Origin of the sequence: Acinetobacter lwoffii (assembly GCF_024129735.1) — a bacterium.
Classification (GTDB): Bacteria; Pseudomonadota; Gammaproteobacteria; order Pseudomonadales; family Moraxellaceae; genus Acinetobacter; species Acinetobacter lwoffii_H.
This window is the reverse complement of record NZ_JAMXXK010000032.1, coordinates 1-42048: the sequence shown is the minus strand read 5'-3', so window position 1 is coordinate 42048 and position 42048 is coordinate 1. Positions and strand designations below refer to the sequence as shown.

40 protein-coding genes, 1 pseudogene and 1 riboswitch are annotated in these 42048 nt (G+C 42.7%); of the genes and pseudogenes, 17 read left to right on the top strand and 24 right to left on the bottom strand.

Annotated features, from left to right (window positions below; genetic code table 11):
• Nucleotides 1–106 precede the first annotated feature (106 nt).
• The 4 genes from NI469_RS10295 to NI469_RS10280 all read right to left on the bottom strand — a co-directional run bounded on the left by NI469_RS10295 (nucleotide 107) and on the right by NI469_RS10280 (nucleotide 4971).
• Nucleotides 107–1303, bottom strand: a complete 1197-nt coding sequence (locus NI469_RS10295) for a PilT/PilU family type 4a pilus ATPase (protein ID WP_044108350.1) — start codon at nucleotides 1301–1303, stop codon at nucleotides 107–109.
• Between the two features lie 245 nt (nucleotides 1304–1548).
• On the bottom strand, nucleotides 1549–2598 hold the full coding sequence (locus NI469_RS10290) for a 3-deoxy-7-phosphoheptulonate synthase (protein ID WP_253114517.1): 1050 nt from the start codon (nucleotides 2596–2598) through the stop codon (nucleotides 1549–1551).
• 521 nt (nucleotides 2599–3119) lie between these two features.
• The gene (locus tag NI469_RS10285) at nucleotides 3120–3650 is read right to left on the bottom strand and encodes a hypothetical protein (protein WP_004280428.1); all 531 of its coding nucleotides are present in this window, start codon (nucleotides 3648–3650) and stop codon (nucleotides 3120–3122) included.
• A 208-nt stretch (nucleotides 3651–3858) separates the two neighbouring features.
• Complete coding sequence (locus NI469_RS10280; protein WP_253175079.1) at nucleotides 3859–4971, bottom strand: S-(hydroxymethyl)glutathione dehydrogenase/class III alcohol dehydrogenase; 1113 nt, start codon at nucleotides 4969–4971, stop codon at nucleotides 3859–3861.
• A 121-nt stretch (nucleotides 4972–5092) separates the two neighbouring features.
• Between NI469_RS10280 and NI469_RS10275 the strand changes: the two genes are divergently transcribed.
• The 3 genes from NI469_RS10275 to NI469_RS10265 all read left to right on the top strand — a co-directional run bounded on the left by NI469_RS10275 (nucleotide 5093) and on the right by NI469_RS10265 (nucleotide 7892).
• Nucleotides 5093–6649, top strand: a complete 1557-nt coding sequence (locus NI469_RS10275) for a phospholipase D family protein (protein WP_253175078.1) — start codon at nucleotides 5093–5095, stop codon at nucleotides 6647–6649.
• A 168-nt stretch (nucleotides 6650–6817) separates the two neighbouring features.
• Complete coding sequence (locus NI469_RS10270) at nucleotides 6818–7255, top strand: hypothetical protein (RefSeq protein ID WP_253175077.1); 438 nt, start codon at nucleotides 6818–6820, stop codon at nucleotides 7253–7255.
• 160 nt (nucleotides 7256–7415) lie between these two features.
• Nucleotides 7416–7892: a pyridoxamine 5'-phosphate oxidase family protein gene (locus NI469_RS10265; protein ID WP_253175075.1), complete on the top strand. Its 477-nt coding sequence runs from the start codon at nucleotides 7416–7418 to the stop codon at nucleotides 7890–7892.
• A gap of 94 nt (nucleotides 7893–7986) precedes the next feature.
• Here NI469_RS10265 and NI469_RS10260 read toward each other — a convergent pair whose 3' ends face one another.
• The 7 genes from NI469_RS10260 to NI469_RS10230 all read right to left on the bottom strand — a co-directional run bounded on the left by NI469_RS10260 (nucleotide 7987) and on the right by NI469_RS10230 (nucleotide 14894).
• The gene (locus NI469_RS10260) at nucleotides 7987–8571 is read right to left on the bottom strand and encodes a uracil-DNA glycosylase family protein (protein WP_044108343.1); all 585 of its coding nucleotides are present in this window, start codon (nucleotides 8569–8571) and stop codon (nucleotides 7987–7989) included.
• A gap of 32 nt (nucleotides 8572–8603) precedes the next feature.
• On the bottom strand, nucleotides 8604–9314 hold the full coding sequence (locus tag NI469_RS10255; RefSeq protein WP_004280437.1) for an SGNH/GDSL hydrolase family protein: 711 nt from the start codon (nucleotides 9312–9314) through the stop codon (nucleotides 8604–8606).
• Nucleotides 9315–9531: 217 nt separating this feature from the next.
• Nucleotides 9532–10590, bottom strand: a complete 1059-nt coding sequence (locus NI469_RS10250; RefSeq protein WP_253175074.1) for a fatty acid desaturase — start codon at nucleotides 10588–10590, stop codon at nucleotides 9532–9534.
• A 409-nt stretch (nucleotides 10591–10999) separates the two neighbouring features.
• Entirely contained in the window at nucleotides 11000–11743 is a 744-nt protein-coding gene (locus NI469_RS10245) for an SDR family oxidoreductase (protein ID WP_071850089.1), read from the bottom strand.
• 40 nt (nucleotides 11744–11783) lie between these two features.
• On the bottom strand, nucleotides 11784–12482 hold the full coding sequence (locus tag NI469_RS10240; RefSeq protein ID WP_253175072.1) for a histidine phosphatase family protein: 699 nt from the start codon (nucleotides 12480–12482) through the stop codon (nucleotides 11784–11786).
• Nucleotides 12479–13600 (bottom strand): phosphotransferase family protein, encoded by a 1122-nt coding sequence (locus tag NI469_RS10235; protein WP_253175071.1) that lies wholly within the window; start codon nucleotides 13598–13600, stop codon nucleotides 12479–12481. Before NI469_RS10235 ends, NI469_RS10240 begins: the two co-directional genes overlap by 4 nt.
• A 52-nt stretch (nucleotides 13601–13652) precedes the next feature.
• Nucleotides 13653–14894, bottom strand: a complete 1242-nt coding sequence (locus tag NI469_RS10230; RefSeq protein ID WP_071850091.1) for an acyl-CoA dehydrogenase family protein — start codon at nucleotides 14892–14894, stop codon at nucleotides 13653–13655.
• A gap of 95 nt (nucleotides 14895–14989) precedes the next feature.
• Between NI469_RS10230 and NI469_RS10225 the strand changes: the two genes are divergently transcribed.
• Nucleotides 14990–15907 carry a LysR family transcriptional regulator gene (locus NI469_RS10225; protein ID WP_071850092.1) on the top strand — a complete coding sequence of 306 codons (918 nt, stop codon included), beginning with the start codon at nucleotides 14990–14992 and terminating at the stop codon, nucleotides 15905–15907.
• Between the two features lie 168 nt (nucleotides 15908–16075).
• Nucleotides 16076–16687 carry a thermonuclease family protein gene (locus tag NI469_RS10220; protein WP_005262794.1) on the top strand — a complete coding sequence of 204 codons (612 nt, stop codon included), beginning with the start codon at nucleotides 16076–16078 and terminating at the stop codon, nucleotides 16685–16687.
• A gap of 95 nt (nucleotides 16688–16782) precedes the next feature.
• On the opposite strand, the gene NI469_RS10215 is transcribed toward NI469_RS10220, so the two are convergent.
• From NI469_RS10215 to NI469_RS10205, 3 genes are read right to left on the bottom strand one after another with little or no spacing between them, the layout of a single operon-like run.
• Entirely contained in the window at nucleotides 16783–16890 is a 108-nt protein-coding gene (locus NI469_RS10215) for a hypothetical protein (protein WP_005246144.1), read from the bottom strand.
• A gap of 9 nt (nucleotides 16891–16899) precedes the next feature.
• Nucleotides 16900–17904, bottom strand: a complete 1005-nt coding sequence (gene cydB / locus NI469_RS10210) for a cytochrome d ubiquinol oxidase subunit II (protein WP_044108336.1) — start codon at nucleotides 17902–17904, stop codon at nucleotides 16900–16902.
• The gene (locus NI469_RS10205; protein WP_071850093.1) at nucleotides 17901–19346 is read right to left on the bottom strand and encodes a cytochrome ubiquinol oxidase subunit I; all 1446 of its coding nucleotides are present in this window, start codon (nucleotides 19344–19346) and stop codon (nucleotides 17901–17903) included. The genes cydB and NI469_RS10205 overlap by 4 nt, the downstream gene beginning before the upstream one ends.
• A 265-nt stretch (nucleotides 19347–19611) precedes the next feature.
• On the opposite strand from NI469_RS10205, the gene NI469_RS10200 reads away from it, so the two are divergent.
• Together NI469_RS10200 and NI469_RS10195 are read left to right on the top strand one after the other, a co-directional pair.
• On the top strand, nucleotides 19612–20055 hold the full coding sequence (locus tag NI469_RS10200; protein WP_004647091.1) for a MarR family winged helix-turn-helix transcriptional regulator: 444 nt from the start codon (nucleotides 19612–19614) through the stop codon (nucleotides 20053–20055).
• Nucleotides 20052–21254, top strand: coding sequence for an MFS transporter (locus tag NI469_RS10195; protein WP_071850094.1), 1203 nt, complete (start codon nucleotides 20052–20054; stop codon nucleotides 21252–21254). Before NI469_RS10200 ends, NI469_RS10195 begins: the two co-directional genes overlap by 4 nt.
• A 6-nt stretch (nucleotides 21255–21260) precedes the next feature.
• On the opposite strand, the gene NI469_RS10190 is transcribed toward NI469_RS10195, so the two are convergent.
• The gene (locus NI469_RS10190; protein ID WP_071850095.1) at nucleotides 21261–22241 is read right to left on the bottom strand and encodes a GlxA family transcriptional regulator; all 981 of its coding nucleotides are present in this window, start codon (nucleotides 22239–22241) and stop codon (nucleotides 21261–21263) included.
• 78 nt (nucleotides 22242–22319) lie between these two features.
• Here NI469_RS10190 and NI469_RS10185 point away from each other — a divergent pair, with 78 nt between their 5' ends.
• A complete protein-coding gene (locus NI469_RS10185) occupies nucleotides 22320–24143 on the top strand; it encodes an acyl-CoA dehydrogenase (RefSeq protein ID WP_253175069.1) in 1824 nt (607 codons plus the stop codon).
• Between the two features lie 54 nt (nucleotides 24144–24197).
• Here the strand turns inward: NI469_RS10185 and NI469_RS10180 are convergent, their stop codons facing one another.
• Nucleotides 24198–25412 (bottom strand): alkane 1-monooxygenase, encoded by a 1215-nt coding sequence (locus tag NI469_RS10180; protein ID WP_253175067.1) that lies wholly within the window; start codon nucleotides 25410–25412, stop codon nucleotides 24198–24200.
• Between the two features lie 188 nt (nucleotides 25413–25600).
• Here NI469_RS10180 and NI469_RS10175 point away from each other — a divergent pair, with 188 nt between their 5' ends.
• On the top strand, nucleotides 25601–26551 hold the full coding sequence (locus tag NI469_RS10175) for an AraC family transcriptional regulator (protein ID WP_253175066.1): 951 nt from the start codon (nucleotides 25601–25603) through the stop codon (nucleotides 26549–26551).
• 2 nt (nucleotides 26552–26553) lie between these two features.
• On the opposite strand, the gene lpxB is transcribed toward NI469_RS10175, so the two are convergent.
• A complete protein-coding gene (lpxB, locus tag NI469_RS10170; protein ID WP_253175061.1) occupies nucleotides 26554–27726 on the bottom strand; it encodes a lipid-A-disaccharide synthase in 1173 nt (390 codons plus the stop codon).
• 387 nt (nucleotides 27727–28113) lie between these two features.
• Between lpxB and NI469_RS10165 the strand changes: the two genes are divergently transcribed.
• The 3 genes from NI469_RS10165 (at nucleotide 28114) to NI469_RS10155 (ending at nucleotide 30812) form a co-directional block, all read left to right on the top strand.
• Nucleotides 28114–29004 (top strand): sulfite exporter TauE/SafE family protein, encoded by an 891-nt coding sequence (locus tag NI469_RS10165; protein WP_253175059.1) that lies wholly within the window; start codon nucleotides 28114–28116, stop codon nucleotides 29002–29004.
• Between the two features lie 127 nt (nucleotides 29005–29131).
• Nucleotides 29132–30223 carry a 3-deoxy-7-phosphoheptulonate synthase gene (locus NI469_RS10160; protein ID WP_253175057.1) on the top strand — a complete coding sequence of 364 codons (1092 nt, stop codon included), beginning with the start codon at nucleotides 29132–29134 and terminating at the stop codon, nucleotides 30221–30223.
• Nucleotides 30224–30287: 64 nt separating this feature from the next.
• Entirely contained in the window at nucleotides 30288–30812 is a 525-nt protein-coding gene (locus NI469_RS10155; RefSeq protein WP_224216612.1) for a protein tyrosine phosphatase family protein, read from the top strand.
• 2 nt (nucleotides 30813–30814) lie between these two features.
• On the opposite strand, the gene ispF is transcribed toward NI469_RS10155, so the two are convergent.
• Nucleotides 30815–31303: a 2-C-methyl-D-erythritol 2,4-cyclodiphosphate synthase gene (gene ispF / locus NI469_RS10150; RefSeq protein WP_253175055.1), complete on the bottom strand. Its 489-nt coding sequence runs from the start codon at nucleotides 31301–31303 to the stop codon at nucleotides 30815–30817.
• A gap of 100 nt (nucleotides 31304–31403) precedes the next feature.
• Here ispF and NI469_RS10145 point away from each other — a divergent pair, with 100 nt between their 5' ends.
• The gene (locus NI469_RS10145) at nucleotides 31404–32057 is read left to right on the top strand and encodes an A1S_1983 family putative colistin resistance protein (RefSeq protein ID WP_004731201.1); all 654 of its coding nucleotides are present in this window, start codon (nucleotides 31404–31406) and stop codon (nucleotides 32055–32057) included.
• 82 nt (nucleotides 32058–32139) lie between these two features.
• Here NI469_RS10145 and NI469_RS10140 read toward each other — a convergent pair whose 3' ends face one another.
• The 6 genes from NI469_RS10140 to NI469_RS10115 form a co-directional block, all read right to left on the bottom strand.
• Nucleotides 32140–33384 (bottom strand): D-amino acid dehydrogenase, encoded by a 1245-nt coding sequence (locus NI469_RS10140; RefSeq protein ID WP_005246134.1) that lies wholly within the window; start codon nucleotides 33382–33384, stop codon nucleotides 32140–32142.
• Nucleotides 33385–33519: 135 nt separating this feature from the next.
• Nucleotides 33520–33607: riboswitch (glycine riboswitch) on the bottom strand.
• A 300-nt stretch (nucleotides 33608–33907) separates the two neighbouring features.
• Nucleotides 33908–34816, bottom strand: coding sequence for an AEC family transporter (locus NI469_RS10135; protein ID WP_253175053.1), 909 nt, complete (start codon nucleotides 34814–34816; stop codon nucleotides 33908–33910).
• Between the two features lie 125 nt (nucleotides 34817–34941).
• Nucleotides 34942–35463 carry a GNAT family N-acetyltransferase gene (locus NI469_RS10130; protein WP_338149855.1) on the bottom strand — a complete coding sequence of 174 codons (522 nt, stop codon included), beginning with the start codon at nucleotides 35461–35463 and terminating at the stop codon, nucleotides 34942–34944.
• Nucleotides 35464–35529: 66 nt separating this feature from the next.
• Nucleotides 35530–36624, bottom strand: coding sequence for a chorismate synthase (gene aroC / locus NI469_RS10125; protein ID WP_004280471.1), 1095 nt, complete (start codon nucleotides 36622–36624; stop codon nucleotides 35530–35532).
• Nucleotides 36625–36637: 13 nt separating this feature from the next.
• Entirely contained in the window at nucleotides 36638–37648 is a 1011-nt protein-coding gene (gene prmB / locus NI469_RS10120) for a 50S ribosomal protein L3 N(5)-glutamine methyltransferase (protein WP_044108320.1), read from the bottom strand.
• Nucleotides 37649–37852: 204 nt separating this feature from the next.
• Nucleotides 37853–38239 (bottom strand): hypothetical protein, encoded by a 387-nt coding sequence (locus tag NI469_RS10115; RefSeq protein WP_039902247.1) that lies wholly within the window; start codon nucleotides 38237–38239, stop codon nucleotides 37853–37855.
• 200 nt (nucleotides 38240–38439) lie between these two features.
• Between NI469_RS10115 and NI469_RS10110 the strand changes: the two genes are divergently transcribed.
• From NI469_RS10110 to NI469_RS10095, 4 genes and pseudogenes are all read left to right on the top strand, one after another.
• Nucleotides 38440–38748 (top strand): hypothetical protein, encoded by a 309-nt coding sequence (locus NI469_RS10110; protein ID WP_004731213.1) that lies wholly within the window; start codon nucleotides 38440–38442, stop codon nucleotides 38746–38748.
• Nucleotides 38749–38908: 160 nt separating this feature from the next.
• Nucleotides 38909–40285, top strand: a complete 1377-nt coding sequence (locus NI469_RS10105) for an ABC1 kinase family protein (RefSeq protein WP_243474989.1) — start codon at nucleotides 38909–38911, stop codon at nucleotides 40283–40285.
• Between the two features lie 246 nt (nucleotides 40286–40531).
• On the top strand, nucleotides 40532–41818 hold the full coding sequence (locus tag NI469_RS10100) for an acyl-CoA dehydrogenase family protein (RefSeq protein WP_253175080.1): 1287 nt from the start codon (nucleotides 40532–40534) through the stop codon (nucleotides 41816–41818).
• Nucleotides 41819–41841: 23 nt separating this feature from the next.
• A pseudogene (locus NI469_RS10095) lies at nucleotides 41842–41958 on the top strand (acyl-CoA dehydrogenase family protein); the annotation flags it as partial.
• Between the last annotated feature and the right edge of the window lie 90 nt (nucleotides 41959–42048).

Below are 42048 nucleotides of genomic sequence, written 5' to 3'. Positions count from 1 at the left end.
ATTTGATAAGCTTGCACGAAATTACCAGTCTATGATTTACATTGCTTGCATATTTATTTGGTGTAAAGCCAAATGAGGACACGCCCTAATAGAAAATTAGAATTTTTTATTCCGTTTCCGACTGATCTTCTGCATCTTTATCAGTTGTTTTCGGTTCTGTAATCATGGAAAATTGGGTGGCTTGCCCAGCCGGAGCATTGTCTTGACGATTACTTTTTAATTTGATCTGTAAACGTAATTCATTGGTTGAATCGGCATTACGTAATGCTTCTTCATAAGAAATTTCGCCCTGGTTATAGAGTTCAAATAAAGCCTGATCAAAGGTCTGCATTCCCAATTCCCGTGATTTTGCCATAATCGCTTTCAACTCATGAAACTCTCCTTTCAAAATCAAGTCTGAAATGAGCGGTGTATTTAACATGATTTCAATGGCTGCTCGACGTCCCTTGCCATCCTGAGTCCGAACCAAACGCTGTGAAATAATAGCCTTCATATTGGAGGACAAATCCATCAACAACTGATTGCGACGTTCTTCTGGGAAGAAGTTAATAATCCGGTCTAAAGTCTGGTTGGCATTATTGGAATGCAACGTACCTAAACAAAGATGCCCAGTTTCAGCAAAAGCAATCGCATGTTCCATAGTTTCTGTATCGCGGATTTCCCCGATCAAAATCACATCGGGTGCCTGACGTAAGGTATTTTTTAAAGCATTTTGCCAAGAATGGCTATCTACCCCGACTTCACGATGGGTAATCATGGATTTTTTATGCTTGTGTACATATTCCACCGGATCTTCTACCGTGATGATATGTCCAGCCGAGTTTTCATTCCGATAGTCAATCATCGCTGCCAGTGAAGTTGATTTACCCGAACCGGTTCCACCGACCACCAAGACTAGACCACGTTTTTCCATAATCACATGTTTCAGCGATTCAGGCAGTTTTAACTTCTGGAAATTTGGGATTTCCGCAGTGATGGTACGAATCACCATACCGATATTCAACTGTTGCTGGAATACATTGACCCGGAAACGTGAAATACCCGGAACAGTAATCGCAAAATTACACTCAAGTTCGGTTTCAAATTCATTGCGCTGTTTTTCATTCATTAGGCTATAAGCAAAGAGCTTGGTTTTCTCAGCGGTCAGGGTCTGCTGTCCAAATGGTTTCATCAAACCTTGATGTTTAATACTTGGTGGAAAATCTGCAGTAATAAATAAATCTGAACCGCCATATTCAACCACTTTGGTTAGCATATGGTGCATAAATTTTCGTGCTTCTTCTAAAAGCTCTAGCGCAAACATTGAGATCCCCAAGTGAACGGATTTGATATTTAAATATTTGAAAAATTTATATATTCAGAGAGATATACTGGTTTTTATTGTGTCTAGAGTTAGACAAGGACACAAACAGATTTTAATAATTTGATGAAAATTATCGTCACAATTATGTGACCTATTACAGGTTAATTATATTTATAAATAACTGCTTCCTGATATTCAAAAAAGCACTTTCCCCGCTGCTCAAGCAGAGAAAGTGGTTTTTAAATTTAGGCACTACGTTTCAGACAACTGATCGCTAAAGTATTAGCCACCTCCAGTAACAGTTGTCGTGTTTTTGTCCAGCCCAGACATCCATCAGTAACAGATTGACCATAAGTCATTTGCTCAGAAATTTTCTGGTTGCCATCTACCAAATGACTTTCTAGCATTACGCCACGAACATTGGTCTGTAAGCGTTCTGCTACGATCTGTTCCAGTACTTTAGGCTGTAGCATCGGATTTTTTGAGCTATTGCCATGACTACAGTCAATTACCAATGCCGGTAAGTCGATCTGATGTTTGGCCCGGATTTTCTCAATTTCTGACAATTGGTAATTTGGTCCGCTATTCGAGCCACGTAAAATCAAATGTGCTTTCGGATTACCTTGCGAGTGTAAAATACATGGTAAACCAGACTGGCTCATCCCCAAGAATTGATGCGGATGAGAGGCAGAGTGGATGGCATCTAGTGCAATCTGGATCGAACCATCAGTACCATTTTTGAAACCGATGCTGTACGGCATATGGCTGGAAATTTCGCGATGAATTTGTGATTCGCTGGTACGTGCGCCAATCGCTCCCCAGGCCAATAGATCATCGAAATAAGCAGTTGCCATTGGGCTAAGAATTTCCGAAGCGATTGGCAGGCCCATTTCAATAATTTTTAGGTATAAGTCACGGGATTTTTCCAAGCCCAATTGCATATTGGATGAACCATCCAGATTTGGATCGTAAAGGAAACCTTTCCAACCCACCGTAGTCCGTGGTTTTTCAATATAAGCACGCATCACCAGGAAAATCTGATCAGATAGCTGTGACTGAAGTTGTTTTAATTTTTCTGCATAGTCTAGCGCGGAAGCTTCATCATGAATGGAACATGGGCCTGTGACCACCATTAAACGATGATCCTTGCCTTCTAATATATTTTGAATAGTTTGACGGTGTTCAGCGACTTGGCTGGCTAATTGCGAAGACAGTGGCAATTGCTGCTTAAGCTGCTGAGGTAAAATTAAAATGCTTTCAGCATGATGTTGTTGTGATGTATTTGGGGTATTCATGACTTTAATCCTGGGACTGGCAATCAATCCAAACTTTTATTTGAGCGTTATGGGTCTAATCGAAGGTGTTGTAAGTGTCATTAGCTGACTAAAATAAGACCAATAAAAGTTGTTAAAGTATGAATAGTTAAAGTTTGTCATGGCTGTCTCCAAAATATTGTAAAAGATGAAAGGCATAAAAAAACCTGATCAGGGTTGCCGATCAGGTATAAACTAGTGGGCAACCTTTTCATTGCCCAAACGCATTCAGGCAATTAGCTAAACTGCCAGAAATAAAAATATGCGTTTGAAATGATAGGTTGCTTTAACATGTTATGTCTTTCATAAAATGTGATTCTTAAATTAAAATACGCGCTCTGTGATCATTTGACAAGCATTAAATATAAAAAAATATTTATTAAATTTTCTACTTTTATTTATTAATCCATCAAACCGTGAAATGTATCACTAAAAGTGGTAAAACCCACACACCTATCGCGGGTTTTACCAATGAAACTTCAGTTTAATCCAAAGATTAAAAATTAACGTGAAACACGATTCCAGGCATCACGTACTGCAAATTTAGCCTGTTCCCAGTTTAAACGTGATTCGCCTTTCATTTGTTCCCATTTCAGTCTCAAATCAGGTTCTACATCTTCAAAACGAGTATGGGCGTCATAACTGCCACGGTTTTCATAACCGACTCGATAGGCCGTATCATAATCACGGTCATAATCCAAATCGCTATAGGTGGTACGGGCATCTGAATAGTATGGCGTATTGATCGAATTATCACGCCAGTAAGCCTGTTCTTCTGTTGGATTTATAGCTTCGCCTACACCTTTACCTGCTAGACCACCAACAACAGCACCGACAACGCCACCGACAGCGACACCCACTGGACCGCCTGCAGCCCCAATAGCTGCACCTGCTGCTGCGCCACCTGCGGCACCGACACCTGTACCCACAGGATGCGCGCCAGGTTCACCAGTAATTGGATCAGCATTTAAATCATCGCGGACATCTTTAGGCGCATTCTTAATTACATCACGATCAAAATTATCATTCGACATAGAGCTTATCCTTATTCTTTAAAATGGTTTTATCACGTATTTTTATACGTCCTATTTAATATAAGCATCTGGCATGTAATGACATTAGCAGGCGTGTGTTGTTTCAGTGACTCTCTGTGAGGCTTTCATGCACTAATGTATCCTGAATCAAGTGAAAGCCGCATAAAAAAGACCGGTTTGATACCGGTCTTTTTTAGATTAAAACAGCTTAGTCAAAATGAATAACTGTACGGATCGATTTGCCTTCATGCATCAGGTCAAAAGCTTCATTGATCTGATCCAGTGGCATGGTATGAGTCACAAAAGGTTCAAGCTGAATTTCACCTTTCATGGATTGCTCTACCATTCCCGGTAATTGTGAACGGCCTTTCACCCCACCAAACGCAGTACCCATCCATTTACGACCTGTGACTAACTGGAATGGACGAGTTGAAATTTCTTTACCTGCACCGGCTACACCAATAATCACCGACTGACCCCAGCCACGATGCGCACATTCGAGTGCTGAACGCATTACATCTACATTACCGATACATTCGAATGAATGGTCTACACCCCAACCGGTCATTTCGACGATCATTTGCTGGATCGGCTGATCATAGTCTTTTGGATTCAGGAAATCTGTCGCACCAAACTGTTTCGCCAGTTCAAATTTATCCGGATTGGTATCAATCACAATGATACGGCCGGCTTTGGCCTGACGTGCGCCTTGTACCACAGCAAGACCGATACCACCTAAACCAAATACTGCAACACTGTCACCTTCCTGAACTTTAGCGGTGTTATGTACCGCACCAATACCGGTAGTCACACCACAGCCCAGCAGGCAAACATGCTCATGGTTGGCTTCAGGATTAATTTTTGCCAGAGAAACTTCAGCAACCACGGTATATTCAGAAAAAGTTGAACAACCCATATAGTGATAGATCGGCTCGCCATTATAAGAGAAACGGGTCGTTCCATCTGGCATGACGCCTTTACCTTGGGTCGCACGCACAGCAACACACAGATTGGTCTTACCTGACTTACAGAACAAGCATTCGCCGCACTCAGCAGTATAAAGCGGAATCACATGATCGCCCGGTTTCAGGCTAGTGACGCCTTCACCGACTTCAACGACCACACCCGCACCTTCATGACCCAGGATTGCAGGAAATACACCTTCAGGATCTTCACCAGACAAGGTAAATGCATCGGTATGACACACGCCTGTATGGCTAATTTTTACCAGTACTTCACCTGCTTTTGGTGGAGCAACATCCACTTCTACAATTTCTAATGGCTGGCCTGGACCAAACGCAACTGCTGCACGTGATTTCATGTAAAACTGTCCTTTTTTTGCTGATTTACAGATGACTAACAGTAACCTCTTTCTATTCGGAGATTCAACTATTAACATCACCAGATAAGGAATAAAAGATCCTATAATTAATGGAACATCAATGACTAAACCTTCGCCCTTTGTATGTTTGAGCATTTTTACTTTTAGCATCATGCTTTCTGGCTGTGAACTGGCTCCCAACACTGCTGAAGAAGCGAAAATCACGCCGGTTCGACCTGCGCACTGGATCGACAATCAACTTTCAAAACAGCAAATCAATAGCGGTAAAACGGCTTTCTTACCGCTCTATGATGGCTTTATGAGTATGGCAGCACGCCTGCACCTGATTAACAAAGCCAAATATCATCTGGATCTGCAATATTACATTTGGAAGGATGATTATATTGGCAATATGATCTTGTCCCAATTACTCAAAGCCGCCGAACGCGGTGTCAAAGTGCGGGTTCAGATTGACGATCAAAATGGCACCCAGCTTGATGACAAGCTTCTTGCTTTAAGCCAGCATCCAAATTTTGAAGTCCGGATTTTTAATCCCTATAAATTTCGTCATTTACGTGCGCTGGATTATGGCTTCCGGATGAAAAAGGTCAACCATCGCATGCATAATAAATTGATCATTGCGGATGGCACTGCAGCCGTGACCGGCGGCCGCAATATCAGCAGTGAATATTTTGATGCCAGTGAAGATTTTCAATTCACCGATGTGGATATATTCTTCGCGGGTCAGAGCGTAACAGATGCCAATCAGACCTTTATTAACTTCTGGAATGATGATCTGAGTTATGACGTTCGACAGGTGTTGAATGATGCCGGCCATCCTGAAATGCTCAAAAGGCTCAGAACTGAATTTGAACGAGAAGATGTTGATGAAACTGAACTCAAACGCCGGGTAGGCATTGCCGAGAAACAAGTCGAACAACACTTAAAAAAACAACCTATGCACTGGGCGCCGGCTTATTTTGTTGCGGATAGTCCCGCAAAAGCACACCCTCATGCCAAAAATGGCGATTATATTTATACCCATATGCTCGAACTGATGGGTGAGCCAAAAAAACATCTGGAACTGGTGTCCTCGTATTTTATTCCCACGCAAAAAGGCGCTGACTATTTAACTCGTCGTGCGCAACAAGGTGTGAAAATCAGAATCCTGACCAACTCTTTTCAGGCCAATGATGTGGCTGCGGTGCATGCCTATTATCAGCAATATCGTCAGCAATTATTGAAAAGTGGCATCGAACTCTGGGAATTTAAACCCTACATTGTCCGTCCGGAACGGACCTGGTATGAAATTATGACTGGAGACATCATCCCGGCTAAAAACAAAAATAGCTCCAGTTTGCATGCCAAATTTTTTGATCTGGATGGCATGGTGTTTGTCGGTTCATTTAATTTTGATCCGCGTTCAGCCTATCTGAATACCGAAGTCGGTCTGGTCATTGAATCGGAAGATTTTCAGAAGGAAATCACCAGTGCGATGGATCAGTACTTACCACGCGTGGCTTATCAACTTAAACTGAACGAAAAAAATGAAATGATTTGGCTGGAACATCAAAAAGATGGCCGTAGTATTCAGCATTTACATGATCCGGAAACTACAAAATTCCAGCGTTTTATGATGAATCTGGTGACGAAATTTCCCGGTGAATGGTTAATGTAATGACATTAGAATGACCTCACAATTACGACGACATGAAAAGCCTGTATTTTGAGAATGACCGCTTAAATTAACTTAGTCCAATCATCGTTTAAAGGGTTTTACAGTCTATTGCGCTTACTTTAGAATTACATTTTTCTCGTATTTTGCGCTTGTTCGCCCTCCACTCCCATGCAATTTTTTGATCTAAGCCGTCAGTTTAAGTTCAGTGATATTCTCACGCCTGTAAAAACTCTCCATGATTTATCCCAGCAAGAATGGTATTTGGCCAAAATTCGGGTGGAACATGACTGTTTGTCCGACTCCGATACGGTCGAGGGACAGGTAGTTTTGAAATCCAGTGAAAATATTCAGCTCGAACTGGAATGGCAGATTCAGGATAGTAGTTATGAATTACAGGTTTTATTTAAAGGTGTAGAAACTGAAGCCACTGATGAGACCGGTATCATGTTGAAAGGTGCACAACTGGTCGATGAACAGCAGCAAGTACTCTCTGCCCAAGCGTTAAGCTTATGGATTGATGGTACTCTTTTGCCGATGCTGCCTGAGATTCGTCAGGAAATTAAAGCACGTTTAAATTTGTGGGATTATGTCGAATACGATGGCTAATCGCCGAATTTTGCATTTTTTAAAGAGCCCATGTGGCTCTTTTTTATAATCTGAATAACGATTTAGATTGATTAAACTGCCCTATCTTCAATTTTTTCAGGCAATGCCAAGCTAAATAAGTTGTTATAAAATTTATAAAAAATAAAAAGAGAATCAAAACATGATTTCTGATAGTGAATGGCAACAGATTCGCCAGATGGTCGCTGATGCACAACGGGCTGCCATGCATTGCTCTATTGCAACGGTCAACTCTAAAGGTTTGCCTAGCATTACTCCGATCGGAACTATATTTCTCAACAAAAAGACCAGCACGGGTTTCTTCTTTGATACTTATTCCACTACTTTTTCTGAGAATTTACAGCATCAGCCGATGGCCTGCATACAGGCTGTGAACAGTAGCAAACTGTTTTGGTTTCATTCGTTACTTAAAGGGAAATTTAAGCGTTATCCAGGAGTACGCTTATATGCAGAAATTGGGCCTTTACGTCCGGCCTCACCTGAGGAAATACAGCAGGTGGAGTCGCGTATTCGAGCTTTAAAATGGACCAAAGGTGGCCAGTTAATCTGGTCCAGCTTTCATCATGTCTGGGAGATTAAAATCAATAGCTATCGTTGGGTCGAATATCCAAATATGTGAATAAATAAGGCTTATAACTTACAAATAGTAAGTTTATGTCTTGTCTGTAGCCTAAAACCTCTTTAACCATTTTATCTGATTATTGGATTAAATATTAAACTAGACCCACATGTTCAAACATCAATCGGTAACTTTCGGCTTTTTTCTCTAGAGAAACCGGATATGCTCGAGAAGATGAAGGCATGCGATATAAATACAGATCACGTCCGACAAAATGGGCCTCGCTAGGCTGACCAATACTCGGCTTTAAAGTCCCTTCAGGCATAGACAGCATCATGGTGTCTGTGGCCTTGTCGCCTGTGGTCATAATATGATTGCACTGCGGCATTTGGCTGAGTAGTTGCTCAATATTGGTAGGTACTACAATTTCCAAAAATTTGTCTGAAGCATTGCCCTTTAAACGCCGGATCTGATAGCCACTATCAAAAATCGCAATCCCCGTTTCTGTTAAAAACTCCCGGATCAATTGTTCCTGAAATTTTTTATTGGGTAGATCTAAAAAGTAATCTTTATTTTCAAAGAAAATCAGTCCAAAAATCCGCCACATATCATTTTGATAGTTTGGGTAATAAAAGTTCATTTTCCAGCGTGTGGCAGGTGGCGGAAAACTACCCAACATCAGTAATTTGGCATTGGGCGGTAAAAATGGCGGTAGCGGATGCGTTTCAATATCAGACATAGAATTAACTAAATTGAGAGATTTCAACTATTTTAGAAGGTCTTCCGAATCTTGCCAGCTACTTCTTGTCCCCAAAGTGTATAAACTTCCTTACTCGGATGAAAACCATCTGCAGCCATTTGTAAATTCATGGCACGATACTTCTCAATATCGTATTCAATCCATTGCATATTCACTTGCTGATTCACAAAATTTTCTAGTTGCTGGTTCATCTGTTTAGCATACTGGCCAAATAGCCAGGCTAAAGGATTCGGTAGCGCCGGAAACATATTCATTGGCGGCACACCGGCAGCAATGATCAGTTTCGGACTAAATTTTTGCTGAATTTTACTATAAAGCTGTTCCTGCTTCTGAATCCAAACCTCGACAGGTATCAGTTTGGTCACATCATTGACGCCAACCGACGTGACGATTACATCATAGTGCTGGACTTCTATTTGGTCCAAAGCATGAATTACTTTTGAGCTGGTATCGCCTGTTTTGGCCTGTAATTTCCAGTCAATTTCAAAGTCATCTTTCAGTTCATGCAGAATTGCACCCAGTAATGCGTCATCCTGATGTTCTACTCCTACACCTGCTGCTGCCGAATCCCCTAAAATCAGCAGAGACAGTTTGTTGCCGGTTCCGGTTTGACCTTCACGTGCACCTTCAGGTTCCGGCAGTCTTAGGGTATTTTTCTTGACACGATTACCCTGAATGACAAGTGCAGGAATCAAGGCAATGGTGGCGGCTTTCAGCAACATAGCGGGCTAATTTATATAGGGATATACTTAATTTTACCTGAGTTTATTCTTTTGAACTATTTCCTCAACAGGCATTTTAAATGAATGTTCACCTAAATTTAACTAAGATAGGATTCTTGCAAAATACAGGCTTATACATCTTGCCATTGGGTAAAATATCAAGGATAAATATAAAAAAATCCCGCTTAAAAACGGGATTTCTTATGGAAATTAAAGCTTAGATTTTATAGTCATTCCAGCGATTCATACGCTTAAAAGTTCCCACATCATTAAAACGCACGCCCACTTCTTTCATTACTTTATGCGCCGTTTTGGACGTCAGTTGACGGATATAAAATGGCTCTTTGACCACAAAATGATGAATCGCATGGGTCGAACCAAAATTACAGCAGAATAACTGGAACGGAACCATCCACCATGGATTGAGCACTTGGGTTTGTTTGATCACATCACATGGATCAATATCGCCATAGTAATGCATATTTGAGCTGACAAACTGCAAGCTAAAAGAACGGATAAAGTTCGGAATCACCCAGATGACTGCCAGCAGATTTACAATCGGCATCGCGTCGACAATGCCTTGCGACCAGAGCATCTCATAACCGAATAGCGGTGAAACTGCATTTAAACCATGAAAGACCACAAACAGGTAGCACAATCCATAGTAAATAATGCTGAGAGGTAAAAAGCCAAATAGCTGAGAAATCATGGCAATTTTACGTTCTTTTTCAGGCTGTTTTTCCAGAAAAAGATGAATCATTTTAATCATCTGAAATGGACGCAGATACACTGACATCAACTGGTCACTAATCACCAGAATTCGGCGAATGCCCCAAGGCATACCATTACTGATGCCACGTTCTTCCAGGTCATGTTCAGTGCCTGAATATTTATGATGATGCAAATGTAAACGACGACGTGCCCACGGACTGATGGTGTTTGGACGTGCCAACCAGACCAGTGCCAGCATCAGATGATGTGCCCAAGGTGTTTTTTTGAAATACATATAATGAATCAGGTCATGTTCCAATTCATGGGTCAATGACGCAAAAATCGCAATCAAGGGAATGGTAAACCATGCTGAGAGATAACCTGTTTCATATGCTACCGCGCATGCAATCATGCCTGCCCAGGCAAAGCCTAAAATACTCGCACCTATAAAGTTCTGATGTTTGAGTATGGGATAACGAGCACGCACCTCTTCCCCAGCCTGGGTAACGATACTTCTGACCTTGGAGATTCGCTGCTGGTCAGTCATATCCGCAGATATAGACATATGGACAACCTTTAATTTCTGAACGGTTGTACATTAAAGGAAATTCTAAAAAAGAGAAGTTATCTTTCTACTTTTAGAGTGAGTATGTCTAAGTTTTGGACAGTTTAGAAAAGTTCTTAAAATTGGCGAAAATTTGGAAAAGTTAAAGAGGGTCTTTCTCATCAAATGAGAATTTAAAAGTAATTGATTTAATTGCAAATTCATCAATAAAATAAAAATATAATTTTTGATAATTTAAAACTTTATTTTAATAATCAATATATTAGGATTTATAAAATTTCGCTTTTTTGTAAATTCAAGCTATACATTTTTTAGAAAAAAATACTGATTCAGAAATTTTTCTCAGTTTGTCATAAAAAATAAAAAGAGAAGCGCTCTAGCTTCTCTTTTTATAGATCTAAGAGCGCTTTTAACCTAACTTGTTCACCAGTTTAAGTGGTAATACTTTCATGGCTAGACCGAGTGGCAACCAAGGCCATTTCGGCACATAAGCCTTAACTGGTGCTTTTTCAATTTCTGCTGCCAATAAACGCGAACCAGTTTTTTCATCGACTTCAAAAGGTAGCTTTTTTGCCCCTTCATTAATTTCAGTACGAATATATCCTGGGAAAATGGTGGTCACTTTTATTGGCGTATCGATCAATTCAGCTCGAATGCCTTCCGCTAAATGAGCCACGCCGGCCTTACTTGCACCATAAGCCGTTAAATGTTTTGGCATACCGCGCATTGCACTCATAGATGAAATCATCACCAGATGGCCAGAGTTTTGTACACGGAAGATTTCAACTGCAGCTTCACATTGTGCTAATGCCGAAATAAAGTTGGTTTCAACCGTGGCTTTATTGATAGCAAAATTACCTTTACCAATCCGGCGGCCCTCACCGACACCAGCATTCACAATAACTCGGTCAATGGTGCCAAAGTCTTCTTTAAAAGCACGAAACACTTCAAACACTTGATCGTAATCGGTGACATCTAGTGTTTTGGCAATGACTTTGATGCCATATTGGCTTTCCAGTTCCTGCTTTAAGATTTCCAGACGCTCCAAACGACGTGCACAAATCGCCAGGTTATAGCCTTTTTTCGCAAATTCACGTGTCATACCGGCGCCGATCCCTGAACTTGCACCGGTAATTAAAATTGTTTTAGCCATGTATTTACCCTATTCCTTTATTTTTCTAGCGTATTAGGTTTTAAATCCAGGTCAATAAGTCTGGACGCTGTGCTTTAATAAAATGATGTTCATTTAAACTGAGTAGTTGCGGTTCATTACCCACCAGACGTAGTGTCGTGATACTGGTATTGGTAATCGCCCAGTTCAGAGCAAAGGTTTTCTCCGGACTAAGGCCCAAAATTTTGCCTACAGCCACAGAAATCACCCCACCTGAGGTATAAACTACTGCATAGCGTGGTCGGCTTTTGGACAACTGGTCACACAGATTTTCTAAGCCGCTTTCCACGCGTGCTTTGAAACTTGGCCAAGATTCATCATATTCATGGTGATAATCATCGCCAGTCCAGCGTGCAATTGCACCGCTAAAAATCTTGCTCAGATAATCCCGTGGATTTTCATGTTCTGATACATCCTGTTTCAGCAATTCAGGCTGATTAAAGCGCGGCTCATAACGGGCGAATACCTGCTGATGATTAAATTCATTCCAGGCACTATCGGTCAGAATCTCACTTTCCGGAAAACATTTGTCCAGTGATAATTGCGCTGTCTGTTGATGGCGTTGCATGGAACCAGCCACCACATAAGGCGCTTCTTTCAGGATTTCGTCAAAATAGCAACCCAAAAGCTTTGCCTGTAACTCGCCGTTGGGCGAAAGTTGATCGTAACTTTCTGCGCCAAAAGAGGCCTGGCCATGCCGGATCAAGTAAATGGTTGTCATTTTGGCATTATCTCTTTAAATTTAAGCACATACTTTTGTGTAATCTCATTGGCTTCCAGTTTTTGCTTGCCAATCAGTTTTAAGGCACGAATATGCAAGGCATGAATCACCACCCAAAAATCCTTGAACGCTGGATTATTAGTCTGTTTATGGTAATAACGATAATAGATCTGCTGGGCAATCACCGCGAGACGGAAAATTCCGAACACCTCATAAAACGCCCAGTTTTCCGGTTGCAGGCCGGTTTTTCCCAAGTAGTAATCCACCACTTCTTTACGGGTAAACATACCTTTTAGATTGGTCGGCTGGCGGCGTGTTGCCTTAAAGATGGCATTGTCAGTATCTTCCACCCAATAGGCTAAAGCAGAACCTAGGTCCATGAGCGGATCGCCGAGTGTCGCCATTTCCCAGTCCAGTACGCCAATCACTTCAGTCGGATTTTCCGGATTTAAGATGACATTATCAAAACGCCAGTCATTATGAATCACACAGGTTTTAGAATCTGAAGGAATATTATCTTTAAGCCAGTTGCGCACATATTTAAACGATGGAACATTTAAAGTTTTAGCCTTTTCATAACGTACATCCCAGCCTTCGACCTGACGGCGACAATAGCCTTCACCCTTACCGAGATTTTCAAGTTCAGTCCCTTGATAAGGCACCTGATGCAATTCGATCAGTTTATCAATCACATTGATACATAAAGTCCGGATATCGGATTCAGTAAGCTGCAGCTCAGCTGGCATTTTGGCGCGAGGAATAATTCCTTCAAGCCGTTTCATCACATAGAAATCACAACCAATCACTGATTCATCCTGACAAAGCGCGACCATTTCAGGCACGACGGGATAATGTTCAGCCAAGGCTTTCTGCACATGATATTCACGTGCCATATCATGGGCTGATTTGGCTTTGGTACCTTGTGGCGGACGACGTAAAATTAAATCGGCATTGGCATACTGTAAACGGTAGGTCCAGTTTGAAGCTCCGCCTGAATATTGGGTCACCTGCACAGGGCCTTCAACATTCACATTTTGCTGAATTAACCAATTGGTGATGGCTTGTACATCCAGTTCTTCACCTGCACGAACTGCTCCACCTACATCAATAACCGCCATAATTTTTCCTTAAAATTTTTTAATATGTTGCAATTTTCTAGTTAAAGCCAGCTTATTTTTTGCGACGAGTACTGTAGCCACGTTTTGCCAGTTCCAGTTTGGCAATCATGCCCTTATGCACTTCGTCCGGGCCATCAGCCAAACGCAAGGCACGTGCCTGAGCAAAAAATCCGGTTAATGGTGTATCCCGAGAAACACCGGCACCGCCGTGGATCTGGATGGCCATATCAACAACTTTTTCCAGCACACTTGGCGCAACGACTTTAATTGCAGAAATTTCAGTCAGTGCTGCCATATTCCCTAAAGTATCCATTTTATAGGCGGCATACAAGGTCAAAAGACGTGCCTGATCAATCGCAACCCGTGCTTCCGCGACACGCTCCAGGTTGCCACCGAGTTTTAAAATCTCTTTGCCAAATGCGCTACGGCTCATACCACGGTCAATCATCAACTCTAAGGATTTTTCCGCAGCACCGATGCAACGCATACAATGGTGAATACGGCCTGGCCCTAAACGGCCTTGGGCAATTTCAAAGCCTTGACCTGCACCCCCAATAAAATTCGAAACTGGAACACGAACATTATCGAAGCTGACTTCGCCGTGGCCATGTGGTGCATCATAATCACCAAAGACTGGAAGCATCCGTTCAATTTTCACGCCTGCAGTATCGACTGGAACTAAAACCATGGAATGCTGATGATGACGGTCTTTGGATTCATCCGGTGTATGTGCCATAAAGATGATGATTTTGGCATTTGGATCACCCAAACCCGAAGACCACCATTTACGACCATTCAAAACAATTTCATCACCTTCAACTACCGCCGTCGCCTGCATATTGGTAGCATCACTTGAAGCCACAGCAGGTTCAGTCATACAGAACACTGAACGGATTTTCCCTTCCAGAAGTGGCATCAACCATTGCTGTTTTTGTTCTTCAGAACCATAGCGCCACAATACTTCCATATTACCGCTATCTGGCGCATTACAGTTAAAGACGGTAGGTGCAATCAGGCTTCGTCCAGAAAGTTCAGCGATATGTGCATATTCCTGAACGGATAATCCCTGACCTAATTCTGAACAAGGCAAAAACATATTCCAGAGACCTGCCGCTTTGGCTTTATCTTTCAATATTTCAAGCTCTGCCGGCCATTGCCATTTGGTCCAGTCGCCACCTTGATTCAGTTGATGCACCTGATGCCAGAAACCAGCCTCGACAGGTTCAATTTCATCAGTAATAAACTTTTTTGTTCTATTTAAATAATCCTGTGCACGTGCTGAAAGCTCAAACATCTCTTTTATCCCTCTAAATATTCTAATTCATACGCTTTACAACACCTTAACCCAAAACCTATTATGAATAAAATGATTTTAACCCATACAATATTATGCATACTATTCATTCCAAAACAGTCATGGACCTGCGAAATTTTCATCGTATCGACATTAACCTTTATCCGCTTTTTATGGCAATTTATGAGCAGAATAGTATTTCTAAAGCTGCACAGATTTTATCAGTTAGCCAGTCTGCTGCCAGTCATGCTCTGCAACGTTTAAGACAGCATTTACAGGATGATTTATTTGTACGTACTGGTAGCAAAATGCAGCCTACGCCGTTTGCGGAACAGATCTATCCTGAGCTGAAGAATGCACTTTTTGCAATTCAAAATATTTCAATACAGCATCAGCAGTTCAGACCAGAAATGATTCAGAGTTTGAAAATTGCCGTTCATGATGAAATTGAGCCAATGATCTTTCCCAGACTGGTTCAGCACTTTCAACAACTCAATCTGGAAATTCAACTTAGCAGCATGAAGCTGGACCGTAAAAATATAGCAGCAGACCTCGCCTCTCAACAGGTCGATTTTGTCATAGATCTGGAACAAAACATTGCTGAAAAAATCCAGTTTGAGCGTCTGGTTCAAGATGAATTTGTAGTGTGTACACAATTAACAGAAATGAATGAGCAGATTTATCTTGCCTCACCTCATATTGGCGTGTCATCACGCCGTACTGGCGTTTTAGTTGAGGATATTTATTTAAGCCGTAAACAATATTCACGACAGATTTTTTTACGCTGTCAGCATTACTCAACTGCTCTGCAAATTTTGGAACAACAAAAGACAGCTATGCTGACTATTCCTAAAAATGTATTGGTACATTTACAATTGGCTACCAGTCTAAATATTTTTGAAGTCCCTGTGGAACTGCCGAAAATTAATATGGGGATATATTGGCATAAGGATTTGCACGAGAATAAGAGACATCAATTTTTGAGAGCTGAAATTTATAAAATTTTTACTTAGGCTATTTATAAAGAAATTTAAATTGCTTAGGCTATTTTATATATAAGTTTAGATGGTTGCAGATTCATCTTTTCGCCAGAAAAATATACTTAGGCTATTTTAGCTGGTACAAAACTAAACACTGAGTGATTAGCTTTTAATCCGTAGATCTACTGGCTTTGCTCTAAAATGGCTCGACTTTTAGCTGTGATTTTACAGCTGGTTTTGCTGATTTGGATCTTGCCTTTGTTAAATCTCTCCATCACCTGGCAAATTGTGCTGGGCTTAGTATTGCTATGTTTTTCTTATTATCTGCTGCATAAAATTACAGTTTATTTAAAAGATGTTTTCCGCCCTTTTAAGAAAGGCAAAAAATACTGGTGCCGTGTAAAAGCCGTAAGTGATGGTGATACCCTCACCTGCTACCGTTTTAACATTCGTCGCTCTGAGACCAAATTGCGCTTTGCTTTTGTCGATGCCCCTGAATCATCACAAGCCTATGGCAAGGAATCGCAGCGTCTGGTCAAAAGCATGGTGAATAATAAAATGGTTCGGGTCAAGATTACCGACATTGACCGTTATGGCCGCTGTGTCGGTGTGGTCTACCGCTATCGCAAAAATATCAATGAAGAGATTGTCAAACGTGGTGCAGCGTGGGTCTATGAAGAATATATCAAGGATAAAAACCATTTACGCTATATGATGGAATTGCAAAATAAAGCTAAGAAACAGAAAAAAGGCCTTTGGAAACATACTCGTCCTGTACGTCCAAGTGTGTATCGTAAACAGGTAAAATCGTAAATTTGGTTTTATCAAAGATAAATGGCAAATAATAAAAAGTGATCAGGACATTCAGATCACTTTTTTCATTTTTTCATTTTTTTAGTTTTACTAATTTAATAAGCCAAATGCACCAGAAAGCGGAATGCACCAGCAATCAGGGCCAGCGTTAAAAATCCTGCCAGCCATAATCCTACAAACCATAATACCTGTTTGCCTTTCATGACTACTCCTTAATGATAGCCATCATCGCCGACCCTGACCTTATGCCGGAATACCCAATAGGACATACCGGTATAAATCACAATAATAGGAATCAGGATCAAGGCACCAATCAAGGCAAATAGCTGGCTATTTTCATGCGCTGCTGCCTGCCAGATGGTCACGCTCGGCGGAATAATATATGGCCATAGGCTGATCAAGAATCCGGTATAAGCGAGGAAAACCAGAACCAGCATATAGGTAAATGGACCTAATTCACTGCGTCTTTTACAGGCACGTAAGGCCAGCCAGGTAAACAGCAGAACCAGAATTGGAACGGGCATAAAATAGGTAAATTGTGGCTGACTAAACCAGCGTTCGGCAATCTGTGGATGGGTCAACGGCGTATAAATACTGACAGCACCCAATATGATCAACAAAGCAATAATCAGCTTAGGCATCAGTTTAAACATTCGATCCTGTAAGTCATCTCCGGTTTTATAGATCAGCCAGCCACAGCCTAATGCCGCATAGAGCACCACCACACTGATTCCGGTGAAGATGCTGAATGGAGTGAGCCAGTCCAGACCACCACCAACATAGACACCATTTCGAGTTTCAATGCCCTGAATATAAGCGCCTAAAATCATGCCTTGCAGGAAACTGGTGATCGCAGAACCACCGATAAAGGCTTTATCCCACCAATGTTTGCTGCGGTTGGCCTTGAAGCGGAACTCAAAAGCCACGCCGCGGAAAATCAAGGCAATCACCATCAGAATAATTGGCATATACAGTGCCGAGAGTACGGTCGAGTAAGCAAGTGGGAAAGCTGCAAATAACCCTGCACCACCCAGTACCATCCAGGTTTCATTGCCATCCCAGACCGGAGCCACGGTATTCATCATGACATCACGTTCATCCTGATGCGGAAAGAAAGGAAACAAGATGCCGATGCCCAGATCGAAACCATCGAGAATGGTATAAATCAATACACCCAAACCAATAATCACAATCCAGATTAATGATAAATCAATCATTTTTTGTCCTCCTGATCCGGTTGTTCAGGAACTTCTTCGATACGTTCGCGAATACTACTTAATGGTCGATGCGAGGCCTGAACCACATCGCTATCTGATTCATGATCTGGTCGGGTATGAATAAAATCCGGGCCTTTGTGCATCAGGCGCAACATGTAGTAAATTCCGATACCAAATACCACACAGTAGACAACTACAAAAATAATCAGGGTCAGCCCCACCTGTTCAGCGGAAACCGGAGACAATGCATCCTTGGTTCGCATGATGCCGTAGACTACCCAAGGCTGACGGCCGACTTCTGTGGTAAACCATCCCGCAAGCATGGCAATAAATCCGGAAGGTCCCATAATCAGGGCAAATCGGTGCAATGCACGGGACTCATAAAAGCGACCACGGGTACGTGCCCACGCTCCCCATAACGCCAGTAACAGCATCAATACGCCGAGTCCGACCATAATCCGGAAGCTCCAGAACACCACCAGCGAATTCGGCCGGTCTTCAGGCGCAAAGTCTTTAAGTCCTGTAACCTTTCCATCCATCGAGTGGGTTAGAATCAGGCTACCCAAGTTGGGAATTGCGACTGCATATTTGGTTTCTTCGGCCTCCATATCTGGAATACCAAAGAGATATAAGGGCATGCCTTCGTCATGATTGGTTTCCCAGTGCCCTTCCATGGCTGCAAGTTTGGCTGGCTGATGTTCAAGGGTATTAATACCGTGCATATCACCGACGATGACCTGTAAGGGCGCGAGTACCAGAAGCAGCCACATCGCCATGGAAAATGAAGTCTTGACCAGTGCATCACGACGGCCTTTGATTAGATGCCATGCGGCTGTAGCAGCGACCAGTAAGGCGGAAACCAGAAAGGCAGCCATGGCCATATGGGCCAGACGATAAGGGAAAGATGGGTTAAACACGATGGCAAACCAGTCTTGCGGAACAATCAGGCCATTTTCAATCGCAAAGCCTTGTGGGGTCTGCATCCAGCTATTGGACGATAGAATCCAGAACATGGAAATACAGGTTCCTATCGCAACCATCAAGGTTGAGAAAAAGTGCGCCTTTGGTCCCACTCGACCCCATCCAAAGAGCATGATGCCCAAGAATCCGGCTTCTAAAAAGAAGGCGGTTAAAACTTCATAAGCCAGCAAGGGCCCAGTCACACTTCCTGCCACCCGGGAAAATTCACTCCAGTTGGTTCCAAACTGGTAGCTCATGACCACACCAGAGACGACGCCCATCCCGAATGCCACAGCGAAAATTTTCACCCAAAATTTGAATAGATCCTGAAAAATCGGGTTTTGGGTTTTGAGCCAGCGCCATTCCAGAATGGCCAGAAAGCTGGCCAAGCCAATAGAAATTGCCGGAAAAATGATATGAAAAGATACAGTAAAGGCGAACTGTATTCGTGCTAACTCTAATGCAGTTAAACCCAGAGTCATAAGCTTCACCTATGCATTGTTATTTGGCATCTTTGCCCTTCAATTTTTAAGTCATGAATTTTTCTAGTGACATGGCTAGCTTAGGCGTGGCTGTTATAAAAAGTATGTAGTCTTTTGTTGATTATTTTTTAATCAGGTTAAACTATGTAACTTTTGCTGATAAAGAAAATATTACTCTGAATAATTTTTAAAACTCTCCTCTTGAGCTTTAGATAAAACAGGCGTAAATTAGGCCTAAATTTAGTTACCCAGGTTAACTAACCATATGTTTTCCGAATCTCCCCGACTTCGTACGCTGTTATTACGCTGCGCACGACTGATGAGCGATGAGATCAATACGATCTTGTTGTCATCTCAATTAAATTATTCCTTATGGCAGGTGTTATACGTCATCCAGTCAAAGCAACAATGCACGCTGGCAGATATTTCCAGTTATCTCAATGTATCCAAGCCCGGTATTACTAAGCGGATTCAGCAACTGGTTGAACTCGATCTGATTGCCCAACTCGAAACTGAAGATAAGCGTCAAAAGCTGTTCAAGTTGAGTGAGCAAGGAATTGAGACCTTTGCGATGTGTTCCAAACAGATCGATGCATTTGAAGATCAGTTGCTTGAGCACATTGAATCAGATGATCTTGAAGGCAGTAAAAATACCTTGATGCAACTCATTCAGCAGTTATATCCCTCATCTCAGGACAGACCTCAATGAGCCAAGAACAAGAAGCGCCTTTATGGACGCCCAATTTTATCCTGATCAGTCTGGTGAATTTCCAGCTGGTTCTGGTGTTCTACTTACTGGTGATTGTGATTGTCGGCTACTCAGTGGCTGAGCTAGGGGCTTCGACTGCACAAGCCGGTCTGGTATCAGGTCTGTTTATTGTCGGCACCCTATTCGGACGCTTATTGATCGGAAAATTACTGAATCGTCTGGGCCTAAAAAATACGCTTGTCATTGGCCTGACTGGTTTCCTACTCTTTTCCGGACTGTATATGATTCCGGCCAAGCTGGAAGTTTTACTAGGCATCCGTCTGATACATGGCTTTATGATGGGTATGGCTTCTACTGTACTGGGTACAGTGATTGCACAGACCATTCCTGCCACACGACGTGGTGAAGGAATTGGATATTTCAGCATGAGCAGCACCCTCGGCACAGCGATTGGTCCCTTTGCCGGAATCTGGCTGATGACAAATTTTAATTATCAGGTAATTTTCATCTTTACCAGTATCGTTGCGCTCAGCTGCCTGATCTGTGGACTGTTTATCCAGCCACCACGCCTTAAGGCAAGTCATTCGTCAGCAGCCTCTACTTCGCAAAGCACCAGCAAACTGGCTCAGTATATTGAACCGAATGCGCTACCGATTGCACTGATTGTACTGCTGGTGGCTACTTCTTATTCAGGCATATTGTCGTTTATTCACTTTTATGCCAAAGAAATTAATCTGGTCGAAGCAGCATCTTTTTTCTTCCTGATGTATGCTTTTGCCATTTTGCTTTCGCGTCCTTTTACCGGCCCGCTCATGGACCGTAAAGGCGAAAATATCATTATCTATCCTGCCATTGTGATTATGGCACTGGGGATATTACTCCTCAGTCAGGCGCAAAACTCTGTGATGTTACTTGCCAGTGCTGCCTTGCTTGGTTTTGGTTTTGGTAATATCCAGTCAGTGTGTCAAACCATTGCGGTGAAAAGTACGACATTGCAGCGTATGGGGCTTGCTACCTCAACCTTCTTTATTGCCCTGGATGCCGGTCTTGGTTTTGGCCCTTATTTCCTGGGTATGCTGCTGGATCAGATTGGTTATCGTCAGCTTTATCTGTTCTCGGCGCTGCTCACCCTGAGCTGCCTGGTTTGGTATTACCTTCTGCATGGCCGTAAAGTGGGAAAAGTACAGCCTTCTCATTAAGCGCTTTTAAAAGCGTCGGCTAAACCGGCGCCGGTATTCCAACGGCGTCAGACCGGTTTTTTTATGAAATAAACGGCGGAATGAACTTGGATCCTGATAGCCGACATTTTGCATGATCACATCCACAGCTTGATCGGTTTCTTCCAGTCGTTTACGGGCAGCCTCAATCCGGATCGCTTGTAGATACTGATTGGGCGGTATGTCTAAGGCTTGTTTAAAGCGTCGAATCAGGGTCCGGCCAGTCACATTAAACTGCTCTGCCAGCTGGTTCAAACTAAAATCTTCATGAAAATGCTGCTCTAGCCAGTTCTGGATTTTTTGTACCAGTTCATCATGGTGCGGCCGGCCAATATTCAGCAATGAATAAGACAACTGGCTATCACGGCGGTAATCAATTACGAAAGATTTAGCCGATTGCATGGCCACCTCAAAGCCATACAAGCGCTCAATCAGATGCAAACCCAGGTCAAACCAGGCCAGGCCTCCACCCGCACAATAGATATTCTGATCCCGGCTAATCATCAGATCGGCATTCAGTTTCACCTTAGGATAGCGTGAACGGAACATTTCCTGAAAACCCCAATGCGTTGTTGCAACTCGGTCATCTAAAATGCCTGCTTCTGCCAGAAAAAAATTTCCGGTACAGTTTCCTGCAATTAAAGTCGCATCTGCATGTGCAGATTTTAAAAAATGAATCAGTTCTGGATTTTGTTGCAATACATCCTGAATTGGTGCAGCGATGGTCGGTACCACCAGAATATCTGCAGTTTGAATCTCTTGATAAGAAACATGTGCCTGCAACTGCAGCCCATTGATACACCGAATCGGGTGTCCATCCGGACTGGCGATACTCACCTTAAACAGGCGCTGTACATCCTGCTGCTGGATCCGGTTCCAGCTTACGCCAGCCATGGCAAATAAATCGACCACGCCCGTAATGGCCGAAGCCAGTGCCCCATCAAAGCCTAAAATCACCACATCTTGCATATTTTTTTATTTGTCACTTTTCACCCGATTCATGTCATTATTGACAATCCTCCTCAATAAAAGCAACTGCTAGTCTTGATGCTATCTCAAGGATTGCACATTCAGGACAGTACCGTGACCCAACTGATTAATGATAAAGATCTTCATTTCCAACTTTATGACGTATTCAAACTTGAAGCGCTGACTAAACTGCAACGCTATCAGGATCATGACAAAAATACTTTCGACAGTATTCTAGAAACGGCAAAAGGTATCGCGACTGATTATTTTGCGCCGCATAATGCCAAAGCTGATCAACAAGAACCGAACTTTGATGGAAAACAGGTCAAAACCATTGATGAAGTGAAGACAGCCTGGCAACAGTTTGCCGATGCCGGCCTGCTTTGCGCCCAGCATGATTATGCAGATGGTGGCATGCAACTGCCTACTTTGGTGAATATGGCCTGCAATGCGTACTTCATGTCGGCCAATCCGTCCACCGTGGCTTATTCTTTTCTAACAGCCGCTGCGGCGAACCTGATCCAGGCTTTTGCCTCCCCACAACAAAAGCAGATATTCCTACCACATATGTTGAGTGGCCGCTTTGCCGGCACCATGGCCATGACCGAGCCGAATGTAGGTTCCTCTTTGGGCGATCTGACCACTAAAGCCATTCCTCAGGCAGATGGAATTTATAAAATTAAAGGCCAGAAAATGTTTATTTCGGGTGGCGATCAGGACATTAGCGAAAATATTGTGCATCTGGTCTTGGCGCGGATTCAGGATGCGCCGCAAGGCGTGAAAGGAATTTCCCTGTTTATCGTACCAAAATTCAAAACCAACGAGGATGGTTCACTCGGTGAAGCTAATGATGTACAGCTGGCTGGCTTACTGCACAAAATGGGCTATCGAGGTACTACATCTACAGTTTTAAGCTTTGGAGAAAATGATAATTGCTTAGGCTATTTAATTGGTGAACCCGGTCATGGCTTAAAATATATGTTCAAGATGATGAATGAAGCACGTGTGGGTGTCGGTCTGGGCGCAGCCATGATTGGTTATCGTGGCTATCTGGAATCTCTGGATTATGCTAAAAACCGTCCGCAAGGCCGGCCAGTTCATGAAAAAACACCTGACTCGAAACCAGTAAATATCATTGAACATACCGATGTCAAACGCATGCTACTGGCGCAAAAGTCATATGTAGAAGGTTCGCTGGCACTTTGCTTATTTGCAGCCCGATTAATTGATGAACTTCAGGCAGCTCAAGATGAAGATAGTGCAATTCTGCTTGATCTCATCACCCCGGTGGTCAAATCTTTCCCTTCTGCCTATGGTCCGAAAGCCAATGATCTGGCTATTCAGGTCCTGGGCGGCGCGGGTTATACTCGTGAATATCCGGTGGAGCAATGTTACCGTGATAACCGGCTCAATCCGATTCATGAAGGAACTTACGGCATTCAATCTCTGGATCTGCTGGGACGTAAACTCTGGCAGCATAATGGCAAAGGGCTCAATCTGCTCATGCAGCGCATCCAGAAGACCTTGTCAGAGATTCATGAACCTAAGATAGTGGAACTCGCAAAGATCTATAAACAGCATCTTGCCACTGTGCAAAAGACTACACAGATTTTAGGCCAGGCCTTGCATCAAGGCAAAGTCAGCGAAGCTTTGGCCAATTCAGGCCTGTATCTGGATATGATGGGCAAAACCATCCTGTCCTGGCTATGGCTGGAAATGGCGAATCAGGCTCAACTCAAGTTTGGCACATCTTCGCAGGCAGAAGATCAGACTTTTCTGGCAGGGAAAATTCAGGCAGCTCAATATTTTATTCGTTGGGAACTCCCTGAAATTGAGCATCAGGCCAAATTACTGATGAATCTGGATGATACTTGCCTGAATATGCAAGCCGACTGGTTCTAGGCAGAATTCATCAAAAAATGCGCCTTTGTCGGCGCATTTTTATTTTTTAATTCATTAAGCTGCAGAGTCTTTTACACCAAATTTTTTAAACAGCTTGGCACGCCTGGAAGGCAAAATATTGGCCTTGCTTAAATCGCCCTGATAATGCTGATATACCCGCTGATCCATGATTTTGTACCATAAAGGTGGAATCAAGGCGGGAATCAACATGGTTGCATAACCGCTCGGTAATTCTGGCGCTTCATCAAAATGCCGCAATGCCTGAAATGGCCGGCTTGGAAAAGCATGATGGTCAGAATGGCGCTGTAACTGGTATAAAAACAGATTGGTCACGATATTATTGTTATTCCAGCTATGCTCCGGCAAGGTTCGCTCATAACTGCCATCCGCTTTCTGTCCGCGTTTTAGTCCATAGTGTTCAATATAATTCACAATCTCAAACAGGCTGACGCCATAAAATGCCTGTGTCAATGTATAAGGAATAATTTTCTTGCCATACGCCTTTAGCATCAAGGCATGATAACCGGCACTCATGGCCCAACCATGAAACAGCTCATTTTCCTGACTAAAGAATTTCAGGCCTTTACGCTCGAGCCGTCTTTTTTCAATCCGGATTGCAGATTTTAATCCGCCTATTACGGTACGTGGCCAGAAACGGTAAAAAGATTCACCCATTTTCGAAGATGCCGGATCTTCAGGCGTGGCTACCCGTTTATGGTGTCCATAAGGATGTTCAATCCGGAAATGGTTATAGCCCAAAGGCATCAGGCTGGCATGAGACCAGTAATGGTCTTTTTTCTGGGGACGATGGCTGAGTTCATGTGCGGTATTCACCCCCACACCATTAATCGCACCCATAGAAACTCCAAGCAGTATCTGATCCAGCAAAGACACATTCGGGCGGCTTACGACATAGCCGGCAAAGGCATTGGCTGCCATTTGCAAGGGAATAAATGCTTTTACAATGCGGTCATAATAAGGATCGTTAACCAGTGCCTTGATCTGCTCATCATTTGGATTATTGGCATCATCGCCAATCAATGTGTCCAATGTCGGAATGATTACATGCAGTAATAAAGGCCCGCCCATCGCAAAGATTTTTTGAGTAGCTTTGGGACCAAAATGATAACCGGCCAGAATTCCCATTCCGATTACAGGCAGACCTGGGCTGAGCAACCAGCCAAAACGTTTTTTATCCAGCTTTACACCTTTTAGTGCCGACGCTTCCTGCGTAAACTGCGCTTTCTGGATTTGTGCAGGGGCATTCATTGCGGCCTTCCTTTTTTATGTTACTCTGCACTTATAGTTGAATATTTCAGCAGTAGCGAACAGTATTCAACGTCCAGAAAAGCTATGTCAGCGTCTTTGGCACATGCTGCCAAATTCTGGCCTATAATCACAAAGTTAAAATATTTATAGTCAATTCAATGAAATAAAACAGAAGAATAGAGTTAGGCATGGATGCTTTAAGTAAAATTTTTGATGATATTCATCTGGAAAAATCGGAATATCTTTATCTGAATGTATTTCATCCAGGCGGCTTTGATTATCAGCATGAGCCTTTTATGCTGGCCTATATCCTGTTACAGGGACAGGCCCAATTAAAGTTCATAAATGGTGATCGGCTGGAGCTGCAGCAAGGTGATCTGGTGCTATTACCTGCAGGTTCTGCCCATCATGTTTCCTGCCCAGACAATGCCGATTTTTCTGAGCACCATGCGATTAATCCTTATTTTCAGAGCAATATACAGCAATGTATTGATCTCAATCGGGAAAATTCGGCGGAGCATAGTTTCATACTGGCTATTCGTTCTAGCTTGGATATCCAGATGGCCAAACCTCTTTTGAGTGCATTACCTAAATACCTGCATATTCAACATATTCTGGGTGATACCGCACCGGAATGGTTACAGGTCGGCTTGCAATTTCTTGCACTGGAAACCCAGCAGCTTCGTCCCGGACGTGACAAAATTCTGGATCATCTGGTCAGTATTTTACTGATTGAATGCGTGCGAGATTATATTTTAAACCTGGAAAATGCCTCGAGCTGGCTGAATGCTCTTTCGCATCCGGAATTATCCAATTCACTGACGGCGATTCATGGCAAACCTGAGCAGTCTTGGACTGTGGAAAGTCTGGCCGAACAATGTCATATGTCACGTTCTAAATTCGCCCAGTTGTTTACCCAGATTGTCGGTGAGCCGCCCCTTGCCTATCTGCAACAGCACCGCCTGCGTCTGGCAGCGCAATATTTGAGAAATAGTGGATTTGGTATCCAGCAGATCGCTTATCTGGTTGGTTATTCATCCGAGACGGCGTTTAGTCAAAGTTTTAAAAAACAGTTTGAACTGACGCCGACCCAATACCGGCTGCATTGTCAGAAAAATCAATCTTTATTACCAGACTAAAATTACTGGACTAATGCCAACACTGCTTTGACCGGGTCTTCGCTATTGCCAGAAAGTAGCTGCTTGTGCATGGTGATATGCTGCATAACCTGAATCTGCGCTGCTTCAATATCCATCAGTTTTTCAATTTCAGCTGCCAGATTTTCAGGTGTAGCAGCGGATTGGATGAGTTCTTGAATCACTTTTTTGCCAGCAATTATATTTGGTAATGAAAAATATGGGATTTTTACCAGTAATTTGGCAATTCGATAGGTCAGCCAGTGCAATTTATAAAAAGTCACCATCGGACGGTGCAGCAACATCGCTTCAAGCGTTGCAGTTCCAGACGCCAGTGCAATAATATTGGATGCATTCATGACCTGACGGCCAATTTTGGATTCAGCGCTGGTATTTTCCATCAAGCGAATTTGGGTTTTTAAGCTCTCAGGATAAGTGGCCAGTAAACTTTCGATTTGCTGCTTGCGTGCATCATTAATCGCAGGAATCAGAAAGGTATAATCTGGATATTTTTGATGCAGAATATTGGCTGCATCCAGAACCAAAGGCCCCAAACGTTCAATTTCACCACGACGGCTGCCCGGCAATAAGGCAATATATTTCTGACTTGGATCCAAGCCTAATTCTGTCTTAGCTGCCAGAATTGGATTTTCAAGCGGCAACTGACTGGCCAATGGATGTCCAACAAAAGCTGCTAGCACATCCCATTGCTTGAAAAAGGCTTTTTCAAATGGAAACAGGCAGAGCACCAGATCAATACTGGCTTTAATCCCATGCACACGACCTTGACGCCATGCCCAGACCGAAGGACTGACGTATTGCACCGTTTTAATCGGTAACTGTTTTTGTTTAATGGTTTTTGACAAACGCAGGTTAAAATCAGGCGCATCAATCCCGATAAAAATATCGACCGGATCTTTAGTCCAAGTTTCCACCAGACCATCACGAACAGCAAACAGTTTTTTAATATCTTTTAAAACTTCGACAATGCCCATCACCGATAAAATATCCATCGGATAATAGCTTTTAAAGCCTTCCGCGATCATTTGTGGACCACCGATACCTTCAAATTCAGCATCAATGCCTTGCTCACGAAAACGGCGAATCAATGTTGCGCCAAGCGTATCTCCAGAGACTTCACCGACCACGATTCCAATTTTAAGTTTTCGATTTAGCAAGTGGGTTTCCTCTCAGATCCGCATGGAAATTTATTGAATCGGGATTCTAACATAATCCTGTGGCTATTCCGGAAGAAGCTTAAGTATCTTCTCATTTTAAGAAACCCACCGTTTAGAATGACTTAGTCAATGATCGAACTTGCATAGCAAGAATTAAATCGACATTTACAGGTAAATTCAATTAGACAGAAATGAGGCAAATCGGACAGTTGAAATTAATCATCATATTCGCACTTTATACATAACCCAGCGAATAAATATGAAAGATCACCTAATATTCTTCATCTAGCTTTATCTTTTTTATGCATAAGTAAATCAATAATCAAGACAACGACTTATATCCAAAAGTCATAAGATATGCTCGTTTTTTGATTTTGGCATATATGCATGTTTGGTCCGATTGAATTTATTTTAGCAGGCATTCTGGTAGGTTTTTGTGTAGGTGTCACTGGTGTGGGTGGTGGTTCATTGATGACGCCCATTCTTATCAGTTTATTCCGGATTGAACCGCATATCGCAATTGGTACTGACCTGCTCTATGCCGCGATTTCAAAATTCTGTGGCTCGTTTGTGCATGCCAAGAAAATGAATATTGTCTGGCCGATTGTGATCTGGCTGGCCGTTGGCAGTATTCCCGCATCTTTTGCAACGCATTGGGTTCTTGATAACTATCTGAGCCAATCAACGCATTACAAGGCCGTCCTGACCATGGTATTGGGCTTTATGCTGACCATTACCGGCTTATCTATTCTGTTTCGCACCCAGATCGAAAATCTTTTCAATAAATACAGAAAACAAGAACTGCCGGATATGACGCAGGATCTGGAAAAAGTGAAGCTGCAAGCCAAAGAAAAGCGTGTAGCCATTATTATCATGGGCATTATCTTGGGTATATTTGTCACGCTCTCTTCAGTGGGAGCTGGTGCATTTGGTATCATGGCACTTGTGGTCATGTTCCCGAATCTTCCAATGATTCGTATCATTGGCTCTGACGTGGTGCATGCAGTGGTACTGACACTGGTTGCAGGGCTGGGTCATATGTCTTCAGGCAACGTCGATTTCATGCTGCTCATGTGGTTATTGGTGGGTTCTATTCCAGCGATTATTGTCGGCACTTTACTCAGCTCACGTATGCCGGAAAAACTGATCCGCAAAATTTTAGGTATTACCCTATTTGCGCTGGGCGTGAATTTCATAATTAATCCTGTGAAATCAAAACCGGCTCAACCTGCTGAAACAGCAATGATAATTGTGAGCCCAAATTCCCCATCCGTTTAAGTTAACTATCCGATTCATCACTTTTTTTTCAAAGAAGTATTCATCTTTTTTATAACAAAGTGACGCATCATTCATGTTATATTCGGGCTATTAAACAACCTTTTGTATGATCGAACCAGTGACGGCAATGAATACACAACAGTCAAATCCTATTTCAGCATCAGATATTGATGACGTGAATATCCACAGCATGATTCCTCTTGTAACCCCTGCCGAGCTTAAAGCAGAGTTACCGTTGACTGAAACTGCTTATCAAACCGTACTGCATGGTCGTGAAACGATTCGTAAAATTCTGGATGGTGAAGACAAACGCCTGTTCGTGGTAATTGGCCCTTGTTCTATTCATGATCCGGCGGCGGCACATGAATATGCTGAACGCTTGAAAGTGCTGAGCGAAAAAGTGAAAGACAGCTTATATATCGTGATGCGAGTTTATTTTGAAAAACCACGTACTACCGTAGGCTGGAAAGGCCTGATCAATGACCCGGATATGAATGATTCATTCAATATTGAAAAAGGTCTGCGTATCGGTCGCAAGTTGTTACTTGAACTGAATGAAATGGGCTTGCCATGTGCGACTGAAGCACTTGATCCAAACTCGCCACAGTATTACCAAGACCTGATTTCATGGTCAGCGATTGGTGCACGTACCACAGAAAGCCAGACGCATCGTGAAATGTCTTCAGGCCTTTCTTCTCCGGTTGGCTTTAAAAATGGTACTGACGGCGGGTTAACTGTCGCGACCAATGCGATGCAATCGGTAAGACATGGCCATAGCTTCCTCGGTCTAAATGATCAAGGTCAGGTGGCTGTCATTCGTACTTCAGGTAACCCATATGCGCACGTGGTGTTGCGTGGTGGTAATGGTAAACCGAACTATGATGCAGGCTCGGTTGCAGATGCAGAAGCCGCGCTAGCCAAGGCCAAAGTCAGCACCAAGATCATGATTGATGCCAGCCACGCCAACTCTAACAAAGACCCGTACCTGCAACCACTTGTACTTAAAAACATTTCAGAACAAATTCTTGATGGAAACAAGTCAATTGTTGGTATTATGGTAGAAAGTCATCTTAAGGGTGGTCGTCAGGACATTCCTGCAAACCTAAGTGATATGGAATACGGTCAATCCGTTACGGATGGCTGTATCGACTGGGAAACGACTGAAAAAGTCTTACTCGACATGCATGAGGCATTGAAAGACATTTTACCTAATCGTTAAATGATCTGACAAACGCCATCGCCAAGATGGCGTTTGCATTTCTAGAACAAGGAAAATTTATCTGATGAATGATATTGAAACGGCATTAAGCCAGATTGAGAATTTTCAGTTCATACACGAACATCTGTTTAGCTCCGGTCAACCGACCACTGCCCAATTACAGCTAATGAAAGAATACGGTGTATCTACAGTCATCAATGTGGCGCTGACCGATAGCGAACAGTATCTGCCGCATGAAGATAAAATTTGCCTTGAGCTGGGACTAAACTATATTCAGGTTCCAATTTCCTGGGAAACCCCTTCAGACAATCAATGTCTGCTGGTACTGGACCTGATCGATCATCTGGTAAAAGAGCAAATGGTCTGGGTACATTGTTCGCAAAACTACCATGTCAGCTGTCTGATGTATTTATATCGTCAGTACTATATGGATATGGATTTGCCTACAGCACAAGAACACTTGCATCAGATCTGGGAACCGAATGAAACCTGGACCGGTTTAATGCATGCGGTTGCCCTACAGCTACAAGGCCGTAAAGCAACGCAGGAACTGGAACTTTCCTTGATTAATCCAAATTATTTTGCTTGATTTTATTTACTGTGGCTCAATAACACGGTTGCCATCGACATAATGCCTTCCTGACGACCGGTAAAACCTAACTGTTCAGTAGTGGTGGCTTTAATACTGATTTGAGTTACATCAACATCTAAGACATCTGCAATACTTTGACGCATCGTCAGATTGTGCTTAGCCAGTTTTGGACGTTCACAGGCCACGGTAATATCGGCATTATTCAGGTGATAGCCACGATCCAGAATCAGCTGATAGACATCCTTGAGTAGTACCCGGCTATCTGCACCTTTAAACTCAGGATCTGTATCCGGAAAATGCTGGCCAATATCTCCAAGCGCCAATGCACCCAACAAAGCATCACAGAGTGCATGCAGCACCACATCACCATCCGAATGTGCTTTCAGACCTTGAGTATGCGGAATTTGAATGCCTGCCAAAGTGACAAAATCACCTTCTTCAAATGCATGCACATCCAGACCCTGGCCAATACGAATTTGTGCGATCACCTTATACATCCTTTAGAAATAGCCCATTGAAATCTTGTACACTTGCTTTCTATTTCGCTATAGTTAGACCAAGCGTAACACAGTGAAAGTATAAGCGATCATGCTACTGAAAACTGATATAAATATGTTGAAAATAATTGGCCTGATGCTCGGCCTGGGGATGATTTCTACGGGTAGCTCGGCGATCACAATGGACTGTAGCGATTACAGCAAAAAAACGCCTGCCATGAATAAAGTCTGCTCAGCATCGTTGGCTGAATCTCGTGAAAAAATCACAGACCAATACTTTACTGCTTTTCTGATTACTGATGCACCTGTGCGCTTATTGCAAGATAGCCAACAACTATGGGCGACCCGCTTACAGCAATGCAAAACCATAGATTGTTTAAAACAGCAGTTTGAATGGCGTTTAGATGATTTAAATGTCTATATTTCGCTGAATCAAAGTCTGACCCAGCATTATATCAAGTTTGAACAGGGACAAATCGCCAAGCAACCTGTTCATCTCAAGATTCATCAACTGACCAAAGACCGGATCAAGGTTGAAGGTCTTGCCTATCGTAATCCGAATAACCGGGCTGAGAAGCAGATCATTCCTTTTTTAGCCTATACTACGCCTGAGACAAAAAACCAGATTACCGATAACGAAAATGACTGCCGCTATGAATTTAATTATAGTAAAGCCATTTTAGCGGTCAGTAGCCAGCAAAAAGGCTGTGAACGTTTTACCGGTATTTATCGACTATATGATTGATTTATTTTCAAAATATTATAATTTATTGTCATATAAAATGAGATTTTTGGTGTAAAAAATAGCCCGCAAGCGGGCTATCAATTTAAGCTGGATAGTATTGCGCAATTTCCTGACTGATCATTGCGGCCGTTGCAGCTGATAAAGTCCAGCCCAGATGACCATGCCCGGTATTGTAAAAGACCCGCTCATGTTTGCCACGGCGTACCACAGGCATCATATTTGGCATCATTGGGCGTAGACCCGCCCACGGCACGACATGCTCAGTACACAGGTCAAAATTACGATTGGTCCAGTCAATTAAAGGTTGAATTCGGTCAGCACGAATATCCCGGTTATAGCCATTAAACTCGGCTGTTCCTGCAACACGCAAACGATCCTTGCCTAGGCGTGACAAGACAATTTTCGCACTTTCATCTAGCAGACTGACCCAAGGTGCGTTGTTCTGGCTCTGCTCATCATTCAGTTGCACGGTAATCGAGTAGCCTTTGACTGGATAGACATTGACTCGTTCACCAAGTATTTCAGCCAATTGATAGCTGCCAACCCCTGCACAGACCACAATGGCATCTGCATTAATTTCCAGAACATCCTCTGGAGAGGAATGGACATTTTCAGTACTAGGTTTGCATTTAACCCGAATATTCTGAGCCTGATGATCAACAACAAAAACATCTTGACCAAACTCAAATTTCACGCCTTTTTGCATACAGGCTTTGGCCAAACCGGTACTAAATTTATGAATATCCCCGGTGGCATCGCTCTGACAGTAAAATCCTGCATAATAATCGCCAGTTAATGCAGGTTCGATCTGCTTGATTTCTGCATTGGAAATGGCATTGCGCTCCAGACCACCGCTACACAACAGATCATTGACTTTGATCGCAACATCATAATCCGTCTTGTTATGATAAAAATGTAAAATGCCGCGTTTTTCCAGATCGAAATCAATATTTTCTGTTTCGGCAATTTCAAATAAGCGTGCTCTTGCCAGTAAAGCCAGCCGTACCGTTTCTCGGGTATTGGCTTCATAATGTTTGATATTGCCCAGAAATTCCATGAGCCAGCTGTATTTATGTATACTGAAAGAAGGATTGAGCAAAAGTGGTGCGGTTTTTTGTGACATCCATTTGATGCCTTTGAGTACCGTGGCTTTCTGGTTCCATACTTCGGCATTACAGGCAGAAAGCTGGCCGCCATTGGCAAAGGATGTTTCCATTGCCGGATATAGATGCCGATCAACCACGGTCACTTGATAGCCTGATAATGCCAGCTCATAAGCTGTGGTTACTCCAGTAATCCCGGCCCCAATCACCACGACATGACGCATAGACACCTCCTTGATTGTATTGATGTCTTTTCCCATCTGTCATGTGTACCTGAGAGCTTCGGTAGATACATTGCACATCAATGCGGCCACCTTCCCCTTCGGTGAGTGATTGAACACTTCTCTCCAGAGTCTTTATCCATTATCACAGTCCTTTTGCCTGAGAGTTTCCTGGGACCTTGCTCCTTCGGCGAATGCAGAAGCATTTCTCTCCTGCAATAATGTTTTATTATCATGAGCAATTTATATACCATTTTTAGGAGAAACACAGTTTTTATTTATGTTAATTCACGTGAATTTATCCATGATTCTTTTTTTTAATTAACAGTATACATGTGTGATAGAGGATATTGCCTAGATATTAAATTTTTAGATTTTGCTGCCGTAAGTAAAACGAGTAAGTTCTACCCTTTATAAAATTCCAGAACTTATTTAATTTTGGCGCTTAAATAAAATTTAACCTTTTTTCTGCTTAGGCTATTTTAATAATTCAAAATGTAGAGTTTTCCTTATCCATTTTAGAATTTTAGATAAGCCAAGAAAGCATCAGTACTAAGCTTACTGCTGCGACCACTGTTTGTACACTGATAATACTGGCCATTAACTCGCTATCGCCGCCATATACCCGGGTTAAAACATACGAAGCTGAGGCGGTAGGAAGTGCAAAGAACAAGACCAAAACCTGAGTAGTTAATGCATCAATCTGGAAAATTTTACACACTAAAAATGCAATCAGCGGCATTCCGAACAGGCGGCCAAAGGTTATCAGGCTGAGTGGCAACACATCACGCTGAAAACCCTGAAACTGTAAGGCTGCTCCCACACACATCAAACCGAGCGGCAAACTGCACAGTGCAATCTGTTTAAGAAACTGCTCTGCTCCAGTCCAGAGTGACAAACCGGAAAGATTAAATAAACCACCCACCACACAACCTAAAATTAATGGATTTTTAGACAAATCCAGGATGATTTTTTTCAGCTGCATATCGTGACTACGGGTAAATGCCAGCACCGATAAGATATTCACCAAAGGAATACACAGCACCATGATCACCGCGAAGATGGTCATACCTTGCTGATGAAATAAGGCACTAACAGCAGCAAGGCCAATATAGGTATTAAAGCGCAGCAAGCCCTGAACATAGACGCCGAAACGCGCATAAGATATCTGGTAAATATGACGCAAAATATACAGTGCAATACTGACCACAGCCATTATACTAAATACGACAAGCACTACATCCTGAATGACATCCATTTGAATCTTGGCAGTGGCCAGATTTAAAAACAGCATCACCGGAAACAGTGCATAATAATTTAACTTTTCTGCGCCTCGCCAAAAATCATCACTCAACCATTGCCTGCGCTTAAGTAAATAGCCAAAGCTGATCAGTCCGATGAGAGGAAATAAAGAAGTTAAAATAATATGCAGCATATGACATCCTGGTCTGTTTTCTGCCTAATCTTAAGTCACTTAGACTGAACAGAAAACTTAGCATGTTCAGGAGCTTTCCCACTACTCAATTTAAGCAGTAAAAAGCTTGAATTTTCATCAACTAATCATATTGATTTGCTGATTTTTTCTAAAATCAGCAAATGTAACGGAATCAACGGTTCTCCGACATTTTGATCCAGTGGATATGCTTTAATCTTTTCAGTCAGCTGATAGCCACGGCGCTGATAATATGCCAGCAGTTCAGTACGCACATTTAATACTGACATCTGAATCACTTTCTTCTTAAATATTTCGAAAATATGGGATTCGGCAAAGTCCAATAATTGCTTGCCATAACCCGAGTTTTGCTCAGCAGGTGCAACAGCAAAGCTTCCAATCTCTGCTACTTGCTGTCCTAAGCTCACGCCAATACAACCAAGAAGCTTATTATCAATTTCCAACACAAAGAGCTGAAAATTTTCTAAATTGAGCAAGTCATATAACTGTTTTTCTTGAATACGATCACCTTGGATCATTCCTGCCTCAGTCGTCCATCCATCCAGAGTACGATAAGCTGTATTAATCAGTATGGTAAGTTGCTGAATATCAGCCTTGCTTGCCAATCGTATATTTTTATAGTGATTCATTTTATAAATAAAAAAGTCAGACCGAAGTCTGACTTTAAAACAATTTCACTTTAAAGTTAAAGCAAATTATTTAGGTTCAATCGGTGCAAATGGCGCAACAACATCGGCATTTTGCGCACGGTGACGCATGAAATGATCCATGAGCACAATCGCCAGCATCGCTTCAGCAATCGGGGTTGCACGCACGCCCACGCAAGGATCATGACGGCCTTTGGTCAGTACATCAGTATCTTCACGCTCAATATTGATGGTTTTACCCGGCGTGGTAATAGACGCAGTTGGCTTCAAGGCAATCGCAACACGAATGTCCTGACCGCTAGAAATACCACCTAGAATACCGCCAGCATGATTGGCCAGGAAGCCTTCTGTGGTGAGTTCATCACGGCTTTCATGACCAAACTGTTCAGCGACGCCAAAGCCATCACCGATTTCTACACCTTTAACGGCATTAATCGACATCATGGCATGGGCAATATCTGCATCTAAACGGTCAAATACAGGCTCGCCCCAACCCACAGGTACTTTAGATGCAATGATCTCGAGTTTAGCGCCACAACTGGTGCCTTGCTCACGCAAAGACGTGACCAGCGCTTCAAAACGTGGTACTGCATCCACGTCACCACAGAAAAACGGATTGTTTGGAACTTCATTCCAGTCCAGTTTTTCTGCTTTTTCTGTACCGATTTGGGTTACATGACCACGAATCTCAATGCCAAATTTCTCAAAAAGGAATTTCTTGGCAATGGCACCCGCTGCAACACGCATTGCCGTTTCACGCGCACTTGAACGGCCGCCACCACGGTAATCACGGAAACCATACTTTTGGGTATAGGTATAGTCGGCATGACCCGGTCGGAATGTCTGCGCAATATTGCCGTAGTCTTTCGATTTTTGATCCGTATTACGAATTAACAAACCAATTGAAGTACCGGTGGTTTTACCCTCAAACACACCGGAAATAATTTCTACTTCATCTGGTTCTTTACGCTGGGTTGCAAATTTCGATGTACCCGGCTTACGGCGGTCCAGATCCTTTTGCAAATCAGCTTCAGTCAGCTCAATGCCGGGTGGAACCCCATCGATGATGGCCATCAGGCCAACACCGTGAGATTCACCACAAGTCGTTACACGGAACAGTTGCCCTATACTATTACCTGCCATGTCAAACGACTCCTTATGCTTGAATAGACTGAATAAATAAATCGCGGTAAGTACGGCATTGCTCTGCAGTCAATGCAAAGATACCAGTACCACCTTTCTGGAATTGTAACCAGTAGAAATCGACTGAATTAAAGTTTTGGCGCATTGCCCATTCTGAGTTACCCACTTCAATCACGATCAGGCCATTCTCAGTCAGATAATCTGCAGCTTGAGCCAGCATTTTACGCACCAGATCCAGACCATCCTGACCTGCAGCAAGCGCAAGTTCAGGCTCATGATGGAATTCCTCAGGCAAATCAGCCATATCTTCCGCATCGACATACGGCGGATTAGATACGATTAAATCGTATTGATTTTCGGCTGGAATTTTTTCGAACAAATCCGATTCAAGTAATGCGATCTGATATTGCTTGTCATGATGCTCAGTATTGATTTGCGCAACTTCCAATGCTTCTTTAGAAATATCGGTGGCATCTACTTCCGCTTCAGGGAAAGCATAAGCCAAGGCAATTGCGATACAGCCGGAACCGGTACACATATCTAGAATGCGTTGTGGTGTCTTCGGATTCGGGTTTTCCGGCAAGTTATTCACCGCTTCACCCATTTGACCATGTTCGCCCAGGCAATACGGGGCGAAACGGTTTTGAATCAGTTCAGCAATCGGTGAACGTGGAATCAGCACACGCTCATCAACATAGTAGGGTTTGCCGTCAAAGTAAGCCAGGTTCAATAAATATGAAGTCGGTACTTTTTCATTAATACGGCGTTCCAGCAGACTTAAAAATTCGGCTTTTTCACTTGGTAATAATTTGGCATCTAGAATCTCAGCGTCCGCTTTCCACTCTAGAGACAGGGTTTGTAAGACCAAGGCTGAACTTTCAGCAAAATAATCTTCTGTGCCTTGGCCCAAATGTGCATCGTATTGACGTAATGCTGTAACCCCAAAACGAATAAAATCACGAATGGTGGTTAAATTTTCAGCGGCTTCCTGCATGTGTTCAGGGCTAATAGTCGGTCGATCCACTTAAGGCGTCTCCAAGGTCATTTTTTTAAACGCCTTATGATACCTTGTTTTGCCTGCTTTTATAATGCTAAAAGCAGGAAAAACACGAATTCTCTACGCCCACAAAAATTATAAAACTCCTGTTTTTGTGAGCGATTATTCAGATAAATGTTTACTTTATTCAGGGATGTTTCTGTTAAATGTCGATGCTAATACTATGATGATTTATCGGAACCCGGACGCATAAGAGCGGGATTGATAAAGATTGGCCTGATCCATAATCAAAGCCAGCATACATTGACCTTGCTGCTGCTTGGCATATTTTCCTGACATTCTAAAGTTACATTGCTGGGACAGTTTACGTTCCCACAATACATGCTGACTGCGGATAACTGCAGTCTGATTCGGATTCAATTTAAAATAAGTTTTATAGTTTTTCTTCAAACGTTTATTATGAACTTTCAGCTCTTTTTCCAAGCATTTTTCAGCTTTGGGTGTATTACCATAACTAAAATTCATGCACTGTGTATATTCCTTAGAATACCCAACAGCAGCTTGTGTCTGAACCGAAGTACCCGCAAAAATTGCAACTAAAAACCATGCAAGACGCATAACTTCCCCTTGACCGAAACCGGTACAATCCCAATAAATGTTTAACAATCAATATTGTTTAAATTATCCACTGATATTAACGCAGTCCAGACAAAAATCCTATGCCTTTCTCGGAATGAAAGATTAAACAGTTGCACAATTGAAAATTGGCACATGACCCACATATAATCCGCATTCAATCTTCAAATGAGCCCAGATCTATGAGCTATAAGCACAATAATCTTATGGCGATGCGCCAGAATTACTGGAATGATAAAGCCTCCAGTCAGGTGCAGCAAGAAAAGGTATTTTTGCAGTCGACCTTAGTGCAACATGGCGTATTTACCGATGCGACATTGGACGATGCTAAATATCTGTTTTTTGGCTTGCCAAGTATTGTGATTGTAAAAGGCTATGCTTTGGGCTTCATGCATGACAGCGTACAGCGCCTGATTCATCAACATATTCAAACAAATAAACAACAGTTACAACAACGATCCGAATTAAAAATCCAATTTCAAATGGCATAATGCCCTGTCTAAACTGATACAAGTTGGTGAATAAATGAAAGCTTGCCTAGCTTTTACTATGAATTCAGCGGCTTAAACTTTTTTAATACGTGCAGAAACGCTACTATCCCTTACAATGATTTATTCTGCTTCATGCTGATGATGAAAGGATCGAGTTTACATGTCAGATCAGAACGATAAGCTTAAACAACTGAAAACCTCCTCTATGGATCGACGCTTATCGATCGCAAAGGCATCCTTGCTGGCAGGCACGCGTTGGGCGGCTTCTAGTGCAAGCTCCATATTCTCAAGCGAAGAAGAAAAAGAAAAGAAACGTAAAAAAGCCATGAAAGAACAGGCTGATTATCTGGTGGCAGAAATTGGCAAGCTAAAAGGTTCTATCGTTAAAATTGGCCAGATGATGGCACTGTATGGTGAGCATTTTCTCCCAGAAGAAGTCACTCAAGCTCTAAATACCCTGAACAATCAGACGGTGGCATTGGCATGGCCAGCCATCAAGACCCAGTTACAGCAACAACTCGGTTCAAAACTCGACGATCTCACCATTGATCATGAACCTTTGGGCACAGCTTCTTTGGCACAGGTACATCGCGCTACCCGAAAATCTGATGGCATGGAACTGGTGTTAAAAATTCAGTATCCGGGTGTGGCAGAAGCGATTGATTCCGATATGAGCCTGTTTAAAAACATGCTGAAATTGACTCGCATCGTGCCGCAGACCCGCGAATTCGACCAGTGGTTCGATGAAGTCCGTGAGATGATGCACCGTGAAGTAAATTATCAGATTGAAGCAGATACCACGCGTCGTTTTGCGGCGCGTTTAAAAGATGATCCTCGTTATATCGTCCCAACCATTATTAATGAATATTGCTCAGATCGTGTGCTATGCATGACTTTTGAACGTGGTGTGCCGATCAATAGCCCGGTAATGTTATCCCTGCCCCAAGAACGCCGCAACCTGTTAGGTGAAGCGTCTCTGGAAATTGCAGTGCGTGAAATCTTCGAATGGGGCGAGATGCAAACCGATCCGAACTTTGGTAATTATCTGGTTCGTCTGGGCAATGGCGCAGATGTGCACGACAAGATCATTCTGCTCGACTTTGGCGCGATCCGCCAGTTTGACCAGCATCTGCTCAGTGTTGCGCGTAACCTGATCCAGGCAGGCTATCATCATGACTCGGATATGATGGTCAAGGCGATGACTGGTTATGAGTTTTTTGATTCGATTCCGCAAAGCATCAAACCGGATATGGCCAAAGTCTTTTTACTGGCCACCGAAGCGTTTAGTTCACCGCTAAATAATCAAGAATTGCCAGCTGGCATCATGGATGAACATAATCGCTATGACTGGAAAAAAAGCCAGCTGCATAGCCGTGTGATGCAACAGGCATCGAGATCTATGGCTTCACGTTATTTCAGTGTTCCACCCAAAGAATTTATGTTTATTAGCCGTAAATTTATTGGTGCCTATACCTTTATGACCGTGATTGATGCCAAAACCAATGTGCGTGCCATGATTAGACATCATCTCTCTTAAAATAAAATCTGCATTAAAAAGACCCGGATGATTTTGTCATTCGGGTCAATTTTTAGACATATTCGATTTTTTATATTTTTATCTTTCTTTTATTTTTCATTAATTTATTCCTCCATTTCTTCAATCCCCGAAACCTAAAAATTGTCAATCATTCGTGTCAGGGATGACATGGTTTTATCTCTGAGTGCATGTCAGTATTAAAAAAAATAACGTGACAACACCTTTAGGATAATCAGAATGAATAATATGGTGAATAAAGCCCAAGGATTTGGCTTGTCCATACTGACCAAAATCGCGGGTAGCGAAGTATTAGACCAGTTAAAGCTGCGGAAATTTGTAGAAAAATCACTTTATCAAAGTTCAAAAGTAGGATTCAAAACCCTGAGTCAAACCCAGAAAATCGTGAAATCTGGCCAGAAGATTCAAAAACAGCGTCTGCCGCATCAGTCTAAATCCTTATTTGATCTAAACCTGACTGAAGAACAGCAAATGACCTGTGATGCCATGCAGCAATTTGCCCAAGAGGTGCTGTATCCCTTGGCGCATGATGCAGATCAGCATGAATTATTTCCCCATGAACTCTGGCAATACAGCACTGATTTAGGTTTGAATTTCTATGCCCTGCCTGAAGCATTGGGGGGCGTTGCATCGGAACAGAATATAGTTAGCAATATTTTAATCGCTCAACATTTGGCTCAGGGTGATTTCAGTCTGACGGCTGGCTTACTTTCGACTTTTAGTGTCATTAATGCCATTACCCGCTGGGGCTCAGAGCAGATTCAGTCAGAATATCTGGGCGCTTTCGCAGAAAATCCTGAGTTAAAGGCCACCTTTGCAGTACAGGAAGAAACAGCAGCGTTTAACCCGGAGCAACTTAGAACCAAGGCTGTTGCACATCAGGGACATTATCTGATTCGAGGTCAAAAGACCTTGGTGCTCTTGGGAGAAAGTGCCGATCTATACCTGGTCAGTGCTGATCTGGATGGCAGAGCTGAGGTCTTTGTGGTGCAACGCGACAGTACCATCACTGCGAAAAAATCGCCGGCTATGGGTTTAAAGGCCACTGAAACAGTCACGCTAAAATTTGAAAATACTCCGGCATATCGTCTGGGTGATGAAGATTTTGATTATCGTGCATTCGTAGATTTGGGCAATTTGATGTGGTGTGCGATGGCGGTGGGCACCTGTGAAGCAGTCAAAAAATACTGTGTGCAATATGCCAATGAACGTATCGCTTTTGGTGAACCGATTTCCCATCGTCAGAGTGTCGCCTTTATGATTGCCGATATGGCCATTGAAATTGATGCGATGCAAATGTTGATCTTGAATGCCGCCAGTCTGGCTGAATCCGGTCAAGCTTTCCATCGTGAGGCTTATATAGCGCGTCTGCTCTGCGCAGAAAAATCCATGAAAATAGGCACCGATGGTGTACAGATTTTAGGTGGTCATGGCTTTACCAAAGAACATCCGGTAGAACGCTGGTATAGAGACTTGAGAGCCACTGCCATTCTCCATTCTGGCTTGCATACCTGATCAGAACATAAAGAAGAACAATGATGAATCTACAAACTCCAAAAAAATTTAAGCTTTTAATTGATCAAGCACATGAAGTTGCCCTCAATGTTTTGCGTCCTATTTCACGTAAATACGACAAGGCTGAACATGCTTATCCGGTGGTGTTTCAAAAAGTATGCTGAAAAAAAGCAGGTTGGATTTTGATAAAATAGAGAAATGCGAATAACTCTAGAAATCAAGTGTCCAGC

Excerpts from the sequence above, each read along its gene's own strand:
- NI469_RS10295 (WP_044108350.1), bottom strand. The coding sequence starts at position 1,303 with ATGTTTGCGCTAGAGCTTTTAGAAGAAGCACGAAAATTTATGCACCAT.
- NI469_RS10290 (WP_253114517.1), bottom strand. The coding sequence starts at position 2,598 with ATGAATACCCCAAATACATCACAACAACATCATGCTGAAAGCATTTTA.
- NI469_RS10285 (WP_004280428.1), bottom strand. The coding sequence starts at position 3,650 with ATGTCGAATGATAATTTTGATCGTGATGTAATTAAGAATGCGCCTAAA.
- NI469_RS10280 (WP_253175079.1), bottom strand. The coding sequence starts at position 4,971 with ATGAAATCACGTGCAGCAGTTGCGTTTGGTCCAGGCCAGCCATTAGAA.
- NI469_RS10275 (WP_253175078.1), top strand. The coding sequence starts at position 5,093 with ATGACTAAACCTTCGCCCTTTGTATGTTTGAGCATTTTTACTTTTAGC.
- NI469_RS10270 (WP_253175077.1), top strand. The coding sequence starts at position 6,818 with ATGCAATTTTTTGATCTAAGCCGTCAGTTTAAGTTCAGTGATATTCTC.
- NI469_RS10265 (WP_253175075.1), top strand. The coding sequence starts at position 7,416 with ATGATTTCTGATAGTGAATGGCAACAGATTCGCCAGATGGTCGCTGAT.
- NI469_RS10260 (WP_044108343.1), bottom strand. The coding sequence starts at position 8,571 with ATGTCTGATATTGAAACGCATCCGCTACCGCCATTTTTACCGCCCAAT.
- NI469_RS10255 (WP_004280437.1), bottom strand. The coding sequence starts at position 9,314 with ATGTTGCTGAAAGCCGCCACCATTGCCTTGATTCCTGCACTTGTCATT.
- NI469_RS10250 (WP_253175074.1), bottom strand. The coding sequence starts at position 10,590 with ATGTCTATATCTGCGGATATGACTGACCAGCAGCGAATCTCCAAGGTC.
- NI469_RS10245 (WP_071850089.1), bottom strand. The coding sequence starts at position 11,743 with ATGGCTAAAACAATTTTAATTACCGGTGCAAGTTCAGGGATCGGCGCC.
- NI469_RS10240 (WP_253175072.1), bottom strand. The coding sequence starts at position 12,482 with ATGACAACCATTTACTTGATCCGGCATGGCCAGGCCTCTTTTGGCGCA.
- NI469_RS10235 (WP_253175071.1), bottom strand. The coding sequence starts at position 13,600 with ATGGCGGTTATTGATGTAGGTGGAGCAGTTCGTGCAGGTGAAGAACTG.
- NI469_RS10230 (WP_071850091.1), bottom strand. The coding sequence starts at position 14,894 with ATGTTTGAGCTTTCAGCACGTGCACAGGATTATTTAAATAGAACAAAA.
- NI469_RS10225 (WP_071850092.1), top strand. The coding sequence starts at position 14,990 with ATGCATACTATTCATTCCAAAACAGTCATGGACCTGCGAAATTTTCAT.
- NI469_RS10220 (WP_005262794.1), top strand. The coding sequence starts at position 16,076 with ATGGCTCGACTTTTAGCTGTGATTTTACAGCTGGTTTTGCTGATTTGG.
- NI469_RS10215 (WP_005246144.1), bottom strand. The coding sequence starts at position 16,890 with ATGAAAGGCAAACAGGTATTATGGTTTGTAGGATTATGGCTGGCAGGA.
- cydB (WP_044108336.1), bottom strand. The coding sequence starts at position 17,904 with ATGATTGATTTATCATTAATCTGGATTGTGATTATTGGTTTGGGTGTA.
- NI469_RS10205 (WP_071850093.1), bottom strand. The coding sequence starts at position 19,346 with ATGACTCTGGGTTTAACTGCATTAGAGTTAGCACGAATACAGTTCGCC.
- NI469_RS10200 (WP_004647091.1), top strand. The coding sequence starts at position 19,612 with ATGTTTTCCGAATCTCCCCGACTTCGTACGCTGTTATTACGCTGCGCA.
- NI469_RS10195 (WP_071850094.1), top strand. The coding sequence starts at position 20,052 with ATGAGCCAAGAACAAGAAGCGCCTTTATGGACGCCCAATTTTATCCTG.
- NI469_RS10190 (WP_071850095.1), bottom strand. The coding sequence starts at position 22,241 with ATGCAAGATGTGGTGATTTTAGGCTTTGATGGGGCACTGGCTTCGGCC.
- NI469_RS10185 (WP_253175069.1), top strand. The coding sequence starts at position 22,320 with ATGCTATCTCAAGGATTGCACATTCAGGACAGTACCGTGACCCAACTG.
- NI469_RS10180 (WP_253175067.1), bottom strand. The coding sequence starts at position 25,412 with ATGAATGCCCCTGCACAAATCCAGAAAGCGCAGTTTACGCAGGAAGCG.
- NI469_RS10175 (WP_253175066.1), top strand. The coding sequence starts at position 25,601 with ATGGATGCTTTAAGTAAAATTTTTGATGATATTCATCTGGAAAAATCG.
- NI469_RS10165 (WP_253175059.1), top strand. The coding sequence starts at position 28,114 with ATGTTTGGTCCGATTGAATTTATTTTAGCAGGCATTCTGGTAGGTTTT.
- NI469_RS10160 (WP_253175057.1), top strand. The coding sequence starts at position 29,132 with ATGAATACACAACAGTCAAATCCTATTTCAGCATCAGATATTGATGAC.
- NI469_RS10155 (WP_224216612.1), top strand. The coding sequence starts at position 30,288 with ATGAATGATATTGAAACGGCATTAAGCCAGATTGAGAATTTTCAGTTC.
- NI469_RS10145 (WP_004731201.1), top strand. The coding sequence starts at position 31,404 with ATGCTACTGAAAACTGATATAAATATGTTGAAAATAATTGGCCTGATG.
- NI469_RS10140 (WP_005246134.1), bottom strand. The coding sequence starts at position 33,384 with ATGCGTCATGTCGTGGTGATTGGGGCCGGGATTACTGGAGTAACCACA.
- NI469_RS10135 (WP_253175053.1), bottom strand. The coding sequence starts at position 34,816 with ATGCTGCATATTATTTTAACTTCTTTATTTCCTCTCATCGGACTGATC.
- NI469_RS10130 (WP_338149855.1), bottom strand. The coding sequence starts at position 35,463 with ATGAATCACTATAAAAATATACGATTGGCAAGCAAGGCTGATATTCAG.
- aroC (WP_004280471.1), bottom strand. The coding sequence starts at position 36,624 with ATGGCAGGTAATAGTATAGGGCAACTGTTCCGTGTAACGACTTGTGGT.
- NI469_RS10115 (WP_039902247.1), bottom strand. The coding sequence starts at position 38,239 with ATGCGTCTTGCATGGTTTTTAGTTGCAATTTTTGCGGGTACTTCGGTT.
- NI469_RS10110 (WP_004731213.1), top strand. The coding sequence starts at position 38,440 with ATGAGCTATAAGCACAATAATCTTATGGCGATGCGCCAGAATTACTGG.
- NI469_RS10105 (WP_243474989.1), top strand. The coding sequence starts at position 38,909 with ATGTCAGATCAGAACGATAAGCTTAAACAACTGAAAACCTCCTCTATG.
- NI469_RS10100 (WP_253175080.1), top strand. The coding sequence starts at position 40,532 with ATGGTGAATAAAGCCCAAGGATTTGGCTTGTCCATACTGACCAAAATC.